The 57,671-nt window shown below is 69.3% G+C and carries 44 protein-coding genes (1 of these 44 running past the window's edge); 27 read left to right on the top strand and 17 right to left on the bottom strand.

Going from position 1 to position 57,671, the window contains the following annotated elements; genetic code table 11:
- Positions 1 to 239 precede the first annotated feature (239 nt).
- On the bottom strand, positions 240 to 965 hold the full coding sequence (locus Q664_RS30875; protein WP_052518880.1) for an EF-Tu C-terminal domain-related protein: 726 nt from the start codon (positions 963 to 965) through the stop codon (positions 240 to 242).
- 114 nt (positions 966 to 1,079) lie between these two features.
- Between Q664_RS30875 and Q664_RS52900 the strand changes: the two genes are divergently transcribed.
- Both Q664_RS52900 and Q664_RS30885 read left to right on the top strand, forming a co-directional pair.
- Positions 1,080 to 1,733 (top strand): hypothetical protein, encoded by a 654-nt coding sequence (locus Q664_RS52900; RefSeq protein ID WP_152622434.1) that lies wholly within the window; start codon positions 1,080 to 1,082, stop codon positions 1,731 to 1,733.
- A 107-nt stretch (positions 1,734 to 1,840) separates the two neighbouring features.
- The gene (locus Q664_RS30885) at positions 1,841 to 3,100 is read left to right on the top strand and encodes a DEAD/DEAH box helicase (protein ID WP_043403634.1); all 1,260 of its coding nucleotides are present in this window, start codon (positions 1,841 to 1,843) and stop codon (positions 3,098 to 3,100) included.
- 32 nt (positions 3,101 to 3,132) lie between these two features.
- Here the strand turns inward: Q664_RS30885 and Q664_RS30890 are convergent, their stop codons facing one another.
- Complete coding sequence (locus Q664_RS30890) at positions 3,133 to 4,464, bottom strand: hypothetical protein (protein ID WP_043403635.1); 1,332 nt, start codon at positions 4,462 to 4,464, stop codon at positions 3,133 to 3,135.
- Positions 4,465 to 4,943: 479 nt separating this feature from the next.
- Here Q664_RS30890 and Q664_RS30895 point away from each other — a divergent pair, with 479 nt between their 5' ends.
- The 4 genes from Q664_RS30895 (at position 4,944) to Q664_RS55310 (ending at position 8,294) form a co-directional block, all read left to right on the top strand.
- Positions 4,944 to 5,393 (top strand): very short patch repair endonuclease, encoded by a 450-nt coding sequence (locus Q664_RS30895; RefSeq protein WP_052518882.1) that lies wholly within the window; start codon positions 4,944 to 4,946, stop codon positions 5,391 to 5,393.
- An 85-nt stretch (positions 5,394 to 5,478) separates the two neighbouring features.
- A complete protein-coding gene (locus Q664_RS30900; protein ID WP_043403636.1) occupies positions 5,479 to 6,657 on the top strand; it encodes a DNA cytosine methyltransferase in 1,179 nt (392 codons plus the stop codon).
- Positions 6,647 to 7,297: an Eco29kI family restriction endonuclease gene (locus Q664_RS30905; RefSeq protein ID WP_043403637.1), complete on the top strand. Its 651-nt coding sequence runs from the start codon at positions 6,647 to 6,649 to the stop codon at positions 7,295 to 7,297. The genes Q664_RS30900 and Q664_RS30905 overlap by 11 nt, the downstream gene beginning before the upstream one ends.
- Before the next feature lie 112 nt (positions 7,298 to 7,409).
- Entirely contained in the window at positions 7,410 to 8,294 is an 885-nt protein-coding gene (locus Q664_RS55310; RefSeq protein WP_075207556.1) for an Eco29kI family restriction endonuclease, read from the top strand.
- 1,068 nt (positions 8,295 to 9,362) lie between these two features.
- On the opposite strand, the gene Q664_RS30915 is transcribed toward Q664_RS55310, so the two are convergent.
- The 5 genes from Q664_RS30915 to Q664_RS30935 form a co-directional block, all read right to left on the bottom strand.
- Positions 9,363 to 11,012, bottom strand: a complete 1,650-nt coding sequence (locus tag Q664_RS30915) for an ATP-binding protein (RefSeq protein WP_043403638.1) — start codon at positions 11,010 to 11,012, stop codon at positions 9,363 to 9,365.
- Positions 11,009 to 12,385 (bottom strand): periplasmic substrate-binding domain-containing protein, encoded by a 1,377-nt coding sequence (locus tag Q664_RS30920; RefSeq protein ID WP_043403639.1) that lies wholly within the window; start codon positions 12,383 to 12,385, stop codon positions 11,009 to 11,011. Before Q664_RS30920 ends, Q664_RS30915 begins: the two co-directional genes overlap by 4 nt.
- Positions 12,382 to 13,749, bottom strand: coding sequence for a VCBS repeat-containing protein (locus Q664_RS30925; protein ID WP_043403641.1), 1,368 nt, complete (start codon positions 13,747 to 13,749; stop codon positions 12,382 to 12,384). The genes Q664_RS30920 and Q664_RS30925 overlap by 4 nt, the downstream gene beginning before the upstream one ends.
- Positions 13,746 to 16,334, bottom strand: a complete 2,589-nt coding sequence (locus Q664_RS30930) for a penicillin-binding protein 1A (RefSeq protein WP_200883790.1) — start codon at positions 16,332 to 16,334, stop codon at positions 13,746 to 13,748. The genes Q664_RS30925 and Q664_RS30930 overlap by 4 nt, the downstream gene beginning before the upstream one ends.
- A 128-nt stretch (positions 16,335 to 16,462) precedes the next feature.
- Positions 16,463 to 17,518: a tetratricopeptide repeat protein gene (locus tag Q664_RS30935; RefSeq protein WP_052518884.1), complete on the bottom strand. Its 1,056-nt coding sequence runs from the start codon at positions 17,516 to 17,518 to the stop codon at positions 16,463 to 16,465.
- 274 nt (positions 17,519 to 17,792) lie between these two features.
- Between Q664_RS30935 and xth the strand changes: the two genes are divergently transcribed.
- The 6 genes from xth (at position 17,793) to Q664_RS30965 (ending at position 25,187) form a co-directional block, all read left to right on the top strand.
- The gene (gene xth, locus Q664_RS30940; protein WP_043403643.1) at positions 17,793 to 18,563 is read left to right on the top strand and encodes an exodeoxyribonuclease III; all 771 of its coding nucleotides are present in this window, start codon (positions 17,793 to 17,795) and stop codon (positions 18,561 to 18,563) included.
- Between the two features lie 276 nt (positions 18,564 to 18,839).
- Positions 18,840 to 19,769, top strand: coding sequence for an acyl-CoA dehydrogenase family protein (locus Q664_RS30945; protein ID WP_043403645.1), 930 nt, complete (start codon positions 18,840 to 18,842; stop codon positions 19,767 to 19,769).
- Positions 19,770 to 19,934: 165 nt separating this feature from the next.
- Positions 19,935 to 21,572 carry a GMC family oxidoreductase gene (locus Q664_RS30950; RefSeq protein ID WP_043403704.1) on the top strand — a complete coding sequence of 546 codons (1,638 nt, stop codon included), beginning with the start codon at positions 19,935 to 19,937 and terminating at the stop codon, positions 21,570 to 21,572.
- Positions 21,573 to 21,630: 58 nt separating this feature from the next.
- Positions 21,631 to 22,572 (top strand): glycerophosphodiester phosphodiesterase, encoded by a 942-nt coding sequence (locus Q664_RS30955; protein WP_043403647.1) that lies wholly within the window; start codon positions 21,631 to 21,633, stop codon positions 22,570 to 22,572.
- On the top strand, positions 22,563 to 23,045 hold the full coding sequence (locus Q664_RS30960) for a hypothetical protein (protein WP_043403648.1): 483 nt from the start codon (positions 22,563 to 22,565) through the stop codon (positions 23,043 to 23,045). The genes Q664_RS30955 and Q664_RS30960 overlap by 10 nt, the downstream gene beginning before the upstream one ends.
- A gap of 135 nt (positions 23,046 to 23,180) precedes the next feature.
- Positions 23,181 to 25,187: a S8 family serine peptidase gene (locus Q664_RS30965; RefSeq protein ID WP_043403650.1), complete on the top strand. Its 2,007-nt coding sequence runs from the start codon at positions 23,181 to 23,183 to the stop codon at positions 25,185 to 25,187.
- 85 nt (positions 25,188 to 25,272) lie between these two features.
- Here the strand turns inward: Q664_RS30965 and Q664_RS30970 are convergent, their stop codons facing one another.
- Entirely contained in the window at positions 25,273 to 25,719 is a 447-nt protein-coding gene (locus tag Q664_RS30970) for an SMI1/KNR4 family protein (RefSeq protein ID WP_043403652.1), read from the bottom strand.
- A complete protein-coding gene (locus tag Q664_RS61355; RefSeq protein WP_075207559.1) occupies positions 25,716 to 27,809 on the bottom strand; it encodes an HNH endonuclease in 2,094 nt (697 codons plus the stop codon). Before Q664_RS61355 ends, Q664_RS30970 begins: the two co-directional genes overlap by 4 nt.
- Positions 27,810 to 28,178: 369 nt before the next feature.
- On the opposite strand from Q664_RS61355, the gene Q664_RS30975 reads away from it, so the two are divergent.
- The gene (locus Q664_RS30975; protein WP_152622436.1) at positions 28,179 to 28,499 is read left to right on the top strand and encodes a hypothetical protein; all 321 of its coding nucleotides are present in this window, start codon (positions 28,179 to 28,181) and stop codon (positions 28,497 to 28,499) included.
- Positions 28,500 to 28,793: 294 nt separating this feature from the next.
- Here the strand turns inward: Q664_RS30975 and Q664_RS30980 are convergent, their stop codons facing one another.
- From Q664_RS30980 to Q664_RS30990, 3 genes are read right to left on the bottom strand one after another with little or no spacing between them, the layout of a single operon-like run.
- Positions 28,794 to 30,671, bottom strand: coding sequence for an ABC transporter permease subunit (locus Q664_RS30980; RefSeq protein WP_043403656.1), 1,878 nt, complete (start codon positions 30,669 to 30,671; stop codon positions 28,794 to 28,796).
- Positions 30,668 to 32,524, bottom strand: a complete 1,857-nt coding sequence (locus tag Q664_RS30985) for a hypothetical protein (RefSeq protein WP_043403658.1) — start codon at positions 32,522 to 32,524, stop codon at positions 30,668 to 30,670. The genes Q664_RS30980 and Q664_RS30985 overlap by 4 nt, the downstream gene beginning before the upstream one ends.
- Positions 32,521 to 33,471 (bottom strand): ABC transporter ATP-binding protein, encoded by a 951-nt coding sequence (locus Q664_RS30990; RefSeq protein WP_052518885.1) that lies wholly within the window; start codon positions 33,469 to 33,471, stop codon positions 32,521 to 32,523. Before Q664_RS30990 ends, Q664_RS30985 begins: the two co-directional genes overlap by 4 nt.
- Here Q664_RS30990 and Q664_RS30995 point away from each other — a divergent pair.
- Positions 33,470 to 34,144 (top strand): YkgJ family cysteine cluster protein, encoded by a 675-nt coding sequence (locus tag Q664_RS30995; protein WP_235216947.1) that lies wholly within the window; start codon positions 33,470 to 33,472, stop codon positions 34,142 to 34,144. The two genes, Q664_RS30990 and Q664_RS30995, sit on opposite strands and share 2 nt — an antisense overlap.
- On the opposite strand, the gene Q664_RS31000 is transcribed toward Q664_RS30995, so the two are convergent.
- The 4 genes from Q664_RS31000 to Q664_RS31015 form a co-directional block, all read right to left on the bottom strand.
- Positions 34,128 to 34,598 carry a CBS domain-containing protein gene (locus tag Q664_RS31000; RefSeq protein ID WP_235216948.1) on the bottom strand — a complete coding sequence of 157 codons (471 nt, stop codon included), beginning with the start codon at positions 34,596 to 34,598 and terminating at the stop codon, positions 34,128 to 34,130. The two genes, Q664_RS30995 and Q664_RS31000, sit on opposite strands and share 17 nt — an antisense overlap.
- Before the next feature lie 35 nt (positions 34,599 to 34,633).
- Positions 34,634 to 35,602 carry an RNA polymerase factor sigma-32 gene (locus Q664_RS31005; protein WP_152622437.1) on the bottom strand — a complete coding sequence of 323 codons (969 nt, stop codon included), beginning with the start codon at positions 35,600 to 35,602 and terminating at the stop codon, positions 34,634 to 34,636.
- 154 nt (positions 35,603 to 35,756) lie between these two features.
- Entirely contained in the window at positions 35,757 to 36,152 is a 396-nt protein-coding gene (locus Q664_RS31010) for a DoxX family protein (RefSeq protein WP_043403663.1), read from the bottom strand.
- Positions 36,152 to 37,612, bottom strand: a complete 1,461-nt coding sequence (locus Q664_RS31015; RefSeq protein WP_043403664.1) for a sigma-54-dependent transcriptional regulator — start codon at positions 37,610 to 37,612, stop codon at positions 36,152 to 36,154. Before Q664_RS31015 ends, Q664_RS31010 begins: the two co-directional genes overlap by 1 nt.
- 447 nt (positions 37,613 to 38,059) lie before the next feature.
- On the opposite strand from Q664_RS31015, the gene Q664_RS31020 reads away from it, so the two are divergent.
- Positions 38,060 to 45,259, top strand: coding sequence for a S8 family serine peptidase (locus Q664_RS31020; RefSeq protein WP_075207561.1), 7,200 nt, complete (start codon positions 38,060 to 38,062; stop codon positions 45,257 to 45,259).
- Positions 45,260 to 45,397: 138 nt separating this feature from the next.
- On the top strand, positions 45,398 to 45,781 hold the full coding sequence (locus Q664_RS31025; protein ID WP_043403666.1) for a hypothetical protein: 384 nt from the start codon (positions 45,398 to 45,400) through the stop codon (positions 45,779 to 45,781).
- Positions 45,782 to 45,859: 78 nt separating this feature from the next.
- Here the strand turns inward: Q664_RS31025 and Q664_RS31030 are convergent, their stop codons facing one another.
- On the bottom strand, positions 45,860 to 46,081 hold the full coding sequence (locus Q664_RS31030; RefSeq protein ID WP_043403668.1) for a hypothetical protein: 222 nt from the start codon (positions 46,079 to 46,081) through the stop codon (positions 45,860 to 45,862).
- A gap of 301 nt (positions 46,082 to 46,382) precedes the next feature.
- Between Q664_RS31030 and Q664_RS31035 the strand changes: the two genes are divergently transcribed.
- The 11 genes from Q664_RS31035 to Q664_RS31080 all read left to right on the top strand — a co-directional run.
- Positions 46,383 to 47,135 (top strand): OmpA family protein, encoded by a 753-nt coding sequence (locus tag Q664_RS31035; RefSeq protein WP_043403670.1) that lies wholly within the window; start codon positions 46,383 to 46,385, stop codon positions 47,133 to 47,135.
- 27 nt (positions 47,136 to 47,162) lie between these two features.
- Positions 47,163 to 47,597: a chemotaxis protein CheW gene (locus Q664_RS31040; protein WP_043403672.1), complete on the top strand. Its 435-nt coding sequence runs from the start codon at positions 47,163 to 47,165 to the stop codon at positions 47,595 to 47,597.
- 3 nt (positions 47,598 to 47,600) lie between these two features.
- A complete protein-coding gene (locus Q664_RS31045; protein ID WP_043403674.1) occupies positions 47,601 to 47,981 on the top strand; it encodes a hypothetical protein in 381 nt (126 codons plus the stop codon).
- Positions 47,978 to 49,777 (top strand): methyl-accepting chemotaxis protein, encoded by a 1,800-nt coding sequence (locus Q664_RS31050; RefSeq protein ID WP_043403675.1) that lies wholly within the window; start codon positions 47,978 to 47,980, stop codon positions 49,775 to 49,777. Before Q664_RS31045 ends, Q664_RS31050 begins: the two co-directional genes overlap by 4 nt.
- Positions 49,777 to 51,597: a methyl-accepting chemotaxis protein gene (locus Q664_RS31055; protein ID WP_052518886.1), complete on the top strand. Its 1,821-nt coding sequence runs from the start codon at positions 49,777 to 49,779 to the stop codon at positions 51,595 to 51,597. The genes Q664_RS31050 and Q664_RS31055 overlap by 1 nt, the downstream gene beginning before the upstream one ends.
- Positions 51,594 to 54,047, top strand: coding sequence for a hybrid sensor histidine kinase/response regulator (locus tag Q664_RS31060; protein ID WP_043403677.1), 2,454 nt, complete (start codon positions 51,594 to 51,596; stop codon positions 54,045 to 54,047). The genes Q664_RS31055 and Q664_RS31060 overlap by 4 nt, the downstream gene beginning before the upstream one ends.
- Before the next feature lie 69 nt (positions 54,048 to 54,116).
- Positions 54,117 to 55,193, top strand: coding sequence for a chemotaxis-specific protein-glutamate methyltransferase CheB (gene cheB, locus Q664_RS31065; protein ID WP_043403679.1), 1,077 nt, complete (start codon positions 54,117 to 54,119; stop codon positions 55,191 to 55,193).
- Between the two features lie 6 nt (positions 55,194 to 55,199).
- The gene (locus Q664_RS31070) at positions 55,200 to 56,519 is read left to right on the top strand and encodes a CheR family methyltransferase (protein WP_043403681.1); all 1,320 of its coding nucleotides are present in this window, start codon (positions 55,200 to 55,202) and stop codon (positions 56,517 to 56,519) included.
- A gap of 77 nt (positions 56,520 to 56,596) precedes the next feature.
- Complete coding sequence (locus Q664_RS31075; protein ID WP_043403683.1) at positions 56,597 to 57,445, top strand: tetratricopeptide repeat protein; 849 nt, start codon at positions 56,597 to 56,599, stop codon at positions 57,443 to 57,445.
- Entirely contained in the window at positions 57,442 to 57,588 is a 147-nt protein-coding gene (locus Q664_RS59415; protein WP_160174535.1) for a hypothetical protein, read from the top strand. Before Q664_RS31075 ends, Q664_RS59415 begins: the two co-directional genes overlap by 4 nt.
- 72 nt (positions 57,589 to 57,660) lie before the next feature.
- On the top strand, positions 57,661 to 57,671 hold the beginning of the coding sequence (locus Q664_RS31080; RefSeq protein ID WP_043403685.1) for a bifunctional UDP-sugar hydrolase/5'-nucleotidase. Its footprint extends 901 nt past the window's final position; the window shows 11 of its 912 coding nt (coding positions 1-11); the start codon lies at positions 57,661 to 57,663; its stop codon lies off the right edge, out of view.

Consider the following 57,671-nt stretch of genomic DNA (forward strand, 5'->3'; position numbering starts at 1 on the left):
GGTTCCACGCATCCCGGGTTGAATCCCTTGTCCCCACTTGTGGGCCACGGATTGGAGAACGGAGACAGGCACCCTCACCCTTTCCCTCTCCCGAGGGGAGAGGGGATGTCTGCGCTCACTTCCCTCAGGGTGCTCTTCGCTCACTTCCCTCAGGGTGTCTTCGCTCACTTTCCTCCGTGCGATGGCTCAATGAGATGCAAAGAGCGCCGCCCCCGTCTCCGGAAGCGGCGCTCCTCATGTCACCTCACGGCGGTGACCACCCCGGCGCCGATCGTCTTCCCACCCTCACGGATGGCGAAGCGCATGCCCGGCTCCACTCCGATGGGGCGCAGCAGCCGGAAGCCCACCTGGGCCCGGCCCCCCGGCTCCACGAGCCCCTCGCCCTTCACCTCGATCGTCCCCATCACGTCCGTACTGCCGAAGAAGAACTGCGGCGTGTACCCCGTGCCGAACGCCGTGTGGCGGCCCCCCTCGCTGGCCGAGAGCACGTACAGCTCGGCCTCACCCTGCGCGTGCGGGTGGATGGAGCCCGGCGCGCACAGCGCCTGGCCGCGAGCCACCTCCTCACGCTTGAGACCGCGCAGCAACAACCCCACGTTCTCACCCGCCCGGGCCTCGGGGCACTGGCGGTGGAAGGACTCGATGCTGGTGACCACCACCTCCCGCGTCTCCGTCCCGCCCAACCCCACCAGCTCCACCGCGGCCCCCGCCGTGAGCACCCCGCGCTGGATGCGGCCCGTCACCACTGTACCGCGCCCCGAGATGGTGAAGACGTCCTCGATGGGCATCAGGAACGGCGAGGTGTAGTCCCGCACCGGGTCCGGAATGTGCCTGTCCAGCGCGGCCACCAGCTCACGGATGCAGCGGGTGGCCTCGTCCTCCACCCGCCCGGCCGTGACGGCCTCGAGCGCCTTCAACGCCGAGCCCTTCACCACCGGCACGTCCGCGTAGCCGTGGGCCGCCATCAACTCAAATGGCGACTTCTACGAAGTCCAACTCACGGCCGTGGGGCTACCCGCGCCGGGCAGGTAGCGCGTGTGCTAATGCCCGCATGAACGACACCGGGCGGGAGGCTCCCCTTGTCCAGATACGTGGCCATGCGGTGGATGTTGGTGCTCCTCTTGCTGCTCCCCACGGCGGCCCGGGCCGGGGAGGGGCGGCGTTGGGACGAGCCGAGGCGGCTGCGGCTCGTCCAGGTTCCGATCGTGGAGACCACGCCGAGGGCCATCCCGGACTCCGAGCCGGTTGCGCCGCCCGTGCATCCCTTGTGGCAGCGGTTGCTCGTCGAAGGGGGAGCGGGAGTGGGCACGGGCCTCGCGGGAGCGCTCGTTGGCCTGGGGACGTACATGCTCGGGAGCGGCGTCCGGCTCCTGGAGCCCGGAGAGGACCCGACGGTGCTTCCCTTCATGCTCGCGGGAGCGGCCATCGGCTTTCCGCTGGGCGTCTGGTGGGGGGGCGAGCTGATGATGGGTGACGGGAGCCTGCTCGCGACGTTCGGGGGGGCCGCCGTGGGAGGGCTCGGGGCGGTGGGGCTGTGGGCGTTGTCCGAGCGCTCGAGCCCGCCGCTCTCCGGCGTGCTCAAGGGCGTGGCCATCCCCCTGCCAGTGGTGGGCTCCTTCCTGGGGTACGAGCTCTCCTCCGGCATCCGGAAGAAGGCGAAGGGGCTCCAATTGCGGCCAGCCGTCGTCCTCTCCTCCCAGCATCGGGCGCTGGTGCTGGCCGGTTGCTTCTGAGGGCTCGCGAGCCCGGGAGGCGTCCGGCCCCCGACAGCGCCACGGACAGGACGGACGGCGCATGAGCCGGGTGGCCCTGAAGGGGGCGGCGTGGTACCCCCCATGCCGTGAGCGATACCTTTGACCAGCTCGGCCTGTCCCCCGAGTCCCTCGACGCCCTCCGCCGCGCGAGGTTCGAGCGGCCCACGCCCATCCAGGCGCAAGCGATTCCCCCGGCGCTCGCGGGCCGGGACGTCATTGGCTGCGCCGCCACGGGCACCGGGAAGACGGCCGCGTACGTGCTGCCCCTGGTGGAGCGCTTCGCCGGCCGCAAGGGGACGCTGGGGCTGGTGCTGGCGCCCACCCGCGAGTTGGTGCAGCAGATCGCCGGGCCGGTGGAGTTCTTCGGTGGCCCGCGCGGTGTCACGCATGCGGTGGTCATCGGCGGCGAGGACATGGCGGCTCAGGCCGAGGCCCTGAAGCGGCGGCCCACGCTGGTGTTGGCGACGCCGGGGCGGCTGGTGGACCTGCTGGGCGCGCGTGTCGCGGCGTTTCCGCAGTTGGAGGCCCTGGTGCTGGACGAGGCGGACCGGATGCTGGACATGGGCTTCCAGCCGCAGATCGAGACCATCCTCGCGGCGCTGCCCCGGCGCAGGCAGACGCTGCTGTTCTCCGCGACGCTGGGGCCGGACGTGAGCAGCTTCGCGCGTGCGGAACTGCACCGGCCGGTACGGGTGGAGGTGACGCGCAGTGGGACGCCGGCCGAGCGCGCCGAGCAGCGGCTGTACGTGGTGAAGCCCGAGGAGAAGTCCGCGCTGCTGCTGACGCTGCTGGCGAGGGACGAGGCGACGGCGCTCATCTTCGTGAGGGCGAAGGAGCGGGCGGACAAGGTGCACAAGGCGCTGGAGCGTGCGGGGTACAGCTGCGGGGTGCTGCACGCGGACCGGACGCAGAGCCAGCGCAGCCAGACGATGAAGGCCTTCCGGGATGGGACGTACCGGTGCCTGGTGGCCACGGACATCGCGGCGAGAGGGCTGGACGTGGAGGACGTGGGGCACGTCATCAACTACGACCTGCCACACGCACCGGAGGACTACGTGCACCGGATTGGGCGCACGGCGCGGGCCTCGGCGAGCGGAGTGGCCTCGACGTTCGTCACAGTGAAGGATCGGCTGATGACCGAGCGCATCGAGCAGATCATGCGGGCCGGGATTCCCCGCGCGACGGTGCCACGCGAGGACCCCGTCTTCCAGGCGGAGTGGGAGCGCCACCAGGCTTCGCAGCGAGACCCGGGCCCGCCGCAGAAGGACCACGGGGTGTCCAAGCGGGAGCCGGGACAGGCCCTGGGGCGGCACGCGAAGTCGCACGGGCGCACGCCTCGGAAGTGAAGCGGGAGGCGTGAGCCTGGGGCGTCGGAGGGTTACTGGAGCTCGACGTAGGCGAGGAGCCGGGTCGTCCGGGTCTCGACGTACGGGTTGTTGGACAGGCTTCCGGTGAAGAAGCTCGCGTAGCCGTTCGCGTTGGCCTGCCAGGTGGTGGTCGCCCACACGCGGTAGGAGCCCGCGGAGAAGGTGGTGACCGGGGCGATGTCCGCGGGGAGGGTGAAGGGCGTGAACGAGGTGATGGACGTGGGCGCCACCACGGTCCAAGCCAGGGAATCCGGCCAGCTCGTCGCGGCGAACTCCACCTCCGTCAGGTGGGCGGAGGCATCGGGATTCCAGCGCAGGACGAGGCCGGAGCGCGAGGCGCTGACCGAGGCCTCCAGGGGTCCCACGGCGGGAGAGGTGATGCTCAGCGGGTTCAGGAACGTGACCTGAGCGGACGAGCCGGCGCTCACGGGTATCTCCGTCTGGACCTGTCCGCCGGGGAACTTCACTGCCTCACCCGAGGTGACGAGGAGCATCGGGGGGAAGGTGTCGAAGGGGGCCGTTCGGGCAACCATGGGAACCGAGAGGGGCTGTGTTCCGGAGGCGTTCGTGCTGAACAGGACCTGGCCGCCCAGGATGTAGCGGAGCGAGGCGCTCAGACTGGAGTCCGGGAGCTCGCTGCCCGCGACCGTCACATCGAGCAACTGGTCCACGGGGTGGTCGAGTGCGACGTCCTGTCCGCTGACGGTGATGCCGGCACTCACGGCGATGTCCCGCTCGAGGCCGACCCGGAGGACCGTTCCATCCGTGGCGTGGGTCTCCTTGGCGAAGAGGTCCACCTTGCCGGGAGCCTCACCGTGGATGCCGATGCTGAAGGAGCCGTCCTCGGACAGGGTCGTGATGCCGCGGAGGCCGTTGCCAACCGCGGTGACGGAGACGGCGTTGGGATTGGACGCGCCCGTCACCTTACCGGTGATCGTGCCCTGCTTCGTGAAGGGGAGGGCCCCCAGGAGATAGAGCGAGTTCGGCAGCCGGACCTCGGGTCCGTTGAGCGCGAGGTAGGTCTTCACCTGCACCTGGCCGGTGGTGGGCACCATCACCAGGCTCACGTCTTGCGGCCCCTCGATGGCGGGGTCATGGAATCGCACCACGCCGCTGCTATCGAGGCGCTTGCGGAACCTGCTGCCATCGCCGAGCAGCACGTCGATGTTCCTGTACAGCTGGAAGGTGGCGGTGACGTGCTCCGGCACGTGGACGGTGAAGGTGGGAGGAGACGTGGGTTCCTCCTGTCCCGTGCCCCCGTCGGGAGTCGGCTCAACAGTGGTGGGAGACGGACAACCAACGAGGAGCAGGACGAGGAGCGGAATCAGTCGGGTCTGGGTCATCGCGCGGCACATACGGTCAGGCACTGAGGTTCCTGACGGAGAGCCGATGAGAAATGTGAATGGGTCGCCCGCGTTTGACTCGGAGGACGTGCGTTTCCGACCGCTCGATGCGGTGCTCTGCGGACAGTGACATTGCGGCTCACTGTGAGCGGGCTCTTTTACAGGGCGGATTGAGAGGTCCATCTCCGGCTCGCCTCGGTGCTTCTGGAGGAGGCAGGCGGCGATGCTTGGTCCCAATGAGGTGTCGCCCGCCTTGTTGGTGATGTGGGGCTGGGAGAAGGCGAGAGCGTGGCGAGGAACTCAGGGGCACAGCTGGGCTGTGCCTGGGGTGCTTGACGGGTTGGGATGGGGGCGGGCCCTCAAGCTCTCGACCATTCGAAATGACACTAGGCGCTTGATATCGGCGGACTACTTGAAAGATAACGCTTGAGACCTCACCTCTCTGGTCAGTAGCCCCCTCGAACGACGAGACTTTCCGCATGGATACCTTGACTCCCGCGGAGCGCAGCGAACGGATGTCCCGAGTCCGCAACAAGGACACCACGCCGGAACTCCGTGTTCGACGCCTCGTGTCCTCAATGGGTTACCGGTACCGCCTGCACTACAAGAAGGTTCCGGGCCATCCGGACCTCGCCTTCCCGGGCCGCCATAAGGCGATCTTCGTGCACGGGTGTTTCTGGCATCGCCACCCGGACCCGATCTGCCCGCTCGCGCGCTTACCGAAGTCGAGGCTGGACTTCTGGCTCCCGAAGCTTGAGGGCAACCGGGCCAGGGACCTGCGCAAGGAGCAGGAACTGAAGGAGCGGGGGTGGGATGTGCACGTCGTGTGGGAGTGCCAATTACGAGACGAGGAGTCCCTACGTCAGACCCTTCGCCTCTTCCTGGATGCTCCTGGTGCAACAGGCCTGGAACAGGTGCATCCACCCTGATCATTGGGGATTGTGACCCCCACATGCTGGTCAGTGCAGCATGGGGCTTGCTCTACGCTCCAAGCTGCTGCATGGATCGCGCACCATGGACTCCATCGAGCTGTTCACCGGTGCAGGAGGGCTGGCCCTCGGTACGCATGTCGCTGGTTTCCATCATCTCAGCCTATATGAGTGGGATGAGGACGCTTGCGAGACGCTTCGCGAGAACGCCCGCGCGGAGGCGCTTGAGGGCATTCGCGACTGGCGCGTCCACCAAGCCGACGTGCGGCTAAATTCCTACGCGATCTTCGGCCAAGGGGTGTTGGACTTGGTGGCCGGCGGCGCTCCGTGCCAGCCCTTCAGCCTTGGTGGTAAGCACCGGGCCCAGGACGATTCCCGCAACATGATTCCGGAGTTCGTTCGGGCGGTGCGTGAGTTGCAACCGCGCGCCTTCATCTTGGAGAACGTGAAGGGGCTGACCCGTCAAAGCTTCCGCAACTACTTCGAGTACATCCGCCTCCAACTCACTTATCCCACCGTCACGAAGAAGCGTGAAGAGGACTGGACCTCCCATCTCCATCGTCTGGAGGAGGTGAGTACGCGAGGACGCCACAAGGGGCTCCAGTACAACGTCATCGCCGAATTGCTGAACGCCGCTGATTACGGAGTGCCACAGGTGCGCGAGCGCGTGTTCATTGTCGGTTTTCGCGCGGACACGGGATTGGAATGGCACTTCCCCGAGCCCACTCATAGCCTGGACGCCCTTGTGTGGGAGCAGCACATCAGTGGCGCCTACTGGAAGCGTCATGGTGTTCGCGCCCCCGCCAGCAAGCCTGTCCGATTAGGCTTGAAGTTGAGTGAGTTGCAAGAGCGGGACGAGCCCTTCCCGACGAAGCCGTGGAAGACCGTGCGTGATGCCATCGAGGGGTTGCCTGAGCCACGCGTTGACCGCGAGTCCAGCAAGTTCTCGAACCATAAGCTCAATCCTGGAGCCAAGGCGTATCCCGGGCATACCGGCAGTCCCCTGGACTTGCCAGCGAAGACGCTGAAGGCTGGTGTGCATGGGGTTCCGGGCGGAGAGAACATGGTGGCTCTGCCGGATGGCCGACTGCGCTACTTCACCGTGCGCGAGGCGGCTCGGCTTCAGACGTTCCCCGACTCCTGGCACTTCGAGGGAGCATGGTCCGAGGCGATGCGTCAGCTTGGGAATGCCGTGCCCGTGGAACTGGCGGCGGTGGTCGCTCGCAGCGTCGCCGCCAAACTGAGGGCCGCTGATGGCCACTGACGAGTACAATCCCCTCGATTACGCGAACCTCACCAAGAATTGCGTACAGGAGTTGATGACTCGAGGGCCGTACCCGCTTGAGTTTCCGGAGCCCTTCTTCGGATCGGGGGTTTACGCGCTCTTCTACACTGGGAGTTTCGCGCCTTACCGCCCCATCCGATCAATCGAGGCGACATGGCCGATCTACGTGGGCAAGGCGGTTCCCCCTGGCGCGAGGAAGGGGGCCAAGTCTTCAGGACCTTCTCGTGCGCTCTTCCAGCGCCTGCGTGAGCATCGCGATTCCATCAAGGCGGCCGACAATCTCTCCCCGGACGATTTCGTGTGTCGCTATCTCGTTGTGACTCCGTTGTGGATCACCATGGCGGAGCGTTTTCTCATCGAGAACTTCCAGCCTGTTTGGAATGTGTGCATCGAGGGGTTCGGTCTCCACGATCCGGGGAGCGGGCGCTATCAGGGGCAGCGTAGCTGGTGGGATGTTCTTCATCCGGGTCGGTCCTGGGCCAAGCGTCTGAAAGAGACTCGCTCCAGGGGCGAAGCGGACAAGCTCGTGAGGGAGTTCCTGAGGAATCACAAGCCAGGATCTTCGATGCCAGCACTTGATGCCGATCCGTCTCACTTCATGGAGGATGATGAGGATTGACAACAGTGGCCATTGGGGAGACGTTTGGGCTATCTGTCTCCACAGGTGGTGTTTGCTGAGGTGACTCCAGGCGTCAATCACGACGGTGCTGTGGAGTGCTACGGTCCATGATGTGACCCGACCTGTTGACCTATCTTGTGCTGCGGAATTCAAACTCAGCATCACGAAGGCCCTTGCTGATCAGCTTGCCGAGAAACTCGCTCCGTTGCAGCCGTGCCCGCTGACCGACGAAAGCATTTCCTCGCTTCAGTCTCGCCCCGGTGTGTATTTGCTGTCGCATGGTAACCAGCGGGTGTACGTAGGAAAAGCGCAGAAGTCCTTGCCAAGGCGGCTGCGAAATCACTGGAATAAGTTGCGTGGGCGAGAAAATTTGGCAATCGGGGATATGTCATTTGTCTGTTTGTATGTTGACGAAGATCTCGATGCCGCCGCGCCCGAAAAGCTGCTGATCAAGAGATATCGCCAAGAAGGAGATGGCGGCGGCGTTCCCTGGAACACGAATGGTTTTGGCAACAAGGATCCTGGCCGAAACCGTGACCGAAGTGAGGTTGAGGCGAACCACTTCGATGCTCTCTACCCAGTGCGCCTTACGTTCGACGACTTACAGCTTGTAGCGGGATTGACCACCGTCGGAAAGTTGCTCGCCGAGCTCAAGGCAAAGTTGCCCTATAATCTTCGCTTTGAAAAGAAGGACTCTCGTGCACTGAGGGAGTACAAGAATCAGATCGAGGTTCCCGACGAGCGCTTTGCGGCCGAGCAGGCTATTTCGCTCATTATTCGGGCACTGCCCGAGGGATGGCAGGCCACCGCGCTGCCGGGATACTTGATTCTCTACAGAGAGCACGTGGAATATCCGAGTGCTTTGCGGTGGTGGCGTCGAGATGGAGATGGGGTTGTGGTTACGAATCACGCTATGCGATTGGCGCCGTCCGCGGAGATTCGCGAAATCGGTGAAGACGAAGCAGGTTCGCAAGACGAAGAAGACGACGAAGGGTGATCAAGATGCTGGCCTGTGGCGTGCCGAATCAGGTTTTCGCCAGTGCGTGGTGGATTGCACTCGCGGCGGCATGTCTGAAGGGCTGTTGACCCTCATCTGTCGCCGATCAAGGCGCGGTGGCACGGCATGAAGTGGCGCTCTCTCCTGGCCGTCCTGCTCGGTCTCACGCTTCCGCTGCCGTTGGTGTGGCTGTTGTACATGAGCCTGCTCGGGCAGACAGATGTGGGTGGTCCGGCCCTGCCTCAAGCTCAGGGCGTGCGCATCCTCCCGATGCTCACGCTCGAAGAGCGCTTGCGCCTTCCCACCTATGAACGGGACTGCGACACGGATTCGGATTGCGATCCGCAACTCCGCTGCTTCTTCAACATGCGCACCGTCCGCAGTTACTGCACAGACAGCATGTGCATGACGGACCGCCAATGCCCCGAGGGATTTGCCTGTCGCATCATGGACACGGAGAGTGGCAAGGAGCTTCTTCGTGCCTGCTCACTGGTAGGCGTGCGCAACGAGGGAGAGGTGTGCGAGCCGCTGCCCCGCGAGCGTGAGGATGGCTGCCGGAAGGAACTTCTCTGCAGAGGCCGGTGCGGCCGCCCGTGCAATCCGAACGAGCCCTCGGATTGCCCCAAGGGCTATTTTTGCGAAGAGGCGCTCGAGGGTCCCTCCTGCCAGCCCACCTGCGAGGGGCGCGCCTGCCCCGAGGGCCAACAGTGTGTCTACCGTGGGGACCGCGTTTCCATTTGTGCCAGGGTTCACGGACCCAATTGCCAGCAAAGTCCCTGTCCACAGGGGCAGCTCTGCTCGGTCGACGACTATCCGCAACGTGCGGACGAGGTGTGGATGCAGTGCTTGCGACCCTGTGGTTCCCCAGAGGCAAGCCCCTGTCCCGATGGGACCGTCTGCTACTTCTACAGCTGTCGGAACTCCTGCACGCCCGAAGACTCTTCAGCCTGCGGCGCGGGCTTTACCTGCAAGCAGCGCCCCGGGGAGCCATGGACGTGCGTGCCAGACCTGCGCTCCGGTGGTGAAGACTGAGTAGTGTGCCGGTGTGGTCTGACTGCTCGATGGTGTTCATCGCTCGCGCGGCAGCGATAACGTGAAGCAGGCGCCCTGGCCGGGCTCGCCGCCCACGTCCAGCTTGCCGCCGTGCTCCTGGAGGATCCTCGCCGCGATCGCCAGCCCCAGGCCCGTGCCTCCGTCCTTCGTCGTGAAGTAGGGCTCGAAGATGCGGGCCCTGTGCTCGGGCGGAATCCCCGGGCCGCTGTCCTGCACCTCCACCACCGCATCCTGCTCGCTGCCTCGCACCCGCACGTGCAGCGCTCCGCCGCCCTTCGCCATCGCCTCCTCGGCGTTCTTCACCAGGTTCACCAGCACCTGCGTCAGCTGATCCCGGTCCGCCTTCGCCACCACCCCTGGCTGTACCTCCGAGTGGATGCTGATTCCCTCCGGCGGCGACGCGTAGAGTGACAACACGTTCTGCGCCAGCTCGCCCAGGTCCACCGGCTCCAGCTGCGGCTTGGGCAATCGCGCGAAACGGCTGAACTCGTCGACAATCCTCTTCAGCCGGTCCACCTCTTCCAGGATGACGCCCGCGCTCTCCCGGAACAGCGCCGGGAAGCGTGCGTCCTGCGCGTCCTGCACCGCCATCAGCGTCTCCAGCGACATCCGGATCGGCGTCAGCGGATTCTTGATCTCATGTGCCAGCCGCCTCGCTACCTCCTGCCATGCCGCCACGCGCTCCGTGGCCACCAGCCGCTCCGTCGTCGAGCGCAGCTCCGTTGTCATGTGGTTGAACGTCTTCACCAACTCGCCCACCTCGCCCGTGGCCTTCACCTGCACCTGTACGTCCCACGCGCCTTCTCCGACGCGTCTCGCGCCTGATGTCAGTGCCTCCACCGGCTGGGTGATCCGCCTCGACATCAGCAGTCCCAGCAGCACCGCGAAGCCCAACCCCAATCCGGCCAGCAGCAGGAACGAGCGGAACACGCCCACCGTCGCCTCCCGCTCCGCCGCCCGGCTGAACACGAGCCGCACCGTGGCCGCCTCGCCCAGCGGCAGCACGCGCGCCACCGTGGGCGGCGTGACGCTCCCCGCCTTCGCCACCACCGTGTCTCCGGACAGCAGCGACACCTCCGCTCCCGTGAGCCTCGACAGGTGCGCCGCCAATCCCTGGTCCAGCAGCACCCCGCCCACCACCCACAGCCGCGAGTCCCCGTAGTCCACCGGCCTCGCCGTGACGAGCGCGGGCACCTCGCGCAGGCCCTGGTCCCCTCGCACCGCCACCTTCACCGGCACCGGCTTGGGGGACTTCTCCCTCGTCACCGCGAAGAGCACCGGATCCGGATCTCCCCGCCGCGCGGGCAGGTGCCCGGAGGACAGCGTGGTGCCCTTGCGGTCGAAGAGCGACAGCACCGTGAGGCCCCGGCTCTTCATCAGCGGCTGGGCCGTGTCCGCGCGGATGGCCCGGGCGGGGGACTCACGGGCCTCTCGCGCCAGGTCCTCCATGGCGGAGCTCTCCACCAGCTCCTCCACCGCCCTGCGCGCGTTGGCGGCGGCGCGCTCGACGGCCTCCTGCGCCGAGGCCGTGGCGCCTACCATGCGTGCGTCCAGCCCTCGCGACAGCGTGGAGCGCAGCTCCGTCAGCGTGAAGGGCACCATCACCGCCAGCGGCACCAGCGCCAGCAGCGCGAAGGCGAGCGCCAGCCTCGTCCTCAGTCTCATCTCCGGGCTCCCGGGACACCCGTCACCGCCGGTTGCAGCCAGGTCCCGTCCAGCATGGGCAGCCCCTGGGCGTCGAAGACGAGGCCTCCCACCTCCGGCACCGCGCGCAGTGCCAGCCCCTGCGCGTAGAGCGGCAGCATCGGCACGGACGGCGCGAGCGCCAGGGCCCGCTCCCTCGCCCGCGTGTCTCTCGCCGCGGCGTCGGCCAGGGCGCCGATGCGCGGCAACTCCACCCCGAGCAGATCCTTCCGGCCCGCGGCGTCCAGCACCACCGCCAGCGCCGGGCCGGGCACGGGGGGCAGCAGCAGCGAATGGAGCATCAGCTCGTACTCACCCCGGGCCCAGCGGGTGCGCAGCTCGGCGCGAGGCAGGCGCTCCAGGGCCACGGCGTAGCCCCGGTCATGCAGCCTCACCTGGAGGCGCTCGGCCACCGCGCGCTGATCCTCGTTGCCCGCGTCATACACGAGCGTCACCTTGCGTCCCGTCCGCGGCGCGGGTGGCGGCGTGGGGCGCGCGCCCGGGGACACCGGCAACAGCGCGGGAGGCAGCAGGTTCGGCATGGGCACGGCCGGCCCTCGCACGAAGAGGCGCGTGAGATCCTCCCGGTCCAGGGCGCTCTCCACCGCCTGCCGGAAGTCCGGGGGCACGCGCCTCGGAGACCAGGCCAGGTACGTGGCGTACAGCGCCGCGCCGGAGGGCGTCCCCGCATCGGTCTGGACACCGAGCGCCACCTGCGCCTCCTGGTTCGACCACAGGCGGGACAGTCCACGCTCATCCGTCGCTTGCAGGCGCACCCTGTCCAGGTAGGGCCGGCCCTGGCTCCACGCGAGCCGCGCGTCCACGGTGTTGGCACTGGTGGCGGAGAACGGGCCGAGCGCGGCGGGGACGGAGCGCGGCGGGGCGAGTGCTGGGTGGCACAGCGCGCGCTCCATGTCGGGCCAGGGGAAGCCGAGCGGCAGCTCCAGGGTGTCGCCCGTAGGGGAGAGCATCCGGCCCTCGCCGCGCAGTGGGAAGAGGAGGGCGCGGTAGGGCGAGGGCGCCTCGTTGCTGGCGAGCCGGACCCAGGCCCGGGCGAGCGCGGTGGCCTGGGCGGGCGAGGGCAGGGTGAGGCGCACCACCTGCGGAGCGGGGCGCGACAGCTCGCGGGCGAGCGCTGGCGACAGGTGCCCGTCCGGGGCCAGGTGGCAGGCGGGCCGCGAGAGCAGTCCGAGCAGCGTGGCCTCGAGGGGGCTGTCGGCGAGGGCCGGCTCTCCGGGCTCGGCGGGGCCGGTATGGGCAACGCGCAGCTCGCCTCCATACGGAATCCGGCCGGCGGCGAGCGTCGACGGGGCTCCGAGCAGGAGGAGGCTGGCGAGGGCGTGGCGGAGCGTCATGGCGCACCCTGGCGCAGGAGGAAGAGCTCGCCGGTGCCGTCCGGCTTCGTGAGGCCCACCACCACCTCGCGGCGCTTGTCCCCGTCCAGGTTGGCCGTCACCACGTACAGGGCACGGCCGGAGGGCAGGGGGCCCTGCCACAGGGGCTCATGGGAGGTGGTCTCGCTCCCGTCCGTCTTGAAGACGCGCAGGACGTCCGGCGAGGGTTGGAGCTCGGGCGAGGTGGTGAGCAGCTCCGGCGTCCCATCCCCGTCCAGGTCTCCGAGCGCGCTGCCGGCGCCGAGCCCGGAGAGCGGCACGGGCGCCACCGAGGGCTGGGAGAAGAAGGAGGCCGAGCCCTCCGGGTGGACGAGCAGCACGCGGGAGTGGGCGGCGCTGAAGGTGGTGAAACGGGACGTCACCGCCAGCCGCTGTTCGCCATGGCCGAGCCGCACCTCGGGCGCGAAGGCCGTCTGGCCCGGGACGAAGGCGCCGCGCGCATCGGGGCCCAGGGGCACGGCCTCGAGCCGGGACACGCCTCGCAGCGCGCCGTTCTCCAGCGTGAGCATCTCGCCATGGGCGAAGCGGGTGGACCAGGCGGCGAGGCGCGGCGGCCCGGAGAGGATGGCGAGCGCCCCGAAGGGCTCGCGGGTGGGCGCGGAGCCCGGGGGCAGCACGTCCAACGAGCGCTCCGTGAGGAGGTTCCCCTCGGCGGTGAAGACATGCACGGCGTGCGCGGTGAGCACGGCCACCTCGTCCTTGCCGTCCCCATCGAGATCTCCCGCGGCGAGCGCGGCGGGCGGAGAGGGCAGGCGCGCGAGCACGGCACCCAGCAGGCGCAGGGGGCGCGGCTCCTCGGGAGCCGGAGTGGGCGTGCGTGGAGGCTCCACGGCGGCGAGCGCGAGTGCCGCGGCATCCGCCTCCACGGCCTGGGCGATGGCGGCGGCGGGCGAGGGCGCGCGGGTGGCGGTGCGGCCGGACCAGAAGTTCACCCAGGTGCCGAACGCATCCCCGCGGGCGCGCAGCTCTCCTGCCTCCACGCTCAAGCCGAGCCGCACCAGGGCCCGGGCGCCCTGCTCACGGGCGAGGGACTCGGCGGCCTCGGGCGAGGGGGCCTCCAGCACCACGGGAGCGAGCCCGGCGGAGGCGAGGCGCGAGGCGAGCAGCGTTCCGAAGGCGCGCCGCAATTCGGGAGCGCCGCCGGACAGGTGGAGGGCCACGGGCGCTTCGGGCTTCATCGCCCGCACGTCCGTGGCCACGGCCTGGGCGAGCCGCTCGAGGGCGGGCGTGGCCGGGGCCGTGGCGGCGGGTGGCGGAGCGGGAGTCTGGGCGGCGGCGGCGGGGAGCGCGGCCAGCAGGAGGGCGGCGGCGAGGGCCCGGCTCACAGACCCCCCCGGCTGCCTTCCTGGAGGAAGAAGTCGCTCGGGCTGACGTGGCCGGGCGGGGGCGCCTCGGCGGTGGGCTGGGTGCCATCGAGGAAGGACTCGAGCCGGCCGGGCACGGAGTTGCCCGCGAGCAGGCCGGTGGCGGGATCGATGCGCACCTGCACCACGCCCGGGGGCACCTCGAACTCGCGCGAGGGCAGGCCCTCGTGGGCGGCGCGCATGAACTCCAGCCAGATGGGGAGCGGAGCGCGGCCACCCGTCTCGGAGCTGCCCAGGGGCGAGTGGTCGTCGAAGCCCACCCACGCGCTGGCCACCCAGTCGGCGGTGTAGCCGGAGAACCAGGTGTCACGGCTCTCGTTGGCGGTGCCCGTCTTGCCGGCGGCGGGGCGGTTGAGCTCCGTCACCGCGCGGGCCGTGCCCTCCTCCACCACGCTGCGCATCAGCGAGGTGGTGAGGTAGGCCACCGCCGGGGGCAGCGTCTCCTCGAAGGCCGGCTGGTGCTCCTCGAGCACCTTGCCCTGCGCGTCCGTCACCTTGAGGATCATCAGCGGCTCGGCGTAGCGGCCGTTGGCCTGCAGGGTGGCGTAGGCGTTGGCGGCCTCCAGCATGGTGACCTCGCCGGTGCCCAGCGCCAGGGTGAGGTTCTCCGGCAGCTCCGAGCGGATGCCGGCGCGCCGGGCGAAGTCGATGGCGTTGGCCGGGGTGATCGCCTCGATGAGGCGCACGGACACGGTGTTCTTGGACTTGGTGAGCGCCTGGCGCAGCGTCATGGGGCCGTCGAAGGCGCGGTCGTAGTTCTGCGGCTTCCACGTCTTGCCGGTGTAGGGATCTCGGATGGCCTCGGGGGCATCGTTCACCGTGCTGATGGGGGTGAAGCGGCCGCTGCCGAGCGCGGCGCCATAGAGGAAGGGCTTGAAGGACGAGCCGGGCTGGCGCCTGGCCTGGGTGGCGCGGTTGAAGGGCGAGGTGGCGAAGTCGTAGCCGCCCACCAGCGCCGCCACGTGGCGGTTGCGCGGGTTGATGACGACGAGGCCGCCCTGCACGAGCGGCACCTGGTCCAGCGTGGCCTCGAGCAGCGCGGGGGAGGGCGTGACACGGGTGACGCGCACCCGGACGAGGTCGCCGGGCTTCATCACGTCGGACATCTTCGAGGGGGCGCCCTTGCCCTTGATGCGCGCCCAGGTGACGGTGGAGAAGGTGATCTCCGCGGCGCGGCCCACCAGCTCCACGCGGGCCTTCTTGCCCGTGTCATCCACCTGGGAGACGAAGCCATGCACCTTCAGGCCCTCCTTGAGGGGCTGCAACTGCACGCCGAGCGCGAGCTTCTCGTCGGCGGAGAGCCGGGCCTCCTCCTCCTGCTCGGTCTCGGTGACCACCGCGGGCGTCTGCTCGGGCGGCGGGGGCGTGGTGGGGGACTGCGCGAGCGAGGAGAGGTCGGCCACGTAGGCGCCCTCCTTCTGGCGGCGGCCCGCCTCCTCGATCTGCTTCGCGAGGAGGGGCTTGAGCTGCTCGAAGCGCGCGGGCTCCAGCGTGCCGACGGGGCCGCGGTAACCCTGGCGCCGGTCCACGGCCTCGAGTCCCTTGCGCACGGCGTCGTCGGCGATCTCCTGGAGCTTGGGATCCATGGCGATGTCCACGCGAAGGCCACCGGTGAGCACGGCGTCCCCACCGTAGCGGGCCACCAGCGTGCGGCGGATCTCCTCGGCGTAGTAGGAGCCCACTTCGGGAGGAGGCCGCGGGGAGAGGACGATGGGCTTGTCCATCTCCTTCTCCACGAGCTCCTTGGGGACGAAGCCCTGTCCGGCCATCTGATCCAGCACGTAGCGCTGGCGCTGCTTGGCCTTGACGATGTTCTTCTCCGGGTTGATGCGGTTGGGCGACTGCACCGTGCCCGCGAGCACCGCGGCCTCGCCGATGCTCAGGAACTTCGCCTGCTTGCCGAAGTAGTAGAGCGCGGCCTCCTCGATGCCGTCGCGGCCCTGCCCGTAATAGGACTGGTTGATGTAGAGGCCGAGGATTTGATCCTTGGTGAGCGCCTGCTCCACGCGCGGGGTGAGGATCCACTCGCGAATCTTGCGCGAGAGGCTGCGCTCGGGCGTGAGCAGCATGTTCTTCACCACCTGCTGCGTGATGGTGGAGGCACCGGACTTGCGGCTGTTGGGGATGAGGTTCTTCACCGCGGCGCGGATGATGCCGAAGATGTCGAGGCCCTCGTGCTTGTAGAAGTCGGCGTCCTCGGCGGCGAGGAAGGCGTTGCGCACGTGGGGAGGCAGCTCCTTGATGTCCACCACGGTGCGGCGTCCCTGCGGCTGGAAGAACTCGGAGCAGATGGAGCCGTCGGCGCAGCGCACCTTGGTGACCTGGGGGAGGCTGTAGTTGCGCAGGGCCTCGACCGAGGGGAGATCCCGGCTGAAGTAGAGGTAGGTGCCCAGGAGGGTGAGCGCGAGCAGCACGAGGCCCACGGCGCCGAGGACGAGGAGCCGCTTCGTCCAGAGCCACAGCCGGGCGCCCAGGCCGGGACGGGCCGGAGGAGCCGGGGGCGCTGGCGGAGGGGCGGGAGGAAGGGAAGAGGGCTGGGGGCTCATCTCTCGGGCCGGGTTCATGGGACGCGGGGACAACAAAAGGTGGGCGACGTTAAACCGCCGGGCGGAGAACCGGAATGGGCTGGTGGCCCACCGGGCGGGGAGCCTCCCGAGACACGCGGGGCCCCTGGCTATTCCGGACACCCCGGAGACAGGTGCTCCCCGAGGAGCGCATGGACATCGACGGAGGCGCGGGCCTCGCGATTCAACCGCTGGAGGTTGAGGCGGGCCTTGAGGTCCCCCGGGGACAGGCGCATGGCGGTGTCGAAGGCCATGCGAGCCTCCTCGTAGCGGCCGAGCCGCTCGTAGGCGAGGCCCAGGTTGTTGTGGACGAAGCCCACCTGGGGAAGCAGGTAGGCGGCCTGGGCGAGCGCCTCGACGGCGAGTGTGTCCTGGCCGGTCTGGAGGTAGGTGAGCCCGAGGTTGTTGAGGGCGTACGCGTGGTACGGGTCGAGGTGCACGGCCTGCCGGAAGCGGATGATGGCCTCGGTGGGCTGGCCGGCGTCGAGGTGGATGCGGCCGAGCACCTGGTAGACCTCGGGGTACTCGGGGTCGAGCTCGAGCGCGGACTCGGCGGCCCGGAAGGCGCCCTCGGTGTCGCCGAGCTCCAGGAGGAGGCGGGCCTGCTGGACGAGGGGCTCGGGGCCATCGGGGAAGAGGACGGCCAGCTCCCGGTACGCATCGGCGGCGAGCTGCTTCTGGCCCGTGAGGCGGGCGAGCTGGATGAGGGCATCGAGCGCGTGCTCGGCGGCGTCGACATCATCGGCGGCGTCGTGGACGGCGCGGCGGGCCTCGGTGAGGGCACCGGAGAGGTCACCCTCCTCGCGCAGGGCGCGGGCACGGTCGAGGTGCGCCACGGGGTAGAGGTGGGGCTCGTGAGCGAGCGAGAGGGAGTCCGCGGGCTCGGCGGGGGCGAGCTCCTCGGCGGGCGAGAGGTCTTCGTCCGGCACCGGCATCTGGGGAGGCGGGGGAAGGCCGGCCGTCTCGGGCAGGGAGTCACCCGGAGAGGGGAGCGAGGGAGGGGTGGAGAGGGCGACCTCGGTGGTGGGCTCGCGGGAGGGGAGGACGCGGTTGTCGAGGCGGTTGGCGGTGGACGGGAGCAGCCCCTGGGGCCGCCGGAGCTGGCTGACGTCACAGGCGGTGAGGGAGAGGGCGGCGAAGCAGGCGGACAGGATGGTATTCCTCATGGTGCGGCTCCTTGTCGGGAGGAGCCCATTGCGATGCCCGTGCCAGCCCTGCCGGGGACTCCCTCTCCCTCTGGGAGAGGGCTGGGGTGAGGGTCTACGAGGACGCCTCCCCGCTCCCCGGGCAAGCCCCGTGCGGCCGGTGGGCCACACCGGGGAAACCAGGGGCTCGAGGGCCGCGGTGCGACACCACGCTACAGAACCCACGAAGGGGCCCCGGTGGGGCCGCGGGGAAAAACCGTGGCGGGGTGGGAAGTGACGTGCGACGTTGGGCGGGATGAAGATCACTGCCTGGAACGTGAATTCGGTCCGCGCCCGGAAGGATCGGCTGGTGGACTGGCTGAAGAGCGCTCAACCGGACGTGGTGTGCCTGCAGGAGCTGAAGTGTCAGGACGCCGAGTTCCCGATGGAGGCCGTGCGGGAGGTGGGCTACCACGCCGTGGTGCACGGTCAGAAGACGTACAACGGGGTGGGCATCCTGGCGAAGACGGAGCCCACGGACGTGGTGCGAGGCCTGTCGGACGGGGTGGACGACACGCACGCGCGGCTGATCGCGGCGACGGTGAACGGGGTGCGGGTGGTGAGCGCGTACGCGCCGAACGGGCAGTCGGTGGGCTCGGAGCAATACGAGTACAAGCTGCAGTGGTACGAGCGGCTGCGGCGCTACCTGGACACGCGGCACGAGCCGGGCGAGCCGCTGGTGCTGTGCGGGGACTGGAACGTGGCGCCGGCGGACATCGACGTCTGGGACCCAGCGCTGTGGCAGGGACAGACGCTGTGCACGGACAAGGAGCGGAAGGCGCTCGAGCACCTGTGCGCGTTCGGGCTGACGGACACGTTCCGCAAGCTGTACCCGGCGGAGCAGAAGTTCAGCTGGTGGGACTACCGGATGCTGGCGTTCCCGAAGAACCAGGGGCTGCGAATCGATCACATCTTCGCGACGGCGCCGTTGGTGGAGAAGCTGGTGGCGGCGGGAGTGGACCGGGACGCGCGCAAGGGCAAGCAGCCCTCGGACCACGCGCCGGTGTGGACCGAGTTCAAGGACTGACGCGGACGCTGGGGGCCGGGCGCGGACTGTCCGTGGGTACACGAGAGCGAGAAGCCAGCTCGTGGCCAACACGCTGGCCGCGAAGGTGGCGCGCAAGAAGGCCACCTCCACCCGGAAGACGTCACGCGCCACGTCGAGCCGCCGCTCCACGCGCGGCAGCAACCGGTGACCCCCCTCCCGGGCGCGCGCTTCACCAACTGGTCCAACAGTCGGACCAGTTGCTCGACCTCGTGCCCGGCAGGTCCCCGGCATCCGGGATTCGTCTAGAGTGGCCGCATGGACGAGCTCCTGCGGTTCCTCCTCACCGAGTCCCCCACTCCGGCGCCCCTCGGCTCCGTCGAGGACTGGTGGACGCGGCACCTTCAACTCTCTTCGCGCTTCTCCCTGCCCGTGGACGTGGCGTTCGCCGGAGGCTTCGCGGCGGATCGATTGGGTTACGCGTTCGCGTCGGGCTACCACTCGGCCCTGCGCACCTTGTTGCCCCAGTTGCCGTCCCAGCACCGCTACGCGCTGTGCGTCACCGAGGCCGGGGGCGGACACCCCGCGGCCATGCAGACCCGGCTCACGGGCTCGGGCGAGGGCCCACTGCGGCTGGAGGGCACCAAGGCCTTCGTCACCCTGGGCACGGCGGCGGATGAGATGCTGGTGGTGGCCAGCGAAGGCCAGGACGAACAGGGGCGCAACCGGCTGCGGCTGGTGCGAATCGACTCCCGGCGCGCGGGAGTCACGGTCACCGAGCTACCCGAGACGCCCTTCGTCCCCGAGGTGCCGCATGCGGAGCTGCGGCTGCACGAGGTGGCGGTGGCGCCCGAGGAGGTGCTGCCGGGCGATGGCTACGAGCGCTTCGTCAAACCATTCCGCACCGTGGAGGACTGCCATGTGTTCGCGGCGGTGCTCGGGTGGCTATTGCAGGTGGCACGGCGCTCGGGCTGGCCGGACGAGGTGCGCGAGGAACTCCTGGCGCTCGCGGTGATGATGCGGGGACTGGCGCAGGCGGACGCGGCCTCACCAGCGGTGCACCTGGCGCTGGCCGGAGCCATCGACCTCTTCCGGAAGCGGGTGGACGGATTGGGATCGCTCTGGGAGCAGGTGGACGCGCCCACGCGCGAGCGCTGGGAGAGGGACCGGCTGTTGCTCAACGTCGCGGGCAAGGTGCGAGCGAAGCGCCGGGAGACGGCCCGCCAGAAACTGACTCCGTCCAAGTAACACCGAGCCCATCTCCCCTCTCCCTTCGGGAGAGGGACGGGGTGAGGGTGCCACGGACCCCGGGTTCCCCCCATGCCCGTGCGCCTGCTCTCCGAGCGGGAAGAGGAGCGCATCCAGCGGGCTCCCGGGTAGGCTGTGAACCATCCCCACTGGGGGGAGGACACGATGGATTTCGATTGCGACTGGCTCATCATCGGCTCGGGCTTCGGCGGCAGCGTGAGCGCGTTGCGGCTGACGGAGAAGGGCTACCGGGTGGTGATGCTGGAGAAGGGCCGGCGCCTGCAGGCGAAGGACTTCCCCGAGACGAACTGGAACCTGAAGAAGTGGCTGTGGATGCCACGGCTCGGGTGGCGGGGCCTGTTCAAGATGACGTTCTTCCGCCACGTGACGGTGCTGTCCGGCGTGGGCGTGGGCGGAGGCTCGCTGGTGTACGCGAACACCCTGCCCATCCCGAAGGATGACTTCTTCCAGGCGCGCTCCTGGGGGGCGCTGGCGGACTGGAAGACGGAGCTGTCGCCGCACTACGACACGGCGCGCAAGATGCTCGGGGCCACGCAGAATCCGCTGCGCACGCTGCCGGACGAGATCATCCAGCAGGTGGGCAAGGACATGGGCCGCGAGGACTTCCAGTCCACCACGGTGGCCGTCTACTTCGGCAAGCCCGGGGTGACGGTGCCGGACCCGTACTTCGGCGGCGAGGGCCCCGAGCGCACCGGCTGCAACGCGTGCGGCGGCTGCATGACGGGCTGCCGCTTCAACGCCAAGAACACGCTGGACAAGAACTACCTCTACTTCGCCGAGAAGCGCGGCCTCCGCCTCCACGCGGACACCGAGGTGACGTGGGTGCGCCCGCTGCCCGGCGGTGGCTACGAGGTGGAGGCGCTCGAGGGCACCTCGCGCTTCTCCCGGCGCAAGCGGCGCTTCACCGCGCGCCAGGTCATCTTCTCTGGCGGTGTGCTGGGCTCGGTGGATCTGCTGCTCAAGCTCAAGGCGCACCCGGACGGGCTGCCCCGGCTGTCGGACCGGCTCGGAGATGGCGTGCGGACCAACTCGGAGGCGCTCATCGGCGTGGTGGCCGGCAAGCGCTTCCATGACAAGGACCTGTCCAAGGGCATCGCCATCGGCTCCATCCTCCACACGGACGCGCACTCGCACCTGGAGCCGGTGCGCTACGCGGCGGGCTCGGACTTCTTCCGCACGTTGATGGCGCCCCACGTCGGAGGCACCACCGCCCTGTCGCGGATCGCGAACCTGGCCGGCCTCTTCCTGCGCCACCCGCTCAAGCTGCTCCGCTCCTGGTTCACCAGCGACTTCGCCCGGCGGTCGATGATCCTCCTCTACATGCGCACGCTGGACGGACACCTGCGCATGCGGCGCGGGCGCGGGCTCTTCACGGGCGGAACGAAGGGCCTCACCACCGGTCTTCAGGAGGGCCCCGCGCCCACCGCGCACATCCCCGAGGCCACCGAGCTGGCCCACCGGGTGGCGGAAAAGCTGGACGGTCTCCCCATGACCCTGGCCTCTGAGTCGTTGATGGGCATACCCACCACGGCCCACATCCTCGGTGGCTGCTGCATGGGGGACTCGCCCCAGACGGGCACCATCGACTCCCAGCACCGCCTCTTCGGCTATGAGGGCCTGTACGTCGTCGACGGCTCGGCCATCTCCGCCAACCCCGGGGTGAATCCCTCGCTCACCATCACGGCGTTGGCCGAGCGCGCCATGACCTTCATCCCCGCCCGGCGGCAGGTGGACGAGCCCGTGGGGGAGACCGCCGCGCGTCCCACCGCGGTCGGCGCCTGAGCTTCACCGCGGTGGCGTGGTTGGAGGGGGAGGGCTCGTGGTACGAATCGGGCCCCCCATGACAACAACCAGGTGGAATCGAAGAGGAGGCGCGCTGACCTGCGCGCTGCTGCTGGCCACGGGCTGCGGCCTCGTGGACGCTCCGGGTGAGCCCCGGGTGGTGGCGCACCGCTCCGGCGCGGGCAACTACCCGGAGAACTCGCGCTCGGCGGTGATCGCCGCGCTCCACGCGGGCTACCCGGCCATCGAGGTGGATGTGGTCCTCACGAAGGACCGCATCCCCATCCTCTCGCATGATGCATGGATCGACGAGGAGCTGTGCACGTACTCCCTCCAGGAGGGGGAGCTCGAGGCCCGCCGGCTGCCCGAGGGCTCGCGCCCGCTCATCAAGGACTTCACCCTGGAGGAGCTGCAGCGTGACTACCGCTGCGGCGGCCTGGGAGACCCGGCGGCGCCCGGCGCCATCAAGGTGGCGGACAAGTACCTCACCCTCGACGAGCTGTTCATCGCGCTGAAGGGCTTCCCGGACACGGTGGTGCAGTTCGACGTCAAGGAGCATCCGGACTACACGGAGCCGCCCGAGGTCTACGCGGACGAAATCCTCGGCCGCTGGAACGCGGCGGCGCTGCCCAACCGCTTCTATGTCACCTCCACCCGCGGCGAGCTGCTGAAGACCTTCGAGGCGCGCCAGGACGTGGAGACACTCCTCATCTGGCCGGCCTTCGCCGCGGACGACAACACCACCCTGGTGGGGCTCGTCAACGAGCTGAAGCGCACCGTGGGCGCGCAGGAGCTCATCCAGCTCACGCGCGACGCGGGGGCGGATGGCATCGCCGTGGCGTACCCGGTGGCGGACCGCGCCGCCATCGAGTCCGTGCGCAAGGCCGGGCTGAAGACGGCCTTGTGGACACCCAACACCGAGGCCCAGCTCGCGTCCTACTGCCGCTGGCCCCTGGACTACCTCATCACCGACTACGTGGAGCGTGCGCCATGCCGTTGACCCTCTCCCTGGTGGCCGCGGGCCTCACCCTGGCCGCGCCGGTGCGGTTGGACAGGGTGGACGTGCTCAGCGAGGACTCGGGCACCTTCCTGCATTACGAGGTGCCCATGGCGCCGGCCTACCCGGCGATGACGGGCCTGCGCTTCGTCACGCAGGTGAAGGTGGTGCTCTCCCTGCCGGTGAGCGGGCTGTACGCGGGGGCCTCCATCGCCTCGCAGTCGCTCTCCTACGAGGGGCCGCTGTGGCGCTCCGAGGACGGGCGCGGCCTCTTCTGGACGGCCAGCGTGCACACGCGGCTGCTGATGCCCTACGGCGCGCACGCGGGCGTGGCCTGGCGCTTCGGCTTCATGCGCCTGGGCCTCGGGGCGAGCGCCTCGTCCGAGGCCTCCTGGGCCCGCCCGGCGTGGACCGAGTGGAAGGTGCTGCCCACCCTGGCCCTGGGCTTCGGGCCCAACGTGGCTCCGGGTCAGTAGGCCTCCGGCTTCCGGGGAGACGGAATCGGAGAAAACGAGATTAGCCGTCTTGACCGGTGGGTCCAGGAATGACTAATTCCACCGGTCGCGCTCGTTTTCTTCACCCGGAGTCCTCGACTCCCCCGGAGGCCGTTCATGAAGCTGAAGCTGAGCCGTGCGCTGTTCACCTGCTCCCTGTTGGGTGTGGCCGCTTGCGGTGGCCCGCTGCCCGAGGAGGAGGGAATCCTCCCGTCGAAGGACGTGGGCCAGATGGCCCAGCTGCTGCGCAAGCCGAGGGCCATTCCGGGCGAGTACATCGTCGTGCTGCGCGAGGACGTGAAGGACGTGGCGCTGCGCGGTTCCCCGGACGTGGCGCGCGAGATGGTGGCGGCGCGTGGCGGCCAGGTGCTGCACACGTACGACCGTGCGCTCAAGGGCTTCTGGGCGAAGATGTCCGAGGCCCAGGTGCGTGAGCTGCTGGCGGACCCGCGGGTGGCCTACGTCGAGGAGAACGGCGTGGTGTCGACGTCGGCCGCGCAGACGAGCGCGACGTGGGGCATCGACCGCATCGACCAGCGCAACCTGCCGCGTGACTCGACGTACAACTACAACTTCGATGGCACCGGCGTGCACGCGTACATCATCGACACGGGCATGCGGCTGACGCACTCGCAGTTCACCGGACGCATGGGCAACGGCTTCGACGCCATCACCGCGGGAGGAACGGCGGCGGACTGCCACGGTCACGGCACGCACGTGGCGGGCACCGTGGGCGGCACCACCTGGGGCGTGGCGAAGAACGTGACGCTGCACCCGGTGCGCGTGCTGGACTGCACCGGTTACGGCTCCGATGCCCAGGTCATCGCCGGCCTGGACTGGGTGACGGCCAACCACGTCAAGCCGGCCGTGGCCAACATGAGCCTCGGCGGTGAGGCGTCACAGGCGCTGGATGACGCGGTGGAGCGGATGATCGCCGCGGGCGTGGTGACGGCCGTCGCCGCGGGTAACGACACCGACAACGCCTGCAACTACTCGCCGGCCCGTACGCCCAACGCGCTCACGGTGGGCTCCACCACGAGCAGCGACGCCCGCTCGTCCTTCTCCAACTACGGTACGTGCCTGGACATCTTCGGACCGGGCTCGAGCATCACCTCGGCCTCGTACTCCAGCAACACCGCCAGCACGTCCATGAGCGGCACGTCGATGGCCTCGCCGCACGTGGCGGGCGTGGCGGCCCTGTACCTGCAGGCCAACCCCTCGTCCACCCCGGCCCAGACGATGGCGGCGATCACCACCAACGCCACCCCGAACAAGGTGACCAGCCCGGGCTCCGGCTCGCCGAACCTGATGCTCTACAGCCTGTTCATCACCGGTGGCGGCGGCGGTGGTGACACCACGGCGCCGAGCACCTCCATCACCGCTCCGGCGGGTGGCTCCACGGTGGGCGGCACCGCGACCATCAGCGCCAACGCTTCCGACAACGTGGGCGTGAGCCGGGTGGAGTTCTTCCTGGGCAGCAGCCTGCTGGGCACCGACACCACGGCTCCGTACAGCTTCGACTGGAACACCACCAGCGTGGCCAACGGGACGTACTCGCTGAGCACGAAGGCGTATGACGCCGCGGGCAACGTGGGCAGCTCGTCCACGGTGTCCGTCACCGTGAGCAACGGCACGGGCAGCTGCTCCATCAGCGAGCAGCTCCTGGCCAACCCCGGCTTCGAGAGCGGCAACGTGAGCTGGACGGCGAGCACGGGCGTCATCGACGGCACCACGACGGGAAGCGCGGCGCGCACGGGTAGCTACAAGGTGTGGTTGGGCGGCGCCGGCTACACCCGGACCGAGTACGCGTACCAGCAGGTGACCATCCCCTCCACGGCGTGCAGCGTCACGCTGAGCTTCTGGGTGAAGATCACCACCGCCGAGACGACGACCACCACGGCCTACGACAAGCTGGCGGTGCAGGTGCGGAACAGCTCGGGCACGGTGCTGGCGACGCCGGCCACCTACAGCAACCTGAACAAGTCGACGGACTACGTGCAGAAGACGCTCGACCTGTCGGCGTACAAGGGCCAGACGATTCGCGTGTACTTCAATGGCACGGAGGACTCGTCGCTGGCCACGAGCTTCTACCTGGATGACACCGCGTTGAACATCACCCGGTAGTCGCTCGATTCAGACCCGAAGTTCCCGGCGGCGCGGGGGAGGCAATGAGGCCCCCCGCGCCGTTTTCATGTGCGGTCCGTGGTGCTCAATCGCGCAGCTCGTGCAGCCCCGTCAGGAATTCACGGAAGCTGTTGGCGATGAAGTAGACCTCCATCTCCATCGTGACGAGGACAATCCTGGGTTGCCCAGGTGGTACGTCGCGATAGTCAAAGCAGATGTTTTCTCCTCCGGGTGTCATCCCGAAAGGGAAGATGCCCGATGGTACGTGGGGTTTGATGGCGCCGTACCTGGTGGGGATGGCATACCCCTCCTTGGACTCTTCCGAGGAAAGGGTCAGCAGGCAGGTGAACGCATTGTCACTCTCCCCGATGTCGAAGACGTTGGGGGTGGGACTCATGCCATGGTGCCGGGGAGCGATATGCTTGTACTCCTCGGGCAACTGAACGCCCCAGTCCGCTTCGAGTTTCGTGACTTCAGCAGGCGCGACAGGGTGGGCTTCCTTCCAGACATAGGGTTCCCAGCGGATGTTCATTTCGAGGTTCCTCTTCCAGTGGAGAGCTGGCGGTATCCTCCACCCCAGATGGCCATGCCTCCCGTATGCGGATTGGCAAGACGGTGTGCGCCTTCGCGTATGAGCTGCATTCTTCCTGCGTCTTGGTGATGGTGCCAGATGAATCCATTTGGAGGGTCCATCCGAGTAGGAAGGCGAGCAATCTCCTCTGATGAGAGGCCAATCTCTCGTGCGAGAGCTGCGTCTGCACGAACAGCTTCATATAGCCGTTGGTTGGCCGCCCTGAAGTGTTGAGCGGGCCGAGCGCTTCCTATGTGGCTGTTGTCCAGAAGCGTTTCGAACAGGGTGTCGAACTCAGCGAATCCATTCTCGTCAAAACGAACAGTGTTTTTCCCATCTGATATGACGGCGCCTGCCCGGTTACGGCCAAGAATGGTGATGGGCTCTGGCGGGGTGCGAGTCCCCTCGTAGGGAATCGCCTTGCCGTCTGTGGTGAGACGGGGCTTGCGCCACTCTTCCACCGAGTCGAGTTGGTACTTGCGTGGAGCAGGGAGGACCCTGGCAGGGCCTTGGCCCGTTGATTTGGGACCAACTGGGTTGCCCGCGCCTACGTTGCTTTCCACTTTCGAAATGGACGCTGCAGGAGGTGTGTGGATTTCACCCGCTTCCCGGCGCCGGAGGCTGGCCACCGGAGCCTCTGGTCCCATGGCGGCCTTCCTCTCGATGTGCAGGAGCCGCGCATCCGTTCCCGTCGCCGCCAGAGGCACTTGCTCCTCGAAGGCAACTGGTGGCACCGCCGTCGCTGGTGACCGACTTCCTCTCCGCGCACTCTCCAGGGGGATGACTTTCGCTTCTAGTCCACCCAGAGACGCTCCTCTGCCAGCCTCTCTCATTGCGTCCAGCTCTTGAAGCATTCCCTCCATGTGCTGTTGGAACTGGCCTACCCGCACAGTCTCTTCTCGCGTCAACCCTCCCAAGTGGCGCTGTGCCTGGGCCCGCTGGAGGAATCCCTGGTACAACTCCCGTATTCCCCTCACCAGCGCGGGTGCCGCTATTGCCAGTCTTGCAATTCCATATACCGCTAGCGCGCTATGGAATACCTCCAATCCATATACGAGCCCCCGTCCCCCATCGCCAAGCCTCTCCTGCAACCACCCTCGATGCTCCAGCAGCAATGATGTGATTACCCCCATTGCCACCGCGACCTTGTCACATGCTATCAGCATCCGCGCCGCCACCCCCGCTTCGACTCCTGTTTCCGCCAGCACCCCGGCTCCCAGCGACAACCCCAGCGCTCCCGCCTCCACCATCTTCCATGCCACCCGTGCGGAATCCTCATGAGAGAGCAGCAATAGGTACAGGGCCGGCACATACACCCTTCCACCACCCTCGTCATGCAGCTTTACTCCCACCAACTCGTCTGGCTCCAACTCGTAATGCAATCCGTACAGCGTTGCTGCCTCCGCTCTGTACTTGTTCTCGAAGCTGCGAGGCGTGAGGTTCAGTTCTATCTTCCCATCCTCTCGCAGCCGTGCCGTCAGGGGCGCTCCGCCCTTGGTCAACCCCATGGCCTCGTAGGGGAAGACACGTACTTGTGCCGCCGCCCTGACGAATTCCTCCGGAGTGGGGAACCTCCGTTGCGCCTCTGCTGCTAACAGCCCGGCGGCCAGTTTCATCTCCTGCTGGGTGACATATCCGGATGCCAGTGCGTCGAAGAGGTTCCCCAACAGCAGGTTCCCTTCGTGGCTTACCGCCATTCTCCGCAACGTTTCTTCCGGGAGTGTCTCCAGTGCCTCTACAGCGACGTTGTCCCGCTGTTGCCCATCCACTGCCTGCAACGCGCGGAGCGCTTCCTCATATCGTTCCTCCCGTATCGCCGAGGCCAGCCGGGCTGGTGCGCCCGGCCTTGCGCCGAGGACTTCGCGCCTCAAGAGGATGGGCTTTTCTCCCCCCAACGTCTTGACCAGCGGCGTCACCCGCACTCCATTGGCGAACCGCAGGGAAACCTGGAGCTGCGGCCCCTGCTTCTTCACCTCCACCCCGTCTCCCAGGGCCGGGTTGGCTACCTCCAGCAATGCGACGGCCTCATCCTCCACATCCAGCAACCACACGGCAGGGACTGCGGGAGGCGTCTCTGGCCTCCAGGTGGCTCCGGAGGCCGTGCACCCCGCGAGCAGTACCGCCCATGCCGCGCCGAGTGCGCTCAGTACTCTCGGCAATCCTCGGGTTTCCATCTCGTCTTGGCTCCGCTTTTCGATACCCTTCTCTACCTCCTACCATTGCTTGGGCCACTACCACGCTGGTTCGAGCTCCTACCCCGACTGTCCGTTTCATTCCGAGGGTAGCTCCGGGCGTGCTGTAAGAACTGGGACATGGCGTGTTACGAACCTTCAGGCCAAGATAGAACTGCGCACGCGACTGCTGCGCGACGGGGGGGACCGCGTATCAATGGAGCGGGAGGTGATGTGGTGGAGCCGTTCATGATTGATGCTGAGAAGGCGCGGATTCTGACTCATGTCTTGGACCGTGCCATGGTCAAGGTCGTTCCAGATGACAAGATTCGTGATGAGATGGCCTTCCACATCGCGGATGTGCTGAGGGACTTTCTCCAGATAAGCCCTGTTATCGAGAAGGCCTTCGATAAGGGCGAGTTGTCGCGAGCCGATGTCGATGCGATCTTGTCGATGCTGCTGTCTCACTGGCCTTACCACTTGAAGGGGCTCGCGAGACTGCGGAAGGGACTGCATGCCGCGCCGAAGGCCAAGAGAAAGTCCGTTCATCGAACTACACGCCGGAAATGAACTCATTGCCTCGGCAGGGCTGCGTGAAGAGGCTCCGGCGCTCGGCGACGCGCGTGTCTGCACTGCGCTGGTATGCGTTCGCTCGTTTCCGTTGCCCTCGTGCTTCTCGCGGCCTGTGCGCCCGGGCCGAAGCTGCCTTCCGATGACTCCGTGTGCTCGCTCGCCTTCCCGCTCGATGGACCGCACCTTTTTGGTTTTCTTCGAGGACGATCGGGGCGGCTGAGCCGTATCTGGCTGGGTCTCTGGAGGTGACGCTGCTTCGGCGCGTCATCTCGCCGGATGGACGTCTCTACCTCACTCCACCCGCACCATGGTCCACGGCTCGTAGAGCACCAGCCCCCGGGGAGTCCTGAGCCCAAGCTGATACCAGAGCCGTCCCTCCGAGATATCCGCCGGCACTCGCCAGTGCGGGCCCGTTCCGAGGTGGGGCCCGTCGAACGTATGGCGGTTGGACGTCTCGTTCGAACGGAAGCGGCAGACCACCTCCCAGCCATCGGGCACCGTCCCGTCCACGATGGCCCGGAGGCCCACCCGCCCTGATTCGCGCTCCACGGCTCCTCGTGGGCGCGGCAGGGCGTCGATGAGCTCACTGCGGAGCTCCACCTGCTCGTCCAGATACACGAAGAAGTCGTCGAACACCTGGGACAGGTCGATCCCCGCTGTCTGGAACGCGTCCTGCCACGCCAACGCGCCCTCCAGTCCCTCGGGGGCGTCCTTCCTCCCGAGCGCGGAGATGACACGCGCCGGGGCTCCGTCCCCATGCCGCCGCACCAGCACCTCGATGAAGGCCCTCCCCAGCGGGTACACCTGATTCTCGTCCCGCTCGGCCGCGAGCTTCTCGTGGTCCAGCAACTCCTCCGTCTTCACCTCCCGCCGCGCCCGGAGCGCCGCGGCGATGAGCTGGAACTCCTCCTCCGCTCCAGGTGGGTAGAAGAGGCGGTACTCCACGTAGCTGGCCAGTCCCTCGCTGAGCAGCTTCATGGTCGACAGACTCGGGGCCGCGTCCACTCCCGCGATGCGCTGGGCGAGCACGTGCGTCGTCTCGTGTCCGAGCACCGCGAGCCCTTCTTCGGCATCGGAGAGCCCGGCGAGGTTCATCCGCAGCGTGTTCCAATAGGCCGTGCCCGCTGTGTGCCTCGCGCTCCCGTTGAGGTCCGCGCGGATGGTGTCTCCCGCCTCCACTCCGAGGAAGGTCCGCGTCTTCTCGAAGACTCCGTCCGCTCCATCCAGCAGCGGCTCGGCGCGCTTGCGCAGGCTCGCGGGGTAGCTGAACTGGTAATGCCCGGTCTCCGCCTGAGCGGTGGCCGCGGTGGGGAACTCCACCGTGGGGCCCTTGCCGTCACCGTCCTTCTTCGTGTCGTCGTTCCCGGACCACCGGCCGAAGATCCACAGGAACAGGCCCACCGTGGCGAGCGTCGCCAGTGTCCCCAGCCACGAGCCCTGCATCCGCCGCTGGACGGAGGCCGTGAGCCGCTCGCCCCACCCGAGGAACTGTGCCAGGGCCAGGCCGAGCAACACGATGGCCACCGAGAGCTGGATGCGCAGGGCCTCCACGGGCCAACGCCAGGTGGTGCCCTCGAATCGCGGCGCCGTGAGGCGGAACGGGTTGAGCACGGCCAACCACGGCTCGCGCTCCTCGAGGATCGATTGGGTCAGCATCAGCACCGCCAGCGCCGTCCAGCACAGCCGCCGCAACGGCGCCAGGGCCAGGGCCAGCGCCAGCACCGTGAACGCCTGCGCCACCCGCAGCACCGTGGCCACCGCCATCATGTCCAGGTGCAGGCCCGGCTCCAGCGACGTGCTGGACACGAGCTGGTGGAAGATCATCCACAGCATCGTTCCCAGCGGGAACACCAGCACGGTGGCGAGCGCGACGAGCAGCTTCACCCAGAAGAGTGTCCAGCGGGAGGTGGGCAGCGCGTCGAGGAACTCCAGCGTGCGGTCATCCTGCTCACGCACGAGCAGGCCGCAGCCCAGCGCGAAGGCGAGGATGAACGTCATCAGGGACAGATCGCCTTCCGGTCTGAACCGCTCGACGGTGTCCGCGTAGGGCGAGAACCCCAGGGGCTCGGTCCACAGGTCCGACACCACGTCGAGCGCGATGAAGAAGAGCGCGAGCCACAGGAATGGCCGCTGGTCGCGCACCTCCTTGGCCACGAGCGGGCGGATCATCGGATCTCCTTCCTTTCCGCGAGCAGGCGGATGGGGCACCCGAGCGTCTCGGACTCCACCTGCACCACGAAGAGCCACCGGTCTCCTCGCGCGAGCCCCAGGGGAAGCCGCGCCCCGCTCGCCGAGGGCACCGTGTCCTGCCGGGAGAGCTCGTGCGCGGCCACCTCGTTCTCGAAGGGCTCCAGCTTGTGATGGAGCAGTGCGTACCGGGGGGGGCGCGTCTGGCCTTCCGCCGCCTGGAGGGTGTGCTCCAGCCGGAAGGTCTCCGCCGACTCCGCCACCAGGGACAGCGAGGGCTTCATCCCCGCCACCCGCTCCAACTCCTTCGCGTGGGTTTCGCGGTCCTCACGGAGTGTCTCGGACCAGCCTCGCAGCAGTTCCTCCTCGGAGAACCCGTCCCGCTCGCGCAGCAGCGAGGCCAGCCGTGGCTCCGTCCAGAATCCCCACAAGCCCGTGCCGGGTGGCCTCGCCAGGATGTGCCGCATCAGGGCTTGGAAGGAGGGCTCGCCGAGCCGCGTGTGCAGCGCCCGCACTCCCCGGGCGGCCAGTGCTCCCGACAGGCACGGCCCGAGCCGCTCGCGCGTGGTCAACCAGCTCCGGGCGTCGAAGCCCTCCCGTGAGGCCACCGCGGCCCTCACCGGCAGCCGGTACTCCTGTCCGCTCCGGTGCGCCCACCACGTGGTGAAGCCATCGAGCAACCACTGCCGCTCCTCGCGCAGCACCACGCCCTCGCTGACGTGGATGAGCACCTCGCGGAACAGGAAGGCCTCGAAGGCACGCACATCGAAGTCCGGTGCCGAGAGGTTCGCCCGCACCACGATGCCATCGGCCTTCTCGAGCTTCGCGCGCTGGAACACGTCCGCATCGAGCTCACGGATGGGCAATACCGCCACGGCCGGAAGCCGCTCGAGCCCGAGGTAGTCGCTCAGCGCGAGCAGCTCCCGTGCGAGCCGCTCCGAGAGTGCCTGGGCCCGCTCCCGTGGGAAGCCCACCCCCGCGCCCACCTGGATGGCCGACTTCTTCACGCGGGTCTGCTCCGCGTCGTGCAGGGCGAACGGCTCCCGGTGCTTCGCCTTGCCGAGCATGGTGCTCGCCGTCATGAAGCCGGTGATGAGGCATGCGATGAACACCTTCTCCCGGTGGCTCATCTTCTGGGAGAACAGCTCGGTCAGGGTCCCGTCCCGGTAGAGGACCAGCCCGAAGCAGAGCGCCACCGCTCCAGCGATGAGCGCCCAGCACGGAAGCAGATCGTCCCAGGGAACGCGCTGACGCTCGAAGGCGAAGTCGCTGCCGAGCAGCGCGAAGGGCCCGGCCTTGAAGAGATCGAACTCCGTGAGGTGATCCAGCGTGACGGCGGAGATGAACAGGATGATGTAGAGGGGGTTGCGGTAGCGGCCGAGCAGCCCGGCGAGCGCGAAGAAGCTCCAGCCCAGCAGCACCGGTGTGCCCGCGCGAAGGGAGAGCAGGAGGAGGAAGCGGGCGCTGACGTCCTCGTGGGCCCGGGCCCTGTTCCACAGGTAGAGGAGGAACGCCGCGAGCGGGAGCAGCAGCACGGCCGCCCCGAGCACGAGCTTGGTGGTGAGGATGAGCGGGCGCGAGAGCGGAAGCGCCTCGAGGAAGAGCTGGGTCCGCTGGCCGTACTCGCGCACCACCAGCCGGTGGCCCACGAAGAGGGCCCCCACGGTGGAGAGGAAGACGGCGGGCACCTGGAGCAGCGCGAACACGCTGCCCTTGTCCTCGAGGTCCTTCTGCGCCCGGAGCAGGAGGAACAGCACGATTCCGAGAAGGAGGTTGAGGAGGAGCCACGCGGCCCGGTGCTCGCGCCACTCCTTGACGAGGAGGGACCGGCTCATGACTCGTCCGACCGCCGGGCGTAGGCGAGGAAGATGTTCTCCAGGGACAGCGTCTCCACCGTCTCCGGCGCGAAGGGGCTGTTGGCCCAGTCCCCGGGTGTCCCGAAGAGCACCAGGGCCAGGTGTCCATCCGGCAGGCGCTCGCGCCTCACGAGCGACAGGCCGGGCGGGATCGGCTCCGGTGCGCTCTCCATCACCCTCACGCGCCGGACCGACTGCCGAAGCGTGTCGAGGCTCCCCTGGAAGCGCAGCCGGCCCTCGTGGAGGATGCCGATGCGGTGCGCCACCTCCTCCACCTCGCCGACGAGGTGAGAGGAGAAGAGCGCGGTCTGTCCCTCGCGCCGGACCTGGTCTCGGAGGATGTCGAGGAACTCGCGCCGCGCGACCGGATCCAATCCGGCGGTGGGCTCGTCGAGGATGAGCAGCGGTGGGCGGTGGGACAGCGCGAGCGCCAGCCCCAGCTTCATCCGCGTACCGCCGGAGAGCTGCGCGGACTTGCGATCCTTCGGCACGTCCAGCACGTGGAGCAGGTGATGGAAACGCGCGTCGTCCCAGTGCGGGTAGAAGCCGGAGACGAACCGCCCCAGCTCGAGCGCCGTCATCCACGGGTAGAAGACCTGCTCCTGCGACACGTAGCCGAGGTGCCGCTTCTGGGCCGCGCCCACCCGGCGGACCCGCTGGCCCATCAGCTCGATGTCACCCGTGTCCGGACGAAGGATGCCCATGAGCATCCGCAGTGTGGTCGTCTTCCCCGCGCCGTTGCGGCCGAGGAATCCGTACACCTCGCCCCGTCGCAGCTCCAGGTCCACCCCGTTCACCGCCTTCACGTCGTGGAAGGCGCGGGTGAGTCCCTGGGTACGGAGGATGATCTCCGGCTCCGGCTGGGGCGCCGGCGGGGGCGGCGCTTCGGGAGGCGGAGTGGGTAGCGGCTCGGAGAGCTCGGACATGGGGCGGCAGTCTATGCGCTCCCGTGCCCGCGTCGCTTGGCCCCTGGAGCAGCTCGAGCAGGACCTGGGCACCCACTCCGGGTGCGAGGTGGTGGTGTCTGGGAACCTCCTGTGGGAGCCTCCCGTCGCCGCGAGGTCCCCCATCATGGAGCCACTCACCGAAGCGCAACGCAAGACACTGGAAGACCTCTACCGGCGCATCGACGAGCGTGTGTCCCCCATCACCGCGGCTCATGCCTGGTGGCCCTGCCGGAAGGGGTGCGACCACTGCTGCCGTCACCTGGCGGCGCCACTGCCCGTCACCCGGCTGGAGTGGACGTATCTCTGGGAAGGCTTCCAGGCCCTGCCTCCCGAGGCGCGGGCGGAGGTCCGGGCCCGCGTGGCCGGGCTGAAGGGCACGCAGCGGCCCTATACCTGCCCCTTCCTGGATCGCGAGTCCGGCGGCTGCCGCGTGTACGCGCATCGGCCCATGGCCTGCCGGACGTATGGTTTCTACGTGAGCCGGGACCAGGGCAACTGGTGCCACTTCATCCGCGAGCTGCTGGAGAAGCACGGGGACGGGGACATCCTCTGGGGCAACCAGGAAGCCATGGAGGACACCCTGGCCCGGCTGAGTGGCGACACGCTGTCGATCCTCGACTGGTTCGACGCCGCGCCTACTGAGGCGTGTTGAGCTCGCGGAGCACCTCGCCCGCGTGACGCGTCTCGCCCGGGATGGTGGCCAGGTCGTCCAGGCTGATGAGGCCCACCGGCTTCTTGTACGCGTCGAGCACCACCAGGCGCCGCACCGCCTTCTCCTCCATCAGGTGTTCGGCCTCGGAGAGGGGGGCGTCCGCGTCGCAGGTGATGACGGCATGGGTCATCGCCTCGCGCACCCGCGTCCGGTTCGGATCCTTGCCCGCGGCCGTCGCGCGCACGGTGATGTCCCGGTCCGTCAACATCCCCACGAGCTGTTCTCCGTCCATGACGGGCAGCGCGCCAATGCCGTACGAGCGCATCAGCTCGGCCGCCGCGCGGAGGGTGGCATCCGCCTCGATGGTCTCCAGGCCCTGGGTCATCAGCTCGCCGATGCGCATCCGCCGCCTCCTCGGGGCGCTCCGCGTCCCCATGTGTTCCCCGATGCTCACGTGCCACTCCTCCGCCGCGTGTGGGAAGGCCCGGCTCAGGCCGGTGCGTGCAGGCCGGCGCCGGGCTCGGTGCCCAGCCAGGTGAAGTCCGGCATGTGCTCGTGCAGGTACTCCCGCATGCTGGAAATGAGCCCGGCTTCCACCTGGCGTGCCCGCTCACGGCTGACCCGGAAGTGATCTCCGATGGTCTGCAACGTTTCGGGCTCCTCGGCCAGGAGCCGGTGCTCCAGGATGTAGCGCTCGCGCTCGTCATGCAGCGCGTGGGCGAAGTGGTGGACCTTCTCCTGGAACCAGCGCGTGAGCTCCCGCCGTCCGAGCTCCTCGTCCACGTCCGGCTCGCCCGAGGGCAGTGCTCGCGCCGGGGCGGGGCGTCCCGAGTCGTCCTCGGGCGAGGCCGCGTCCAGCCGCAGCTCGTCCTGGCGCAGCCGTTGATCCATCTCGACCACGTCTTCCTCGGCGACGCCCAGCCGCGCGGCCAGCAGCCGGGGGCTCACCTCCCTGCCCGAGGCGAGCAGGCGGCCCTCCTCCTGCCTCATCCGGAAGAACAGCTTGCGCTGCACGTCCGTGGTCCCGAGCTTCACCAGCCGCCAGTTCTCCATGATGAAGCGCAGCAGGTAGGCGCGGATCCACCAGGCCGCGTAGGTGCACAGCCGCACGCCCCGCTCGGGCTCGAAGCGCTCCACGGCGATGACGAGGCCCAGGTTGCCCTCCTGGACGAGGTCCATGAGGAGGAGGGGAGGGCGGTGGTGCTCGCGGGCCAGTTTCAACACCAGCCGGAGGTTCGAGGCCACCAGCCGTGCCTGCGCCTTGGGATCCCGGCGCTCGCGGAAGTGCCGGGCGAGCGCCGCTTCCTCCTCGCGGGACAGGAGGGGATGCCGCCGCACCTCGGCCAGCCACGTGTCGAGCAGCGCGCGATCATCGGGCGTCAGCGCCGCCCGGTGGCAGCGGTGCTGTTTCGATGACCGCGCCAACCGGGCGGGGCGGAAGTGGGGGACCGGAAGCATGCGGGGACCTCGCGGCGGATCACAGACGATCTGGGACCGATGACGCCGCGATGCAGCAAGCGTGCGAGGTGGTGGCCTTCCGGAGAGCCGCCCGGCTGCCCGCAAATCCTGCATGCGTGCGGGCGGCCGGATGCAAAAGATGCGGAGGTCCGCGTCAGGCCTTCCGGCCGCGCACCTTCGCGTCGACGCTGTAGGGCCCACCGCCGACGAGCACGGCCGCGGCGAGCACCGCCAGGTAGAGCAGCGCCAGCTCCATGCGGCCGAAGGGGTCCACGCGGTGGCGGTAGAGCGCCACCACCATGGTGAAGGCCGCGAAGGCCGCCGCCGGCCGGGTGAAGAGGCCCAGCGCCACCAGCAGCCCGCCCACCAGCTCCGCCAGCGCCGCGCACCAGGCGAAGAAGAGGGGGATGGGGAAGCCGAGCCCCGCCACGCCCTCGGCGAAACGGCTGATGTCTCCCGTCACCTTTGGCAGACCGTGTGCAAGTGCCAGCGTCAGGCCGAACACCACCCGCACCAGGGTCCAACCGATGGCCGCTCCATGCGTATTCATCAGCCCTCGCCTCCGCTGGTCCCCGCGTCCTTCTCCGCGCCGCGCCGCAGGCCCAGTGCCTTCATCTTTTTATAGAAGTGACCGCGCTCCAGATCGAGCAGCCGCGCCGCCTCGGTGACGTTGTCCTGCGTGTGCGCGAGCGTGAACAGGATGATCTCCCGCTCGGCGTCCTCCACCTGCTCGCGGAAGGTCCGGTCCACGCGGGGCCGGAAGCCGCCGCCAGGCGCCGGAGCCGCGGGAGCCGCCGTGGGAATCGGAGGGGGAACGGATGGAGCCGCGGACTGCGGCACGGTCCCCTTGCCCCGAGGTAGCAGCTCGGCGGCCTCCTGGCCCTGGACGACGGGGCCCTCGCAGAGGATGGCCAGCCGCTCCACCAGGTTGCGCAGCTCGCGCACGTTGCCCGGATAGTCGTAGGCGGACATCACCGCCAGCGCGTCGGGGGACAGCGACAGCGGCCGGCGCCCGTTCTTCGTGCACGCCTCCTTCAGGAAGGCGTCGATCAGCGCCGGGAGATCCTCGCGCCGCTCGCGCAGGGGCGGCGAGTGAATCTGCACCACGTTGATGCGGTAGTAGAGGTCCTCGCGGAAGCGCCCGGCTTCGATCTCCTTCTCCAGGTTCTTGTTCGTCGCGGCGATGACGCGCACGTTCACCTTGAGGGTCTCCGCGCCGCCCACCCGCTCCAGCTCGCCCTCTTGCAGCACGCGCAGCAGCTTGGTCTGCATGGCCTGGGGCATGTCGCCGATCTCGTCCAGGAAGAGCGTGCCCTCGTGGGCCAGCTCGAACTTGCCGCGCCGCACGCTCACCGCGCCGGTGAAGGCGCCCTTCTCGTGGCCGAACAGCTCGCTCTCGATGAGCTCGTGTGGCACCGCCGCGCAGTTGAGCTTCACGAAGGGCGCGTTCTTGCGCTTGGAGTTCTGGTGCAGCGCCCGGGCGATGAGCTCCTTGCCGGTGCCGTTCTCGCCGGTGATGAGCACCCGGCCCTCCGAGGGCGCCGTGCGCTGGATGAGCGAGAAGATGCGCTGCATGGCCGGGCCGCTGCCCACCATGTCGTAGCGGCCCACCTCCGCGCGCAGGGCCTGCAACTCCTCGAGCATCGCCTGCTGCTTGAGCGCGTTGCGCAGCGCCACCAGCAGCCTGTCCCGGGCAATGGGCTTCTCCAGGAAGTCGCGCGCGCCCAGCTGCGTGGCCTTCACCGCCGTGTCGATGGTGCCGTGCCCGGACATCATGATGACGGGCAGCTCCGGTCTGAGCTCCATCAACCGGGCCAGGGCCGTCAGCCCGTCCATGTCCGGCATCTTCACGTCCATCAGCACCGCGTCCACCGGGCGCGCGGACACCACGTCCAGGGCCACCTGGCCGCTGGCCGCCAGCTCCGTGCGGTAGCCCGCCAGCTGCAGCGACGTCTGGAGCGTCAGGAGGATGTTCTTCTCGTCATCGACGATGAGCACGGTGGAAGGCATGTCGAAGCACCTTGGGGCAGGGGCCACTGTGGCCGCCGGGCCGCACCGTTCCGGAAATCCGCCGTTCCTTCAAGGACCAGGCGCCCGGAATCCCGGAGATTCTTCCCGCCCGGAAGCCTCTCGGTAAAGCCTTGCACGCACTCCGCGTAAAGAGTTTCTCGATCTGTGAGACATTGGCAGCCGCGCCACGGTCCAGCTCATTGATAGCTCAATGAGTTGAACATCAACGAGAAACTTGCAGTGTGGGTGTCTTGTCGGTTTTGGCGAGAGTGTGATATTTCATTAGACACCGGTGGTGGGTAGCGGGCGTGTGACTCCGGCGTTCAAGGGGACGCGCCGACAGCGGAGCAGCCACCGGTCTTCACCGGGCGGAGCCACGGCAGCGGGCGTGGGCGCTCGTCTTCAAGGGGTAGAACAATGAAGGAATCGGCGTACCGGACGGCCGGTATGCGCGCTCGTGGTGTGTCCACGAGAGTGCTGGGAGTCGCATGGCTCACGACGGCGCTGGCATGTGGAGGCTCGGGGAACGAGCCCGGACAGCGGCTCGAGGGCTACCGTTCAGAGGCGCCGTTCCACAAGGTGCAGCTCAGCGCGCAGCAGGCGGCCGCGCTGGAGAGGCAGGGCGCCAAGGTGCTCGGGGACTACGGCTCCTTCAAGCTGGTGCAGGTGGACGACGCCACGCTGAAGTCGTTGCCCGCGACGCCGGACGTGGAGCTGCGCGATGACTACGATCACATCCTGTTGAACGCGGGGGTGATCGACACCGCGGCCGCGAGTGCGCAGTCCCTACGGGGCATGCGGAAGCAGGCGGCCACCAGCGGCAAGCGCTTCCACCTGGTGCACTTCTCCGGCCCGGTGCATGCCGAGTGGCTCGAGGAGCTGGCGGCCACGGGCGTCAAGGTGGTGACGTACGTCCCCAACAACGCCTACCTCGTCTATGGAGATGCCGCCGCGCTGGGCAGCCTGCAGCGGCACATCACCGCCTCCCGGACCATCCAGTGGGACGGCGAGTACCTGGACGACTACAAGCTGCACCCCACCGTCCGGACGATCGACACGCCCACCTATGCCATCCAGCTCATCAAGGATGACGAGGCGAACAGCGCGACGCTGGCGCTCATCCGCGGGCTGCAGTCGCGCGAGGGGGTCGTCCAGGAGGCGCTGGACTACGTGAACGTGGTGGCCTGGGTGGACCAGGCGGCGCTCCATCAGATCGTCCAGCGCCCGGACGTGCTGTCCATCCAGCCGCGCCCGCAGCGCAAGAAGTTCGACGAGCGGCAGAACATGATCCTCGCCGGGCAGATCACCGGCAACGGACCGACGGGGCCGGGCTACCTGGCGTGGCTGGCGTCCAAGGGGTTCACCCAGGCGCAGTTCACCGCGTCCGGCTTTGGCGTGGACGTGAGTGACAGCGGCCTGGACAACGGCACGGGGACGCCCAACCACTTCGGCCTGTACGTCAACGGGGATGTCTCCGCGGCCAGCCGCGTCGTCTACGCCCGGCTGGAGGGCTCGGCGAACTCGGGCAGCACCATCCAGGGCTGCGATGGCCACGGCACCCTGAATGCCCACATCGTGGCGGGTTTCTCCAACCAGACCGCGGCGCCCTACACGGACAGCAGCGGCTTCACCCACGGCCTGGGCGTGGCGCCCTTCGTGAAGGTGGGCTCCTCGGTGTTGTTCGATCCGGACTCCTTCACGGATCCGGACTACGAGGACCTGCAGTCGCGCGCGTACCGGGACGGCATGCGCATCAGCTCCAACAGTTGGGGCGCTGGCTCCGATCTGTACGACGCGGACGCGCAGCGGTACGACGCGCTGGTGCGCGACGCGCAGCCCACGGGCTCGGCGGTGCCGAACGCGGGCAACCAGGAGATGTTCATCGCCTTCGCGGCGGGCAACGACGGCCCCACCGCGGGCTCCATCGGCACCCCCGCCACGGCGAAGAACGTCATGAGCGTGGGTGCCTCGGAGAACGTCCGGCCCTTTGGTGGCTCGGATGGATGCAGCACTCCCGACAGCGAGGCGAACAGCCTCTATGACGTGGCGTCCTTCTCCAGCCGCGGCCCCACCGCGGACGGCCGCAAGAAGCCGGACATCCAGGCCCCGGGCACGCACATTGGAGGTGGCGTGGCCCAGACGGCGGGCCAGCGCGCCACCACGCCGGCCAACCCCAATGGCTCGGCGCTCTCCTGCTTCGACGGCGAGGGTGTCTGTGGCGGCACGAGCGGCAGCCTCTACTTCCCGACGGGCCAGCAGTGGTACTCGGCCTCCTCCGGCACCAGCCACTCCACGCCCGCGGTGGCGGGAGCGGCGGCGCTCGTCCGCCAGTACTTCATCAACCAGGGCGGCGCTCCGCCCAGCCCGGCGATGACGAAGGCCTTCCTGATGGGCTCCACCCGCTACATGACGGGCACGGGGGCCAACGACTCGCTCTACTCCAACAGCCAGGGCACCGGCCTGATGGACCTGGGCATGGCGTTCGACGGGGTCGGGCGCCTGCTGGATGACCAGCGCCCGGAGAACCTCCTGCGCACCACCGGTGAGACGCGGATCTTCTCCACCCAGGTGGGTGATGCGACGAAGCCCTTCCGCGTGACGCTGGCGTGGACGGACGCCCCGGGCTCCACCACCGGTAGCGCCTGGAAGAACAACCTGGATCTCACCGTGACGGTGGGCGGCAACACGTACAAGGGTAACGTCTTCACCGGCGGCACGTCCGTCACCGGTGGCAGCGCGGATGCCCAGAACAACGTGGAGAGCGTCTTCCTGCCGGCGGGCACCACGGGGCCCGTCACCGTGACGGTAACGGCCACCAACCTCAACTCGGACGGCGTGCCCAACAACGGCGTGGCGGTGGATCAGGACTTCGCGCTCGTCGTCTACAACGCCTGCGCCACTCCGGGTGGCACGCTTTCCGGCGTGACGGCCGCTCCGGGTGGCACCGGCGTCATCGACGTGAGCTGGACGCCCAATGGCGCGGCTTCCTACAACGTCTACCGCTCCACCACGCGGGGCGGGCCGTATACGCGCGTGGGCACCGTGGCGGCACCGCCGTTCTCGGACGCCGGCCTGTCTGGCGGGACGACGTACCACTACGTGGTGCGTGCGGTGGAGTGCGCCGAGTCTCCGGACTCCAACGAGGCCTCCGTGACGGCCACGGGCGTGTGCACGCTGCCGCCCACGTTCGCGGGTCTTACCTCCGTCAACAACGGCGCCTCCAGCACCTGCGCCAACACCCTGGCCTGGTCCGCGGGCTCGCCCATCTGCGGTGGCACCCTCGGCTACTCGGTGTACCGGAGCACCACGCCGGGCTTCACCCCGTCGGCGGCCAACCGGATCGCCACCGGCGTGACGGGCACCACGTTCTCGGATGACCTGAACCTGACGCACGGCACGCCGTACTACTACGTGGTGCGCGCCACCGAGACGAGCACGGCCACGCTCGAGGAGACGAACACGGTCCAACTGGGGGCCACGCCCACCGGCGCGGTGACTCCGGGCGTTCGCTACTTCGATGACTTCGACGCCAACCGTCCGGCCAGCGCGTCCGCGTACTGGATTCCCACGGTCACCACCGGCAGCGCGGCCAGCATGAAGATCTTCTCCGGCTGCCACTACCAGTCGGCGACGAACGCGTACCGGATGGCCTCGACCGGCACCACGTGCGGCGGCACCTACTCCACCAACCAGCAGCTCGTGCTGGTGCTGGGTGGCAACGGCTCGGTGTCGGCGGACATCAACGGCTTCTCCATCCCCTCCACTCCCCGCAGCCCGGAGATGACGTTCAACGTCTGGTACAACCTCGAGTCCCGGTACGACGGTGTCTGGCTCGTCTACAGCACCACGGGGGCGAGCGGTCCGTGGACCGCGGTGTCCGACACGGTGTCGTCGACGCAGCCCTACATCTCGGCGGGTGGCTACGACAACGTGCTCAGCAGCAGCACGACGACGCGCATCTGGACCTACCAGAGCCTCAACGGCAACGGCGCGCTCAAGCCGGTCTCCGTCAACCTGTCCGCGCTCGCCGGGCAGAAGGTGTGGTTCGGGTTCCGCTTCTACAGTGACAACACCGGCAACTACGAGGGCTTCTACGTGGATGACGTCCGCGTCACGGCGGACTCGGCGGTCACCTGCACCACGAACACGCCGCCGCCGGGACCGGCCGTGGCCTACAAGGTGACCGGGCTGCCGGCCACGGTGGCCGTGGGCACGGAGTCGTCCCTGACCGTGTCGGCGGTGGACGCCCTGGGCGTGGTGGCCAGCGGCTACAACGGCAGTGCGGCGCTCACCAGCTCGGATTCCCGGGCGGTGATGCCCCCCACCGCGAACTTCACCGCGGGCGTGGCGAGCGGTATCCCCGTCGCCTTCGGCACCGTGGGCGCGCAGTCCGTCACCGCGACGGACACGGCGAGCCCGGGCATGACCGCCAGTGCCAGCACCACCGTCACCGTGGCCCCCCCGACCCGCCTGGTCTTCACCATCCAGCCCTCCTCCGTGGCGGCCGGTGCTTCCATCGCGCCCCCCGTGAGGGTGGGCCTGTTGGATGCATACGGCAACACGGTGTCCACGGGCACGTACAGCGTCACCCTCGCCATTGGCGACAACGCGGGCGGTGGCACGCTGTCCGGCACCACGACGTCGGCCATGAGCAGCGGAGTGGCCATGTTCGGCAACCTGTCCATCGACAAGGTGGGCACGGGCTACACGCTGACGGCCAGCGCCACTGGCCTCACCGGCGCCACCAGCTCGACCTTCAACATCACCCCGGCCGCGGCGAACAAGCTGGCCTTCGTGACCCAGCCTTCCACCGTGGGGGCGGGCGCGACCATCGATCCCGCGGTGCAGGTGGCCATCCAGGACCGGTTCGGCAACGTGACCACCTCCACGGCGAACGTCGTCCTCGCGCTGAGCGCCAGCCCTGGCGGCGCCACGCTCTCCGGCACCACCACGGTGGCGGCGGTGAAGGGGGTGGCCACCTTCTCGAACCTGTCGCTCAACAAGATGGGGACCGGGAACAGGCTGACCGCCACGTCGGGCTCGCTCACCAGCGCGAACAGTGAGTTGTTCGAGGTGACGCCTGGTGCTCCGTACCGCGCCCTCATCACCCGGCAGCCTTCCGACGTGGCGGTGGGTGCTCCCATCACCCCGGCCGTGGAGGTCTCCCTGTATGACCGGCTCGGCAACCTGGCGACGCAGGTCAACTCGCCCGTCTCGGTGTCGCTGTCCTACAACGCCAGCGGCGGCGCCCTGGGTGGCACCACCACCGTGGACGCGGTGAACGGTGTGGCCACCTTCGACGCCCTGACGGTGAACCGCCCCGGCGTCAACTACACGCTGCAGGCGGGCGGCAGCGGGCTCTTCCTGGACACCAGCGTGGGCTTCAACGTGAACGCGGGTGCTCCGGCCCGGCTGGCGTTCCGCGCGCCTCCGGCCAGCGCGGTGGCGGGCGCGACGCTCGCTCCCGTGACGGTGGAGCTCCAGGACCTGGAGGGCAACCTCAACACCGCCTCGACGGCGGAGGTGACGCTCTCCCTGGGTGGTCCGGCGGGCGGCTCGCTCGGCGGCACCACCACGGTGGTGGCCGTCAACGGCGTGGCCACCTTCCCGTCGCTCTTCATCCGCAGGGCGGCCCTGGGCTACACGCTGAGCGCGAACGCCACGGGCCTGTCGGGGGCCACCAGCCGCGCCTTCGACATCGCTCCGGGCGCGGTGGCCGCACTGGCCTTCGCCGTCCAGCCGGCCAACGTGGCGGCGGGCACGGCCTTCGCCCCGGCGGTGAAGGTCTCCATCCAGGACGAGTACGGCAACGTCGTGGCGAGCGCCCATGACGAGGTCTCCCTGTCCCTGGCGAGCAACCCGGAGGGGGCCTCGCTGGTGGGCACGATGAAGGCGGCGGCCGTCAACGGCGTGGCCTCCTTCAACGACCTGGCCGTCAACCGGGTGGGCTCGGGCTTCACGCTGGTCGCTGCCTCGGGCTCGCTCACGGGCGCCACGAGCGCGGCGTTCAATGTGGAGGCCGGCAAGTCTTCCCGGCTGGTCTTCCGGACGGCCCCGGCCCACACCACGGCGGGCGCGGTGCTCGCCCCGGTCGAGGTGGAGATCCGCGATGCCTTCGGCAACCCGGTGGCGGCGACGGACAGCATCACCCTGACGCTCCAGGGCGGCACGGGTGCCACGCTGGGCGGCACCACCACGGTGACGGCGAGCGGCGGTGTGGCGGCCTTCAATGACCTGACCATCACCCGTGCGGCGGCGGGCTACCGGCTGCTGGCGCACGCGGAGGGTCTGGTGGACGTCACCAGCGGCACGTTCGATGTCTCGCCCGGTGCGGCGGCGGCGCTGGCCTTCTCGGTCCAGCCCGGTGCCACCCAGGCGGGGGCCGCGATCGGCCCGGCGATCCGGGTGTCCATCCTGGATGCCTTCGGCAACATCGTCACGGGGGCTTCGGACATCATCACGCTCTCCCTGGGCTCCAACCCGGGCAGTGCGACGCTGACGGGCACCACCGCGGTGGCGGCCGTCAACGGCGTGGCCACCTTCACGGACCTGTCGCTCGACCGCTCCGCCCGGGGCTACACGCTCCAGGCGAGCACGGCCTCGCTGTCCTCGGTGACGAGCTCGGCGTTCGAGGTCACCACCGGGGCTCTGGCGCGCCTGGTCTTCCGCGGCATTCAGGCCCGGGTCATGGCGGGTGTCCCGCTGGAGCCCATCGAGGTGGAGCTCCAGGACGCCCTGGGCAACATGCTCTCCAACAGCACGGCCCAGGTGTCGCTGAGCCTCGGGGCGAACCCGGCGGCGGGCATGCTGCTCGGCGCGGCTCCGGTGTCCGCGGTGAATGGCGTGGCGAAGTTCGAGGGGGTGTCCCTGCGCAAGGCCGGCTTTGGCTACACGCTGGTGGCGAGCGCCCAGGGCTTCATGGGTGGGACCACCACGGGGTTCGTGGTGACGCCGGGCCCGGCGGCCGGCTATGTGCTGACGCTCCCGGCGAGTGTCACCGCGGGCCAGGAGGTGACGCTCTCCGCCACGGCGTACGACATGCATGGCAACGTGGCCACCTCCTACGCGAGTGCGGTCCGGGTGACGAGCTCGGACGCGGCGGGAGTCCTCCCGGCCAACGCGGCCTTCGTGGACGGTGTGCTCTCCGGCCTGACGGTGACGTTCATGTCCTCGGGCCTGAGGACGCTCACCCTGACGGACGCCGAGCAGGCCGGCCTGAACGGTGTCGCGCAGACCAACGTCACGCCCTTCGCACAGCCCACCGTGGCGGTGACGGAGCCGGCGGGTGGTACGGAGGTGTCCGGTGAGGTCCGCATCACCGCCGCGGGTGCGGTGGCCGCGGGCACCACGCCGGCCCGGCTCTCCATCCTGGTGGACGGTCAGGTGATCGCCACCGGCACGGAGGCGACGCTGACGGCGACCTGGGACAGCTCCAAGGTGGCGGGTGGCACGGCGCACACGGTGACGGCCGTGTTCTCCGACAGCGCGGGCAACGTGGTGGGCTCCGCTCCGGTGGGCATCACCGTGAAGGCCGAGCGTTGCGGCTGCGGCGCCACCTCGGGCGCGGACGCGAGCCTGTACCTGGGGCTGTTCGCCCTGGCGCGGTACGTGTCCCTGCGGCGGCGCCAGACGCGCAAGGCCGCCTGAGGGGTGAAGCCGGTCCCGCACCGGGTGGGGCGGTGCGCTCCGCCCGGTTGCTGGAGAGACGAGCCGGTTGACTGGAACGCGCGGGTGTGGGGCACTCCCCACCCGCGCGTTCTTCTTGTGTAGGCGAGGAGGTGTGGCATGGCGTTGCTGACGGCTCAGTTGGGGGCGTGGGCGGTGATGTTGCTGATGGGCTCGGGCGGGGCGGAGGAGGAGGGTGGCTCGAAGTTGAAGCAGCGGGCGGAGACGCTCGCGAGCGAGGCGCGGGCGCTGGCCAACCCGCGCGGGTGCGCGAAGGTGGAGGAGTGCGAGATGGCGGGGTTCGGCCACAAGCCCTGCGGCGGTCCGCGCGAGTACCTCGCCTGGTGCTCGCGGACGACGGACGCGAAGACGCTGCGGGCCCGGCTCGAGGCGCTCGAGAAGGCGGAGAAGGCGTGGCAGGAGGAGGCGGGGCTCAAGTCCAACTGTGGCCTGACGCGCAAGCCGCGGCTCCGGTGGACGGACGGGGTGTGCCTCGCCCGGTAACGTGAAGCGCGGCCCACGCCGCACCGGTGCTCACCGGAGGGCGTGGGCCAGGGTGCCGGGGAAGTTCCTCCGGCCCACTCACTGGTCGGTCGCGTCCTCGGCCTTGTCGCCCGCCTTCTCGACGGCGTCGCCGGCCTTGTCCGCCGCGTCCTCGGCCTTGTCGCCCGCCTTCTCGGCCGCGTCGCCCGTCTTCTCCGCGGCGCGCTCGGCGTCGTCCTTGACACCCTCCTTCGTGTGGCTGCAGCCCACTCCCGCCAACAGGGTTCCCAGCGCTACGGCGAGCAGTGCCTTCCTCGTCATGTCCCCTCCTCGGATGGGGCTCCGGCCTTCGGCCGCCGGAACCTCGTGACGAGGAGGAAGGTACGGACCCTTCGCGCTCAGCACAGGGAGTTGAAAGCAAGTGGGCCGTCCGCTGGGACGCAGGGCGGGCGGCCAGGCGCGACCCCCCTGAATTTCCTTGTCCTATCAAGGGCTTCGAAGCCGGGTGCAACCTTCCATAAGGGACAAAAGCCTTTGACTCCACGTTCCGGGGCGGGCTAGACGCGGACGGCTCGTATCAGGTGTGAGTCGTCCTCGGGACATCCTTTTTTTTGGAGGAGAAATGCGTCGGATTTCGATGGTCGCGGGGCTCGCCCTCGCTGTGACGGTGCTGGCCGGCTGCCCGCCGACCTACCCCAAGTGCAACAGCGACGAGACCTGCCAGGAGAAGGGCGAGGTCTGCGTGAACGGCTCCTGCCAGGAGTGCGCCTCCGACGCCAACTGCAAGGAGGGCTTCGCGTGCCAGGAGAACAAGTGCGTTCCCAAGGGCCCCGAGTGCTCGCGCGATGAGCAGTGCACGGGCGGGAAGATCTGCGAGGCCGGCAAGTGCGCCGAGCCGCAGTGCACCTCCAAGGCCCAGTGCCAGGGTGCCCAGGAGTGCCAGAAGGGCCGCTGCGCGCTGCCGCCGGGCGCCTGCAACTCCAACACCGACTGCGGTGGGGACCAGGAGTGCAAGGAGAACAAGTGCGTGGCCGTCGCCACCAAGGCCGAGTGCAACTATGAGCCGCTGCGCTTCGGCTTCAACGAGTCCACCCTCCCCACCGACGCCCAGAGCCAGCTGAGCGAGCTGGCCCAGTGCATCAAGGACTCGGGCGCCCGCATCGAGCTCGGCGGGCATGCGGACGAGCGTGGCACCGAGGAGTACAACCTCCAGCTGTCCCAGAAGCGCGCCGCCTCGGTCAAGAAGTACCTGGTGGACCTGGGCGTGCCGGCCAGCCAGCTGAAGACGGTGGGTTACGGCGAGAACAAGCCGGTCGAGCAGGGCGCCACGGAAGAGGCCTGGGCGGCCAACCGTCGCGTCGAGTTCGTGCGCTAGCCGTCCTTGAGGTAGGCTGCGCGCGAAATGGCCTCGACCGAGACCGAGACGCGACAGTCCTACCTCGTATTCGCCTGTGGCAGCAGCTGGTACGCCGTACCCGCTGAGTGCGCGGCGGAAGTCGTCAGCTTTCCGGAGCTGACGCGGGTGCCCGGCGCCCCCGGGCATCTGTTGGGAGTCTTCGCCCACCGCGGGGAGGTCATCCCCGTGGTGGACATGAGCACGTTGGTGTCCGGGGAGAGCGAGCCCACCCGCCGCGCCGTGCTGGTGCGGCTGACGCGGGGCACCCTGGCCCTCACGGCCAGCCGGGTCGCCGGCGTGTCCCAGGTGGATGGACGCCTGGAGCCCCTGGGCGCCAACGGGGTGCACCTCCACCTGCGGGGGCCCGCACGCAGCGCCCAGCGCGACGTGGCGGTCATCGATCCCGAGGGCCTGTTCGATCACCTCAGCCAGGGAAGCTGAGCCATGGCCACGGGCAGCCGCAGCATCACCGGCATGCTCCTGTGCCGGGCGGGCCACGACCGGGTGGCGTTCTCCGCGCACGAGGTGGCCACCATCGAATCGCCGAGCACCTTCGGGGGCCGGGCCGGTTCGGCGTGTCAGGCCTTCGGGGTGTGCACCGGTTCCGAGCGCATCCTCGTGGCCGCCTCGGGTGAGGCGGTGGGCGTGGACGCGCTGGAGATCGACTCCGAGCCGCTCGCCCTGCTGCCGGCGCCGGCGCTGCTGGAGCGGGTGGCGGGTGGCAGTCTGCGCGGTTTCGTCCAGGTGCGCGGCGCGCTGTGGCCGTTGATGTCGTTGGTCCACTTCGGGCGTTTCCTGGCGCCCTCCGCCCGGGAGGCCGCGTGAGTGCACTGGAGGGGTTGAAGGGGCTGTCGGGGTGGACCACTCAGCCGTCCTGGCTGGGGGGCCTGGTGGGGCTGGGGCTGGCGCTGTTCTACGGCAAGCTCACGTACTCGGTGCCCGACGGGCGTTTGTGGCTCTTCCTGGGGTTGCTGCTGGCGGTGCTGGTGATGAACGCCGTGCTGTCCGGCGCCCAGGAGCGTCACGCGTTGCGCGTGCTGAGGGCGTTGGAGCAGAGGCGGCTGCCGACCAATCCGGACAACCTGCGCCGCGCGCTCCAGGAGGTCCGCCGCATCCCCGGGCGCTGCTTCTGGTTCACCCTGCAGGGCTGGGTGGGGGGCGCGCTGATGCTGGCGGCGACGTTCCCGCCCCTGGCTCAGGCGCCGTGGAGCACGGGGATGCGCATCGTCCTGGTGGGCCTGTCGCTCGGTCCGCTGTGCTCCATGCTCGTCTACCTCCTGGTGGTGCGCCGGGGCCGCCTGGCCGCCGAGCGCATCGCCGCGCAGGGCCTGTCCCCGCAGGAGGTCATCGCCGCGCTTCCCGCCGAGCGGTTGCGGCTGCGGCGCCGGCTGGTGATGTTCACCGCGGTGGCGGTGCTCAGCCCGTCCATGTTCATCCTCGATGTGTCGGTGAGCCGCACGTTGAGCACCGTCGATCAGATCCTGGATGCGAGGGGGTCGCCGGTGGTGCAGCAGAGGGTGGTGCACAAGGCACGTCATGCCACCGGAGTGCCGTTGGTGGTGCTCGCCGGGATGGTGGTGCTGCTGGTGGTGGGCACGGCGTACGTGGCGGGCACGGCACTGGCCGAGCCCCTGCGCGCCCTGTCCGAGGACGCCACCCGCATCGCCCAGGGCGAGGTGCGCACCCCGCGCTTCATCCCCGCCGAGGACGAGGTGTGGGCCGTGTCCGGGGCCTTCACGCGCATGCAGGCTCAACTGGCCCAGGCGCTCGTGCAGTTGCAGCGCGCGGGACTTCAAATCTCCTCCACCACCGAGCAGCTGGTGGCCACCTCGGCGGACCAGGAGTCCGGGGCGGGGGAGCAGGCCATCTCGCTCAACGAGACGCGGGCCACCACCGAGGAGCTGGCGCGCTCGGCGCAGCAGATCGCCGTCAACGCCGAGTCGGTGTCCACCATGGCGGAGACGACCTTCGGGGCGGCGCAGAGCGGGCAGCGCAGCGCGGCGGCCTTCCTCGCGGCCATGCACCGCATGAAGGGGGACAACCAGGGCATCGCGGATGCCGTGGTGCGGCTCAACAAGCGGGTGCAGCAGATCGGCAAGGTGGTGGAGTTCATCAACGAGATCGCCGACAAGTCGGACCTGCTGGCGCTCAACGCCGAGCTGGAGGGCACCAAGGCGGGCGAGCCCGGCCGGGGCTTCTCGCTGGTGGCCGCGGAGATGCGCCGGCTGGCGGAGAACGTGCTGTCCTCCACCCTGGCCATCGAGCGGCTCATCGATGAAATCCGCGATGCCACCCAGGCGGCGGTGATGGCCACCGAGGCGGGGTTGAAGACGACGGAGCGCGGCGCCTCGCTGGCGGCGCAGGTGGACCAGAGCCTGGGCCTCATCCTCGAGCTGGCGCGGCAGACGTCCCACGCCGTGCGCTCCATCTCCCTGGCCACCCAGCAGCAGCAGACGGGCACGGATCAGCTCGCCGCCGCCATGGGGGACATCCTGCGTGTCACCGAGGAGAACGCCGAGGCCACCCAGCAGATGGTGGCGGCCAATACGGACCTCTCGGCGCTGGCGAGGGACTTGAAGGCCACGGTACAGCGCTTCCGCGTGGCGGAGAGGGACGGGTGATGCGGACTCCGCGCTTCCTGCGTTACCGGCGTCCCTTCAGCCGCCGCCTGGTGATGGCGGTCGTCTACGCCAACTTCACCACCTCCATCCTCAGCGGGCGCTACGCCCAGCTCACCATCGGGGAGCGGCTGGAGGCCAGCCTGCCTCTCTACTTCAAGCTGATGGCGGTGTTCTCCTGTGCCGCCATCGTTGTGCAGGCGGTGCTCTGCCTGCGCCGGCTGAGGGGGCTGCTCGGCGTGGAGGCCGCGGAAGGGCCGAGCCAGCCGGAGCAGCTCGGGCAGGCGCTGCGGGAGGTTCAGGGCCTCGCGGACTTCTCCTTCGTCTCCACGCTGGCCATGTGGCTGTTCAACTCCCTCCTCGTCAACGTGGGGCTGTGGGTGAGCGGCGCGTCCATGGACCTGCTGGAGGTCCTGCGCCTCGGCTTGCCGGGGCTGATCTTCGGTCCACTCTCCGCGCTGTTGACGTACTGCATCGTCACGATGCGGGCCCGGCGCGTGGTGCTGGACATGGGCCCCCTGGGCCTGACGCCCGAGCTGGCCATCTCCGTGGCGCCCCGGCGCTCGCAGATCCGCCTGCGGCTGAGCCTCTTCACCGCCATCGTCGTGGTGACACCCGCGGCGCTCATCTGGGATGTGAGTAATTCGCTGGCCAACCGGGCCTTCGATCAGATGCTGACGGAGGCCGATCCGAAGCGGCAGGCGGAGCTGGCCGAGCTGCTGCGCACCGAGGCGCTGTGGTCCGGCGGAGCGCTGTGCCTGCTCGTCTTCGGGGTGGCCCTGGCCGCGGCCTACCTGGGTGGCACGTTGCTGGGCCGTCCCATGCGCCAGTTGGGCGAGGACGCCCACCGCATCGCCGAAGGGGACCTGAGCCGCCCGCGCATCATCCCCGCCGAGGACGAGGTGTGGGCCGTCTCGGCCGCCTTCTCCACCATGCGGGCCCACCTGGCGGACGTGCTGGCCCAGTTGCAGCGCGCCGGCTACCGCATCGGCACCACCACCGAGGAGATCCTCGCCACCTCCGCGCGCTATGAGGGAGGGGCCGCCGAGCAGGCCAGCTCGCTGGACGAGACGAGCGCCACCACCGAGGAGCTGGCGCGCTCGGCCCGGCAGATCGCCGAGAACGCGGGCTCGGTGGCGGAGATCGCCCACAAGACGCTCGCGGCGGCCCGGCAGGGGCAGGCCAGCGCCGAGGCCTTCCTGGAGACGATGAACCGCATGCGCCACGACAACCAGGCCATCGCCACCGCGGTGGCCCGGTTGAACAAGCGCGTGCAGCAGATCGGCAAGATCGTCGAGTTCATCAACGGCGTGGCCGACAAGTCGGACCTGCTCGCGCTCAACGCCGAGCTGGAGGGCACCAAGGCGGGCGAGGTGGGGCAGGGCTTCTCGCTGGTGGCCGCGGAGATGCGCCGGCTGGCGGAGAACGTCATCGAGTCCACCAAGGAGATAGAAGGGCTCATCGAGGAGGTGCAGGACGCCTCGGGCGGCGCGGTGATGGCCACCGAGGGCGGCGTGCGCGCCACCGAGACGGGCACCGCCCTGGCGCAGCAGGTCTCCGAGTCGTTGCGGCAGATCGTCGAGCTGGCCGGGCGCACGTCGGACGCGGTGCGGGCCATCTCGCTGGCCACGCAGCAGCAGCAGGGTGGAACGGATCTGCTCGCCGAGGCCATGGCGGACATCCTGCGCATCACCCAGCAGAGCCACAACGCCACCAAGCAGGTCATCAGCGCCAATGGAGATCTGTCCACGCTGGCGCGTGACTTGAGAGGGGTGGTGGAGCGCTTCCAGATCGATCCACCCGCGCCAGGGGGCAAGGTGTGAGCGCGCGGGAGAAGTTGCTCAAGCAGTTCCGGGAGCTGGTGGGGGTGCGCCTGGAGCGCATCAACCGCCGCATCGTGGAGCTGGAGGCGGGTGCGAGCCTGGAGGCCGGCCGCACCGTGCTGCGCGAGCTGCACGGGCTGAAGGGCGAGGCCCGGATGATGGGCTTCGACGCCATCAACTCCGTCGTGCACGAGATGGAGGAGCTGGTGCGCTCCACCGAGCGCGCCGAGCACGCGATGACCGCCGGCTCCATCGACGCGCTGCTCCAGGCGGGAGACGCGGTGCTGGTGCTGGCCGGTGCGTCGCCCGAGCCGGCCCAGCCGCCTCCCGAGGTGGGCAAGCTGGTGCGCTGGCTGCAGGAGTGTACCCGCGCCGAGGTCTCCGGTCAGTCGGTGCCCGCCTCCATCCCGGGCCCGGCGTCCCCTCCGGTGCCGCCCGCGCGCAAGGAGGCCCCGGAGAAGGATCGGGACGATCGGGAGGATGTCACCCCCGCGTGGGGCTCGGCTTCGCTGAGCGGCATGGTGTCCTCGCTGGTGTCGCGGCAGGCGCCGCCCCCGTCGTCCCCCCCCGTGCCGACCGCCCCGGCGCGGCCTCCCCTGGTGGGCCGGTCGGTGCCGGTGGAGCCTCCTCGCGCGCAGGCTTCCGCGACGGTCACGGCCACCACCACCATCAGCCGGATGCCACCGGCCACGCCCGAGGTGCCGGTGCGGACGGGCTCGGTGTCCGGCGTGCGTGCGGGAGACAGGGCGGACGGCTCGGTGCGCATCGGCGTGGCCAGCCTGGATCTGCTCACGAGCGCGGTGACGAACCTCACCCAGCTGTCGCGCCGCCGCGAGTTGGCGACCACCCGGCGGTTGGAGCTGGCGCGGGAGCTGAGCCTGCTGGCGCGGGCCGCGGAGGACCTGGGCCCGGCGGCCGCCGCGCTCTCGGAGCGGCTCGGCAAGGCGAAGGAGCTGGCCGCCGCCCTCCACCGCGAGGCGAAGCTGCTGGCCAACGAGGAGCTGCGCGACCTGGGCTACGTGGCCGACGAGGTGCAGCGCCTGCGCATGCTGCCGCTCTCCGTGCTCTTCGAGCCCTACCCGCGCATGGTGAGGGATCTGGCGCGCGAGCTGGGCAAGGAAGTGGAGCTGGTGGTGGACGGCGAGGACACCCGTGCCGACCGGGCGGTGGTGGAGGCGCTGAGAGATCCCCTGCTGCACCTGGTGCGCAACGCGCTGGACCACGGCCTGGAGTCGCGGGTGGACCGGGTGGCCACGGGCAAGCACCCGCGCGGACGGCTGACGCTGGGGGCCGCGCGGGACGGCAACCGGCTGGTGCTGCGCGTGGAGGACGACGGCGTGGGCCTGGAGCCCTCGTTGCTGCGCCGGGCGGCGGTGCGCAAGGGCTTCCTGGACGAGGCCTCGGCCTCGGCGCTGACGGATCAGGCGGCGCGCGAGCTCATCTTCCTCTCGGGCTTCACCTCGCGCGAGGTGGCCACGGACATCTCCGGGCGGGGCGTGGGGCTGGACGCGGTGCGCAGCTCGCTCCGGGCGCTGGGGGGAGACGTGCTGGTGGCCTCCACGCCGGGCGGAGGCACGCGCTTCGAGCTGCGGGTGCCGGTGTCCCTCACCGTGGCCCCGCTGCTCTTCGTGAAGGTGGCCGAGGAGACGCTCTGCCTGAGCGCCGCCCACGTCTCGCGGGCGGTGAAGGTGGAGGCCTCGCAGATCCGCGAGGTGGCCGGGCGCGCGGTGCTGGAGGTGGATGACCAGCCCATGCCCTTCGCCTCGCTGGGGGCGTTGCTCGGGCTGGGACCGGAGGCGGTGGCGGGCGAGGGGGCCCTGGTGCTGGTGGTGCGCAGCCAGGGGGCCACGGCCGCGCTGGCGGTGGACCGTGTCCTCGAGGAGAGCGTCCAGGCCATCCTGCCGCTGAAGGGGCTGCTGGCGCGCTTCCCGCACCTCACGGGCGCCACCACGCTGGCGGACGGCCGGCTCGCCATGGTGCTGTCGGCGGCCCACGTCATCGCCAGCGCCCAGGGGGCCATGGGCCTGCGGGTGCCCCGGGCGCCCGCCGCCGCCCGCCCGCTTCCCGCTCCCCGCCGCCGCATCCTGGTGGTGGACGACTCCCCCCTCACCCGGGAGCTGATCGGCTCGCTCCTGGAGGCCGTGGGGTACGACGTGATCATGGCCACCGACGGCATGGAGGCCCTGGACATGCTCAACGCCGCCTCCAATGGCCCCCGGGTGGACCTGGTCTGCACCGACCTGGAAATGCCCCGGGTGGACGGGTTGGAGCTGACCCGCCGGCTCAAGGCCCATGCGACCCATAAGGTTCTCCCGGTGGTCATCCTCACCACCCGTGGAGGAGAGGAAGACCGGCAGCGTGGGCTGGCGGCGGGCGCGGACGGCTATATCACCAAGGGTGACCTGGTGCGTCAGGATCTGGTGGATGTGGTGGGCCGGCTCCTGGGCTGACGTGCGCCCGCGGGACAGCGGGCCCAATTGGGTATACTCGGGGCGTTGCGCACGGAGTATGGAAGCCACATGGGCAAGAAAGTGTCAGTGCTGGTCGTCGACGACTCGCACATCTGCCGACAGCTGATCTGTGAAGCTCTGGGCCGGGATCCGGACCTGGAGGTTGTCGGGACTTGCGCCAACGGCAAGGAGGCGCTGGAGGCCGCGCGGGAGCTGCGTCCTCAGGTCATCACCATGGACGTGGAGATGCCGGTGATGGATGGGCTCACGGCCGTGGAGCACATCATGGCCGAGGTGCCCACGCCCATCCTCATGCTGACGGCGGATCCGCGCCAGCAGGCGCCGGAGCTGACGTGCCGGGCGCTGGAGCTGGGCGCGCTGGCGCTGCAGATCAAACCCGCCATCGACGCGGGCACCGAGGCGTGGAACCTGTCGCGCGAGGTGAAGCTGTTGTCCTCGGTGCGGGTCATCCGGCACATCCACAACAGCAAGCAGCGCCGGCCGCCGTTGCCGGGCACGGGTGGGGCGGCGGTGGCGGTGCCCGCGCCACCGGTGGGCATGCCCTACGGGGTGCTCGCGGTGGCCAGCTCCACCGGTGGGCCGCAGGTCCTCTTCCGGATGCTCTCGGAGCTGCCGGCGGACTTCCCCACGCCCATCGTCATCGTCCAGCACATCAACGCCGCGTTCTCCGAGTCGCTGGCGGGCTGGCTGGCCAATTCCTCGAAGCTGAAGGTGCGCCTGGCGACGGACGGCGAGCAGCTGCTGCCGGGCAACGTGCTGATCGCCCCGCCGGGGCAGCACATGTCCATTCCCTTCCGGGGGCGGGTGGCGCTGCGGCCGGGTGTGGAGCGGGACGGGCACATGCCCTCGGGCACGGTGCTGCTGGAGAGCGCGGCCAAGGCCTACGGGCGGCGCACCCTGGGGCTCATCCTCACCGGCATGGGCGAGGACGGAGCGGAGGGCATGCTCGCCATCAAGCAGGCCGGTGGGCTGACGCTGGCACAGAACGAGGAGTCGTGCGTGGTGTTCGGCATGCCGGGTGCGTCGGTGGCGCGCAAGGCGGTGGATCACCTCGTCCACGGTGACGACATCGCGGGAGCGCTGGTGCGGCTCGCCCGGGGTGAGACGCTCACCGCGGGGCGCTGAGCGCAGGTGACTCCTCCCGCCTTTCCGCCGGCCACCAGTCCCTTCCACGCCTTCGTGGCGCGGCGGACGGGCATGGCCTTGAGTGAGCTGCAGTGCCGCCGGCTCGACGAGAAGCTGATGGCACGGCCGGGCGGGTTGACGCCGCAGTACCTGCTTCACCTGCAGTCTCCCGCGGGCGCGGCGGACCTGGCCGAGCTCATCGACGCCATCTCCGTGCAGAAGACGGAGCTCTTCCGGGACGAGCCGCAACTGGCGGCGCTGCGCATGCACGTGCTGGAGCCGATGGTGGCGAGGATGCACCGGCCGCTGCGGGTGTGGAGCGCGGGCTGCGCCACGGGCGAGGAGGTGGCCACGCTGCTGGTGATGCTCGCCGAGGCGGGCGCGGATCCCTCCAGCACGGTGCTGGGCACGGACATCTCGGAGACGGCCATCGCGCGGGCGCGGGAGTTGTGCTTCAGCGCGGAGCAGTTCCAGCGGGTGCCGCATGGGGTGCGCGAGCGCTGGTTCCTGCCCGCCGGCGGGGGCCGCTTCACGCTGGTGGGGCACCTGAAGGATCGGGCCAGCTTCGAGTGCCACAACCTGATGGACCTGCCCTACCCGGTGGCGGCGGAGGGGCAGGGGTTCGATCTCATCGTCTGCCGCAACGTCCTCATCTACTTCGCCCCCGAGCCCTTCGATCGGGTGGTGACGTCACTGGCGGGGCGGCTGACCCCCGAGGGGATGTTGGTGCTCTCGGCGGCCGAGCCATTGCTGCGCGCGCCGCCGGCCCTGCGCACCGTGCGCTTCGAGCAGGCCTTCTTCTATGCGCGGGCGCAGGAGGCCGTGGCCTTCGCCGAAGCGGCGCCGCCCGGGGCCCCGAGCAGGCCGAGCTCCAGTGGACTGCCCGCAGTGGGGGCCCTGCTCGCGTCGCGCTCCCCCACGTCGGGGCGCTTTCCGGCGATCTCCGCTCCGTCGAAACCAGGGACTCCCGCCGAGGTGCAACCCGGGGATGCCGGCGCGCACACGGAGGCGGATGCCCTCTTCGCGAAGGTGCTGGAGTGGGCCTCCTCGGGGGGGGAGGCGAGTCCCCAGACGGCGGAGGCGCTGCGGCGCTGCCTCGTGTTGGATCCGGACCTGGCCGCGGCGCGCTACCTGCTGGGGATGTTGCTCGAGCAGCGGGGCGTGCCGGCCGAGGCCGCAGTGGAGTACCGGCGGGCCCTGCGCTCGCTGGAGGAGGGGAGGGCGCGCACCACCCCCTTCTTCCTCAACAACGCCCGGCTCCAGGTGGCCTGCGCGCGCGCCATCGAGCGGGTGGAGCGGGGCGCCGGTCCGCCTCCGTCGCGTTGACGAGCGGGCAGGCGGGCCCCGAGGGCATGAAGAAGCCCGCGCGGGCCAGGGGGTTTGACCGTAAGATGCGCCCCCTTATGAGAAGGCTTGCCCTGTTCGCCCTCCCGCTCGCGCTCGCCGGCTGCTTCTACCCCGCCGACCGCGGCCGCGCCTTGGAGTCCCGGCTCGAGAAGCTCGATGCTTCCCAGGCCCAGCTCCAGGCGGAGCTGAAGCAGACCCGAGAGCAGCTCGACGCCACGCTGCCGAAGATCGACGCGAAGATCGCCGAGGTCTCCAAGGCGCTGCAGAGCCTGGACACCGCCTCGCGCCGCTCGGGCGCGGACATCGGCATCCAACTGCAGAAGACGGTGGAGGACCTCGCCCAGCTGCGCGGTCAGGTGGAGACGTACCTCTACAAGATTGGCGAGCTGGAGGGCGCGCTCGCCAGGACGAGCGAGGAGACGGAGAAGCGGCTGCAGGCGCTCAAGGGCGATGAGGCCCTGAAGGAAGCCGAGGCCAGGAAGAAGGCCGAGGAGCTGAAGCGGCCCACGGACAAGAAGGAGTTCCTCGCGCTGGCCCGGGAGAAGGCCAAGGGCGGCGACGTGGCCGTGGCCCGGCAGCTCTACTCGGAGTTCCTCAAGAAGTGGCCCAAGGACGCGCTGGCCGCCGAGGCCCACTTCGGCCTGGGGGAGACGTACTTCGCCGAGGACAAGTGCCGTGAGGCCCTCTACGAGTACGGCAAGCTGCTGCAGGAGCACCCCAAGGCGGACTCCACGCCGGAGGCGTACCTGCGCTCGTCGGATTGCTTCAAGAAGTTGAAGATGCAGGAGGAGTCGCGGCTGGCGCTCGAGGAGCTCGTGAAGGGCTACCCGAAGTCGGATGCGGCCAGGACGGCCAAGGCGCGCCTGACCGAGCTGGACAAGGCGAAGAAGGGCGGCAAGAAATGAGCGGGCTTCTGATGAGTGGGCGTCTGGTGCTGCTGGCCGTGCTCGCGCTGCTGGTGTCGCCCTGGGTGGCGGACGCGGCGCCGAAGCAGGTGGTGCTCCTCTTCACCGGAGACAACGGGGGCGAGATCGCCCCCTGTGGTTGACGCCACAACCCGTCTGGCGGTCTGGCCAGACGAAAGACGGTCTTCTCGCAGGAGCGCGCGGGCGGGAAGCCGGTGCTGGTGCT

Origin of the sequence: Archangium violaceum Cb vi76, assembly GCF_000733295.1 — a bacterium.
GTDB classification, from domain to species: Bacteria; Myxococcota; Myxococcia; order Myxococcales; family Myxococcaceae; genus Archangium; species Archangium violaceum.

Coding starts and splice junctions, on each gene's coding strand:
- Q664_RS30875 (WP_052518880.1), bottom strand. CDS start 965: ATGGCGGCCCACGGCTACGCGGACGTGCCGGTGGTGAAGGGCTCGGCG.
- Q664_RS30890 (WP_043403635.1), bottom strand. CDS start 4,464: ATGACCCAGACCCGACTGATTCCGCTCCTCGTCCTGCTCCTCGTTGGT.
- Q664_RS30895 (WP_052518882.1), top strand. CDS start 4,944: ATGGATACCTTGACTCCCGCGGAGCGCAGCGAACGGATGTCCCGAGTC.
- Q664_RS30900 (WP_043403636.1), top strand. CDS start 5,479: ATGGACTCCATCGAGCTGTTCACCGGTGCAGGAGGGCTGGCCCTCGGT.
- Q664_RS30905 (WP_043403637.1), top strand. CDS start 6,647: ATGGCCACTGACGAGTACAATCCCCTCGATTACGCGAACCTCACCAAG.
- Q664_RS30915 (WP_043403638.1), bottom strand. CDS start 11,012: ATGAGACTGAGGACGAGGCTGGCGCTCGCCTTCGCGCTGCTGGCGCTG.
- Q664_RS30920 (WP_043403639.1), bottom strand. CDS start 12,385: ATGACGCTCCGCCACGCCCTCGCCAGCCTCCTCCTGCTCGGAGCCCCG.
- Q664_RS30930 (WP_200883790.1), bottom strand. CDS start 16,334: ATGAGCCCCCAGCCCTCTTCCCTTCCTCCCGCCCCTCCGCCAGCGCCC.
- Q664_RS30935 (WP_052518884.1), bottom strand. CDS start 17,518: ATGAGGAATACCATCCTGTCCGCCTGCTTCGCCGCCCTCTCCCTCACC.
- xth (WP_043403643.1), top strand. CDS start 17,793: ATGAAGATCACTGCCTGGAACGTGAATTCGGTCCGCGCCCGGAAGGAT.
- Q664_RS30945 (WP_043403645.1), top strand. CDS start 18,840: ATGGACGAGCTCCTGCGGTTCCTCCTCACCGAGTCCCCCACTCCGGCG.
- Q664_RS30950 (WP_043403704.1), top strand. CDS start 19,935: ATGGATTTCGATTGCGACTGGCTCATCATCGGCTCGGGCTTCGGCGGC.
- Q664_RS30955 (WP_043403647.1), top strand. CDS start 21,631: ATGACAACAACCAGGTGGAATCGAAGAGGAGGCGCGCTGACCTGCGCG.
- Q664_RS30960 (WP_043403648.1), top strand. CDS start 22,563: ATGCCGTTGACCCTCTCCCTGGTGGCCGCGGGCCTCACCCTGGCCGCG.
- Q664_RS30965 (WP_043403650.1), top strand. CDS start 23,181: ATGAAGCTGAAGCTGAGCCGTGCGCTGTTCACCTGCTCCCTGTTGGGT.
- Q664_RS30970 (WP_043403652.1), bottom strand. CDS start 25,719: ATGAACATCCGCTGGGAACCCTATGTCTGGAAGGAAGCCCACCCTGTC.
- Q664_RS30975 (WP_152622436.1), top strand. CDS start 28,179: ATGATTGATGCTGAGAAGGCGCGGATTCTGACTCATGTCTTGGACCGT.
- Q664_RS30980 (WP_043403656.1), bottom strand. CDS start 30,671: ATGATCCGCCCGCTCGTGGCCAAGGAGGTGCGCGACCAGCGGCCATTC.
- Q664_RS30985 (WP_043403658.1), bottom strand. CDS start 32,524: ATGAGCCGGTCCCTCCTCGTCAAGGAGTGGCGCGAGCACCGGGCCGCG.
- Q664_RS30995 (WP_235216947.1), top strand. CDS start 33,470: ATGGGGCGGCAGTCTATGCGCTCCCGTGCCCGCGTCGCTTGGCCCCTG.
- Q664_RS30990 (WP_052518885.1), bottom strand. CDS start 33,471: ATGTCCGAGCTCTCCGAGCCGCTACCCACTCCGCCTCCCGAAGCGCCG.
- Q664_RS31005 (WP_152622437.1), bottom strand. CDS start 35,602: ATGCTTCCGGTCCCCCACTTCCGCCCCGCCCGGTTGGCGCGGTCATCG.
- Q664_RS31010 (WP_043403663.1), bottom strand. CDS start 36,152: ATGAATACGCATGGAGCGGCCATCGGTTGGACCCTGGTGCGGGTGGTG.
- Q664_RS31015 (WP_043403664.1), bottom strand. CDS start 37,612: ATGCCTTCCACCGTGCTCATCGTCGATGACGAGAAGAACATCCTCCTG.
- Q664_RS31020 (WP_075207561.1), top strand. CDS start 38,060: ATGCGCGCTCGTGGTGTGTCCACGAGAGTGCTGGGAGTCGCATGGCTC.
- Q664_RS31025 (WP_043403666.1), top strand. CDS start 45,398: ATGGCGTTGCTGACGGCTCAGTTGGGGGCGTGGGCGGTGATGTTGCTG.
- Q664_RS31030 (WP_043403668.1), bottom strand. CDS start 46,081: ATGACGAGGAAGGCACTGCTCGCCGTAGCGCTGGGAACCCTGTTGGCG.
- Q664_RS31035 (WP_043403670.1), top strand. CDS start 46,383: ATGCGTCGGATTTCGATGGTCGCGGGGCTCGCCCTCGCTGTGACGGTG.
- Q664_RS31040 (WP_043403672.1), top strand. CDS start 47,163: ATGGCCTCGACCGAGACCGAGACGCGACAGTCCTACCTCGTATTCGCC.
- Q664_RS31045 (WP_043403674.1), top strand. CDS start 47,601: ATGGCCACGGGCAGCCGCAGCATCACCGGCATGCTCCTGTGCCGGGCG.
- Q664_RS31055 (WP_052518886.1), top strand. CDS start 49,777: ATGCGGACTCCGCGCTTCCTGCGTTACCGGCGTCCCTTCAGCCGCCGC.
- cheB (WP_043403679.1), top strand. CDS start 54,117: ATGGGCAAGAAAGTGTCAGTGCTGGTCGTCGACGACTCGCACATCTGC.
- Q664_RS31075 (WP_043403683.1), top strand. CDS start 56,597: ATGAGAAGGCTTGCCCTGTTCGCCCTCCCGCTCGCGCTCGCCGGCTGC.
- Q664_RS59415 (WP_160174535.1), top strand. CDS start 57,442: ATGAGCGGGCTTCTGATGAGTGGGCGTCTGGTGCTGCTGGCCGTGCTC.